The following is a 54,793-nucleotide window of genomic DNA, read 5'->3' as shown; positions in this document are numbered from 1 at the left end:
CACATCATGGTGATCACCGACGCCGACGGCCGCGTCCTTTGGCGGGAGGGGCACCAGCAGGTCCGCAAGCAGGCGGACCTGATCGGCCTCGCCGACGGCTTCCAGTGGTCGGAGCAGGTGGTCGGCACCAACGGGATCGGCACGGCTCTGGCCATGAAGAAGCCGACCCATGTATACGCGGCCGAGCATCTCGCCCTCGCGCTGCACGACTGGTCCTGCGCCGGCGCGCCCGTCGTGGACCCGGACTCGGGCGGCGTGCTCGGCTGCCTCGACATCACCGGCAACTCACGCGCCCTCCATCCCGCCTCCGTGGCCCTGGTCGCCGCGGCGGCCCGGCTGGCGGAGAGCCACCTCACGTTGTGGATGCGCGAGCACGACGAACGGCTTCGTGCGCGCCACCATCGCCCGGGCCGTTCCGGCACTCTCGTCACCCTGACCGGCCGGATCATCGCGGGCGACCGGCGACTCGGCGCGCGGGTCCGCCTCCCCGACCACGGTGACCGGATGGCGCTGCCGGACGGCCGCGTCGTCCTCCTCGAACCCCTCGGCGACGCCTACCGGCTCCACACGCTGGACTCGTTCCCCGTTCCCAGGCTCACACTGAACCTGCTCGGGGCCGACCACCCGTTCGCCTACCTCGACGGCGTCCGGGTCCCGCTCTCGCTCAGGCACGCGGAGATCCTCACCCTGCTGGCCTCCCACCCGCGCGGACTGACCGCCGAGAAGCTCTCCTTCCTCCTGTACGGCGACGACGGCAACCCGGTGACCATCCGCGCCGAGATCCACCGCCTACGGGCCCAGCTGACCAGGGCAATCGCCGCCAAGCCGTACCGGCTGACCTGCGATGTCTACGGCGACTTCCTCGCCGTACGGCAGGCACTCGCGGCCGGTGACCTCGCGACCGTCGCCCGCCACTACCAGGGTCCGCTGCTTCCCCGCTCGGAGGCTCCGGCCATCCGGCAGACACGCGACGAGTTGGAGGCCAGGGTCCGCACCGGGCTGTTGGCGAGGGGCACGGTCGACGACCTGTGGTCCTACGCGCAGACCACCACCGGACATGACGACGTCGAGGTGCTCGAACGCCTGGTCGCGACGCTGCCTGCGGGGGATGAGCGCCACGCCGCCGCTTCGGTACGGCTCAGCCTCGACGGCGGATGACCTCCACTCTCAGGAGTGGTCGATCTCCTCGATGATCCGGCCGCCGAGCTCACGCTGGATGAGCGCCATGCCGCTGAGCTCGCTCGCCTCGGCGTTGGCGTCGTTCAGCGGGTCGACGTCGTCGGCATCCGACCCGGGCGATGCGCTCTTACGGCTCGGCACCGACTCGGGCCATGCCTGGCGCGGTCCCGCCTGGGCGGCGGCTCTCGCAGCCGATTTCGCCGCGGCCAGGCCGGGGCTCGACACCGGCCCGCTTCGCGCGCCGGCCATGGCCATTCCCGGGCCCTCGTCGTCGTCCGACGGCTCGTCCGGCCAGGACTCGTCGGTCACACCGGCTGTCCCCGAGGCGACCGAGCCGCGCGCGACCGGGCTCGCCGCCCCGTTCCGGGTGGCCTGCGACCGCCGTGCCGTACCGGAACCGTTGCGCGCGGCGCCGTTCTGGGCCGAACCGTTGTGGCCTGAGGTGTTCTGGGGGGCACTGGTCTGGGCTACGTCGTCCCCGCCCGTGCCGTTCTGCACTGCTCCGGCGGCGGCTGGGACCGGGGCCTCGCCTCCGCCCGCCTGCGGGCCTTGACCCGGCGGCCCGGCGGAGGACCTCACCTCCGGGCCCTGGCCTCCTGCCGTCCCCGTGCCGCCGTCCACCGGCGACCCGACCGAGGGAGATGCGCCCGGCCCGGGGCCGTGACCGTTGGGGCCACCGGAACCGCCCGCGGGGCCGCCCCCTGCGGACGGGCCGGCCGGACCCCGGGAGCCCATACCGCCGCCACCGGGACCGGAACCGCCGACGACCACGTCGACCCGCCACTTGCCGCCGAGCACGTCGCCGAGCGCCGCGGCCACCACCTCGTCGCGCTTGCCCTTGAGGAACCCCTGCACGTCGCCCGGCTTCTCGAAGCCCACGGTGACGAGGTTGCCCTCGACGCCCAGCAACCGGCCCTGGGCGTTCAGGATCATCCAGGCGACGCGCTGCCTGTTCTTGATCGCTTCCAGGACCCGCGGCCATGCCTGCTGCACCGGCCCCGCCGTACCCCCGGCGGAATCGTGGCCCACAGGCGCGGCTTCGGGCGTCGCGGCCTGTGTGGAGGGCCCCGCGGGCGCGGGCCAGTCGGTGTCCTGAGCGGCGGCGGCCGTACCGGGTTCAGCTGCGGGGCCAGCCGCCGGGACCGACGCGGCGGGAGCGGAGGGCTCGGGCATCGAGGACGAAGCAGCCGGTGCGGCCTGTGGTTGCGAATGATCCTGAACGGGCGCCTGCACCGCTGACGACACGGGCGGCGGCACCGAGGCCGGCGCCGCGTACGCGGCCGTGGACACGCCACCGCGCTCAAGACGTTCGAGGCGCGCCAGCACCGCGGCCTCGCCCTGGTCGACGGCGGGCAGCAGGACACGGGCGCACATCAACTCGAGGAGCAAGCGGGGGGACGTCGCCCCGCGCATCTCGGTCAGCCCCGTGTTGAAGACCTCCGCCGCCCGGGTGAGCTCGGCGGGCCCCATGGAGGCGGCCTGCGCCTGCAGGCTCGCCAGTTCGTCGGCCGGACGGTCGAGGAGGCCGTTGCCCGCGGCCTCGGGGACGTTCGCGAGGATCACCAGGTCGCGGAAGCGCTCCAGCAGGTCCATGGCGAAGCGGCGAGGGTCGTGACCCCCCTCGATGACGCGGTTCAACGACTGGAAGACCTGCGCGCCGTCGTGCTTCGCGAAGGCGTCGATCATCTCGTCGAGCAGGCCACCATCGGTGTAGCCGAGCAGGGAGACCGCGCGCTGGTAGGTGATCCCGCCCTCGTCGGCCCCCGCCAGCAACTGGTCGAGGATCGAAAGGGAGTCTCTGGCCGAGCCCGCGCCGGCGCGCACCACCAGCGGCAGCGCGGCCGGTTCGTACGGCACCGCCTCCGACTCGAGGACCTCCTCCATGAGCTGCCGGAGCGTGGTCGGCGGCATCAGCCGGAAGGGGTAGTGGTGAGTGCGGGACTTGATCGTCCCGATGACCTTCTCCGGCTCGGTGGTCGCGAAGACGAACTTCAGATGCGGCGGAGGCTCCTCGACGAGCTTGAGAAGCGCGTTGAAGCCCTCACGGGTGACCATGTGGGCCTCGTCGATGATGTAGATCTTGAAGCGCGCGGCGACCGGGGCGAAGAAGGCCCGCTCACGAAGGTCGCGGGCGTCGTCCACGCCGCCGTGGGAAGCGGCGTCGATCTCGATGACGTCGAGGTGGCCGGGCCCGGTGGGGGCCAGGGCGACGCAGGAGTCGCACTCACCACAGGGATCAGGCGTGGGGCCCTTCTCGCAGTTCAGGGACCGGGCGAGGATGCGGGCGCTGGAGGTCTTGCCGCAACCGCGGGGACCGCTGAAGAGGTAGGCGTGGTTGATCCGGCCGCTGCGAAGCGCCTGGCGCAGCGGTTCTGTTACGTGCTCCTGCCCCTTGACCTCGGCGAACGTCCCGGGCCTGTACTTGCGGTACAGCGCAAGGCTCATGCCGTCTCCTCGGGGGTTCAACCCGGCGGGCGGTCCCGCTAACTGAAAAGAACCCCTCGCGCACCCGCCAGAGCCCGCTTATCCTTGCTGCCTTCCGGCCCTGGGGAGGTTCACAGGATGACGCCGCGCGAGGGGTCCGTGGCACAGTCTAACCACTCCGGGCGGGTGCGCAGGCCGTGAAAACCCGTGAAAACCACGGTCACCACATGGCTGAACGTCCGCTAAGCTGTTCGGCGGAGGATTCGCCTAGTTGGCCTAGGGCGCACGCTTGGAAAGCGTGTTGGGGGCAACCCCTCAGGAGTTCGAATCTCCTATCCTCCGCGCCTGGTTGAGGCAGAACGAAGAGGGGCCGACCCCATCCAAGTCGGCCCCTTTTTGCTGTCCAGGTCTCAGTTGTCCAGCGAGCACCCTGCCTGTCGGCGACTCGCCGAAGATCGGGCCCCGGTACACGGGGGCCGATCAGCCGATGCGCTCCTTTGGCGCTCACCACCGCCCTGAGCACGGAAGACGCCATGCGACATCTATCTCCGGTGTCCCCCGGCGCCAGGTGAGGCGGGACCTGCCGGTCATGTACGGCCGGCTGTTCACTTGGAGGCGTGGGCCTGGCGCCACTGCTCGGCCGCCTGCAGCATCGCGCGGCCGACGTGGTCGAAGAAGTCGCCGATGTCCAGCAGCCGGATCCCGGCGGGTGAGGCGGCTCCGAGGGTGCCGGCCGCCCGGCGGGCGAAGTCGGCCACCTGGGTGTTCTGGCGGGCGCTGGCCATCCAGCCACGGAAGAGAGCGTCGGCGTCGATGACGTAGTGGTCGCGACGCCGGCGCTGGTCACGTTCGCGGCGGACCAGTGCCTGGTGTTCGAGCTCGCCGACGGCCTTCGAGATGGAGGCGGGGCTGACCTGCAGGTGCCGGGTGAGCTCGGCGGCGGTGAGGCTGCCGCTGTCGGTGAGGTAGAGGCTGGCGAGCACGCGGGCGGTCATCCGCGACAGGCCGGTGGCGATCATGATTTCCACGAACTGCTCTTCCAGGTCATCGACCGCCTTGACCTCGGGTTCCCCGGAGGCCGGCTGGCTCCTCCTGGCACGTCCCCGGGTGGCTTCGTGCGCCTGGTCTGCCTGGTAGCCATCAGGGCCGCCGTTGCGAGCCACTTCGCGGGTGACGGTGGACAGCGGCCGATCCAGCCGAGTGGCGATCTCGGTGTAGGTGAGCCCTTCCGCCAGGCCGTCGGCGATCTGCCGACGGTCCTGGTGGGTCAGCCTGCCTCCGGGCATGGTGCACCTTCCTGATCGCGGCTGCGCGGACATCGCAGTCTTGCATCCACTCGAAGCTCATTGCAAGTCAATCACTTGCATTCACCTTCATCTCATTGCAATCCATGCTCATCATGCCTGTTGAAAAGCAGATATGGCGTTGACGAAATACTGAACGCAAGTTAGCTTTTCGTATGTCGAAAACGACGAGGGATCGGAGCCCCCCATGAAGTCCTGGCATCGTCCGCTGCTGATCTGCGCGGGCCTCATGTGCACCCTGATGCTCGTCTGTGTCGCCGGGTTGCTGATCGACGACCGGACGCTGCTGGGCGAGTCGGTGTGGGTCAAACCGTTGAAGTTCGGCTTCGCCTTCGGCCTCTACGCCGGGACACTCGCCTGGCTGCTGTCCAAGCTGGTCAAGGGCAGGCGGCTGGGCTGGTGGGTCGGCACCGTGTTCGCCGCCGCCGCGACCGTCGAGGTCGGCGTCATCACCCTGCAGGCCGCCCGCGGCACCATCAGCCACTTCAACGCCGACCAGAGCGATCCCATCACCGTGGCGCTGGTCCCGTTTCTCACCTACGGCGTAATGATCATCCTGATCGCGCAGCTGATCATCGGGGTAATGGTGCTGATCCAGCGCACCGCCGGTCCCGCGCTCACCCGCGCGATCCGCGCCGGGCTTGGACTGGCCACCGTCGGCATGCTCGTCCCGCTCTACTGGATGGTCACCGACATCCACCCCCGTACGGTCACCGACGCCAACGGTGCCCGGATCCCCATGTTCCAGGGCCACGGCATCGGCGACCCCGACGGCCACGGCATGCCCCTCACCAACTGGAGCGTCACCGGCGGAGACTTCCGCGTCCCGCACTTCTTCGGCCTGCACGGCATCCAGGTGCTGCTCGTCCTCACCGCGGTCCTGGCCGCCCTGGCCACCCGGCACGCCTGGTTGCGGGACGAGCGGGTGCGTGCCCGCCTGGTGGGGGCCGCCGCCCTCGGCTACAGCGGCCTCGTCGCCGTCGTGACCTGGCAGGTCGCTCGCGGCCAGTCCCTGATCCACCCCGACGCGGCCACCCTCGCCGCCTTCGCCGCGGTGGCACTGGTCACCGCGCTCGCCACCGCCTGGACCATCCTCGCGGCCAGGCGAGCCGTACGGCAGGCCGCCGGCACAGAGCCCCGCCAGCTGATCTCACTTTGATCCTCGTGGACGCCCTCGAAACTCCCCAGCCTCTAAGGACGCGATCATGACCAACCCGGCGATCTCCGCCAGCGGCCTGCGCAAGGCCTACGGCAAGCACCTCGTCCTCGACGGCGTCGACCTGGACATCCCGGCCGGCACCATCTTCTCCCTGCTCGGCCCCAACGGCGCCGGCAAGACCACCATGGTGAAGATCCTCTCCACCCTCATCTCCGCCGACGCCGGCGACGTCTGGATAGCCGGCCACCACCTGACCAAGGACGCCCAGAAGGTGCGCGCCGCGATCGGCGTCACCGGCCAGTACTCCGCAGTGGACGGCCTGCTCACCGGCGAGGAGAACCTCCGCCTGATGGCCGACCTGCACCATCTGAGCCGATCCGACGGCCGCAGACGAGCACGGGAACTCCTCGAGCAGTTCGACCTGACCGAGGCCGCCGGCAAACCTGCCGCGACCTACTCCGGCGGCATGCGACGACGCCTCGACCTTGCCATGACCCTCGTCGGCGCCCCCCGCATCATCTTCCTCGACGAGCCCACCACCGGCCTGGACCCGCGCAGCCGCCGCACGATGTGGGAGTCCATCCGCGGCCTGGTCGCCGACCACGGCGTCACCATCTTCCTCACCACCCAGTACCTGGAGGAGGCCGACCAGCTCGCCGACCAGCTCGCCGTGCTCGACCACGGCAACCTGGTGGCCCAGGGCACCGCGGAACAACTCAAGCGCCTGGTCCCCGGAGGGCACATCAGCCTGCGCTTCGCCGACTCGCACGGCTTCGAGACCGCGTCCCAGGGGCTGCGCCCGATCTCCCGCGAGGAGGAGACGCTCACCCTGCACGTGCCCAGCGACGGCGGTGTCAGATCGCTGCGAGCGCTGCTCGACTGGCTCGACGGCGCCTTCGTCACCGTCGACGAACTGGCCGTCCACACCCCCGACCTCGACGACGTCTTCCTCGCCCTCACCCAGGAAAGTGAACCCGCCCGATGAACGCGCTCCACGACTCGGCCACGATGCTGCGCCGCAACCTGAGGCACATGCTCCGCTACCCCACCCTCACCCTCATGATCATCGGCATGCCGATCATCTTCCTGCTGCTGTTCGTCTACGTCTTCGGCGGCACCCTCGGCGCGGGGCTCGGCCAGGCCGGCGGCCGCGCCGACTACCTCGCCTACGTCACCCCCGGCATCATCCTGATGACGGTCGCCTCGGCCTCCACCGCCACCGCGGTGACCGTCGCCACCGACATGACCGAGGGCATCGTCGCCCGCTTCCGGACCATGGCCATCGCCCGGGCCTCCGTCCCGACCGGTCACGTGCTCGGCAGCATGATCCAGACCCTGCTCGGGGTCGCCGTCGTCGGCGGCATCGCCGTACTTCTCGGATTCCGCTCGACCACCGGCCCCCTGCAGTGGCTCACCGCGCTCGGCATCCTGGCCCTGTTCGTCCTCGGCCTCACCTGGCTGTCGGCCGCGCTCGGCCTGGTCGCCCCCACCGTCGAGATCGCCAGCAACATCCCCATGCCGCTCATGTTCCTGCCCCTGTTCGGCAGCGGCTTCGTGCCCACCGACTCCATGCCCGGCGCGCTGCGCTGGTTCGCCGAGCACCAGCCGTTCACCCCGCTCATCGAGACCCTGCGGTCCCTGCTGCTCGGCACCCCGATGGGCGACAACGCGACCGTCGCCATCGCCTGGGGCGCCGGCATCGCCGTGGTCGGCTACCTGTGGGCCAGGAAGCTCTACAACCGCGACCCCGCCCGCTAGGCCCAGGCGAACTTCCCGCTCCCTACCCCGACCGTCGCACCGACCGGCCCTCTCGGCGGGTTCAGGCGAACCCCTTCGGTCACAGCATTCAACAGAGGGGCCGACCCCATCCAAGTCGGCCCCTTTTCGCTGTCTCCGTCCTCCTCGTGTGGTCCGCCCCGGCGCCTCCCACGACAGGGAGGTCCCACGTGACCCCCTCTAGACGGGCGAGCCGACCGGCCGGGCGAGGGTGAGGAGCTCTCGGGCCAGCACCTGGGGGTGGGTCACCATCGCCAGGTGCCCGATGCCCTCCAGCGTGATCACCCGCATCCCGCGCCTGGCCGCCAACTCGGCGGTCTCGTTGAGGAACGGGAGCCCGGCGCAGTGCACGTAGGCCGAGGGGATGGCCTCGCGTGCGGCGTCGTCCACGGCGGGCAGCGCCTCCTCGACGGTGCGCCTCGGCACGGGGGTGACCCGCTCCTCCAGCCACCGGCGATCACTTTCGTCGTCCACGCCGAAAAGGGCGGGATCCACGGGCGAAGACATCCAGGGCAGCCCGGGCGGCGACTGGCCGAAGTGCTCTTTCATGAGGGGGATCAGGTCGAACGCCGACTGGCCCGAGCGCGGCAGGAGGCCGTCGACGTAGCACAGCCGACCGATACGCCCGGGGATCATCCCGCCCGTTCCGGCGATGACCATGCCTCCGTAGCTGTGCCCCACCAATATCGCGTCGGTCACGGCCTGGCGCTCCATCAACTCCACGATCTCGTTGATGTGCACGGACAGGCCCAGGTGAGGAGCGGCCAGGTGCCGGCGATCGGCCATGCCGGCCAGGGTGGGCGCGAACACCCGATGCCCAGCCCCTTCGAGCATGGGCCGCACGCGATCCCAGCTCCACCCTCCGAGCCAGGAGCCATGTATCAGTACATACGTCGCCATGCGTCCCCCTACGACCAGTCGTTTCCCCCGCCGCCCATGTCATCCGGCGCCTCACGACAGCTCCGCATTCAATCAATATGGTCGGTCGTCTTAATCCGCGTCAAGACACTTACAGCCATATCTGCAGAGGTCAGCGCCATCGTGGGCCGCGTTGAACGGGATCGAAGGCCGGGAATCCTCAGCGGGGCATGCCGTACGGGCGCGGCATCGCGGACCTCGAACCCGGCGGCGATACAGGTGGTGAACTCGACGCGCCTGGTAGGGCAGGCACTACCCCGGATGTGGGTGCGCGCAGGCTGGGGATGTGATCGTCGCCGTCCCTAATGTCGAGGTCATGCGATCACCCCTTTCCTTGACCCGCCGTCTGCTTGCTCTGGCATGTGCCACCAGCGTCCTCATGGTCCCCGCCGCGACGGTGGCCATGGCCGCCACCTCCCCCACCGCCTCACGGCCTCCCGCGGTCACGGCCGGCCCCGATCGTGGCGAGGTGCTGTCGGCCATCAGAGTGGAGCGTCTTTCCGGCAAGCAGGTGACGGCCTATCTTCACAAGACCGGATTCCCCGCCCCCGAGTCCGTCGGCGGCGTCGACCTCTACACCCTCGTGTACGGCACCGTCACGGTGGACGGGAAACCGACGACGGCCAGCGGCGTGGTGGCTCTCCCACAGAAGCGGCGGCGTGACATCCAGACAGTGATCTACGAACACGGCACCATGGCCACCCGGAAGGACGCACCGTCCATGGAGAGCGACGGCGACGGCCGAGCGATACCGATCTCCTTCGCCTCAGCGGGCTTCGCGGGGGTCGCCCCCGACTACCTCGGCCTGGGAAGTGGCCCGGGATTCCATCCCTACATGCACGCGGAGTCCGAGGCGACGGCGTCCGTCGACCTCCTGCGTGCGGCTCGCACGGTCGCGGCCCGCCACGGGCAGACGTTGAACGGCCAGGTCCTGGCCACCGGGTTCTCCCAGGGCGGCCAGGCGGCCATGGCCCTCGGCCGCGCGCTGCAGCGTGGCGCCGACGCCCACCTGAGGCTGACGGCGCTCGCACCGATCAGCGGCCCCTACGACGTAGAGGGCGCCGAACTCCCCGCCGCGCTCTCCGGTGACCTGGACCCGCTCAGCTCGACGTTCTACCTCGCCTACTGGATCGTCTCGATGAACCGGCTCTACCCCTTCTACGACACCCCTGGCCAGGTGTTCCGCGCGCCGTACGACGCGACGATGGAGAAGCTGTTCGACGGTGACCACGCGTTCGAGGACATCGCGGCCGGGCTGCCGCAGAACCCGCGGGCGCTGCTCACCGACGCGTTCGTCCGACGGCTCGAGCACCCCACCGGAGCACTGCTCACGGCCATGCGCGCCAACGACACCACCTGCACCGACTGGAGTCCCCGCGTGCCGGTACGCCTCTACGGGGCCAAGGGGGACGGGGACGTCGCCTTCGCCAACGCCGAGCACTGCCTGAGAGACCTGCGCGCCCGGGGCGCCGACGTGTCATTGACCGATGTGGGCGACGTCGACCACAACACCTCCGCCTACCGCTCCATGCCCTTGGTGCTGCGCTGGTTCCAGCAGATCCAGAAGCATTGAACGGGACGTCGACGCCGAGATCGGTCAGACCCAGCTGCGCGGAATCATGCGCCACAGCCAGTCCTGATAGGAGATGGTCGTCGCGGTGAGGACGGGCGACAACCACCAGAAGTTCATCAGCGCCAGCAGGGCGAACGCGCCCACCACCGAGGTGCCGCCGACCCGGCGTCTCGCGGACGCCCCCACGGGCCCGATGATCAGCCCTGCCACCAGCACGATCGCAAGGATCATGAACGGCAGCATCGGGAGCGCGTAGAACAGGAACATGGTCCGATGGTCGGCCACCGCGAAGTAGAACCACGGCGCCCACCCGGCCAGATAGGCGCCGAGCACGGCCCCCGCCCGCCAGTCGCGCGTGCTGAAGTACCACACGACCAGCGCGATCAGCGCCGCCACGGCCCCGAACCAGATCACGGGGGTGCCGGTCGCCAGCACGGCCGACGAGCAGTTGTCCGAGCCGCAACCGCCGGTCGGCTTCTGGTAGTAGAACGACACCGGCCTGAGCAGCAACGGCCACTGCCAGGGGCTCGACTGGTAGTCGTGATGGGTGGTCAGCCCCTCATGGAAGCCGAGCACCTGGTCCTGATAGCCCAGCCACGACCGGAACGAGTCGAAGACGAAGAAGACCCATCCCTGCGACGTCGCCTGCTCCCAGTTACGGCCCCAGCCCTTGTCCGTCGCGAACCATCCGGCGGACGAGGCGATCCACGTCACCACAGGCACGACGGCCGTCCAGGCGACGCCGAGCGGCCAGTCCAGACGCCATGCCGTCCGATAGGGCTGCGGCAGGCCGATCGCCCGGCGGGCCCCCGCGTCCCACAGCAGCGTCATGACCACGAAGGCCAGGATGAAGAACGCACCCGTCCACTTGGTGGCCAGCGCGGCGCCCAGGCAGAGTCCGGCGGCGAGACGCCACGGCCGTAGACCCAGCCGGGGTCCCGGCGCGGTCACCGCCGAGCTCTGGTACCAGTCGACGAGCCGTTCCCTGCTTCGGTCCCGGTCGACCACCAGGCAGGCGAACCCGGCGAGCACCCAGAACATCAGGAAGACGTCGAGCAGCGCCGTACGCGACAACACGAAGTGCAGGCCGTCCAGCGCCAGCAGGAAGCCGGCGAGACAGCCGAGCATGGTCGAGCGCGTGAGACGGCGGGCCACCCTGGCCAGGACGAACAGCGAGAGGGTCCCCACGAGGGCGGCCATGAACCGCCAGCCGAACGGCGTGAGACCGAACAGCCACTCGCCGAGGCCGATCATCCACTTGCCGAGCGGGGGATGCGCGACGAAGGCCCCGCACTGTTCCGCGGGGGCGCAGGTCTTGAAGATCTGCGTGCTCCCGCGGAGCATCAGGGCGTCGGCCCCGTCGACGAACTGCCGCTCGACGCCGTAGGTGATCGTGGAGAAGGCGTCCTTGGCGTAGTAGGTCTCGTCGAACACCACCGCGTGCGGAGTTCCGAGACGGTCGAACCGGAGTATTCCCCCGAAAACCGCGACGATCAGCGGGCCGAGCCATCCCCACAGGGGGCTCCCCGGCATCGGCGGCACCAATCGGTCCCTGACCGACATCGGCGCACTCCCGCCGAGTTCTCCGACTGCCCGATCGGAAGTCTGCGCCACACCGGCATAGTGTCACAAACCCCTATAAAAATGGCCAATAATATGAGCGATTCGCCGCAGGTAATGGCGTTCGCCGTTGGCCTGGTACTTCATCCTGAACGGTCCGGCGGCGCGTGTCGTGCCGCCGTCGCCGCGGCCGCCCGGATTCCGATCGGTGAATGGTCTTCCATATCGAGGGCAGAACGCGCGGAGCGACAACATCTACCGCGCGATCAGCGCGCCCACATTGGGAGCGTCACAGATGGATTTCGACGACGATGCGCGACTCGACGCGTCGCAGGTGGAAGACGTCGGCGGGCGACGCGGCGGTATGCCGCGCGGTGGGATCGCGATCGGCGGCGGAGCCGCCGGCATCATCGCGCTCATCCTGGCCCTCATCTTCGGCTTGAATCCCGGCGACATCACCGGCGGAGCCGAGCAGCCCACCGGGCTTGAGCCGGGTTCGGACCTGAGCCAGCAATGCCGCACCGGGGCCGACGCCGACCAGTCAGAAAAATGCAGGGTCGTCGGGGTGGTCAACAGCCTCCAGGACTACTGGGCGGGAAAGATCCAGGGCTACACCCCCGCCAAGACGGTCCTGTTCTCGGGCGGCGTCCAGACCGGGTGCGGCGCCGCCGACTCCTCGGTCGGCCCGTTCTACTGCCCCGCGGACCAGAAGGTCTACCTGGATCTCAACTTCTTCAACGACCTTCGGACGCGTTTCGGCGCCGAGGGAGGGCCGTTCGCCCAGGCCTATGTCATCGCCCACGAGTACGGGCACCATGTGCAGGACCTGCTCGGCACCATGAACAGGGTCGGCCAGGGCCGGGGCGCGGAAGGCGCGTCCGTGCGACTGGAGTTGCAGGCGGACTGCTATGCGGGTATCTGGGCCCGCAACGCCGTGAGCACCGGTTTCTACGCCAAGCCGTTCACCGATGCCGACATCCGTGAGGCACTCGACGCGGCGTCGGCGGTCGGCGACGACCGCATCCAGGAGCAGACGAGCGGGCGCATCGACCGCGACGCCTTCACGCACGGAACCTCGGCCCAGCGGACCAAGTGGTTCACCAACGGCTACAAGTCCGGCGACCCCGCACGCTGCGACACCTTCTCCGGAGGCATCTGATGCGCTGTGCCGAAGAAACGGGCCCGGAGGAAATCGACGGCATTCCTCTCTTAAACTACGTACCGTGATCTTTAAGTTGGTCGGCGACGGACGGCCTTACCCCGAACACGGCCTGTCCCATCGCGAGTGGGCGCAGATTCCACCGCGACAGGTCAGGCTGGACACGCTGATCACCACGAAGGCGGTGCTGGATCTGCACTCTCTGCTCGCCAAGGACTCCACGTTCTACGGCGACCTGTTTCCGCACGTCGTCCAGTGGAACGGCGAGCTCTACCTCGAGGACGGCCTGCACCGCGCCCTGCGGGCGGCGCTGCACCAGCGATCGGTCCTGCACGCGAGGATCCTCGACATCCAGTCCTGAGCGAACGAGCCGCCCCGGGCAGGGGCGGACTCAGAGTGACGCCCGCGTGGCAACCGGCCGCACGAAAGTGCCGGGCCGAAATTATCCGCTTTTTACGGATTTGAACGTAAATTTTCTATATGTGCCGGACTCGTCGTCCTCAGGCCGAGCCCGGCAGCGCGTCCGAGCGGGCTCTGGGCAGACTGGGTACAGTCGCCCGCCCGAAGCGCGCCTCGGCCCCCGACAGCCGGGTGATCAAAAGAGCCGCCGACCTGTGAACGCAGGTCAGCGGCTCATCTTCAGTGGCGCGTCGGCCTGCGTCGTCAGACGGCTACGGCCTCGATGACCACCATGTTCCCCGCCTCCGCCACCCGGGTCCGGCGAAGCCCGGCTCGAGTGAAGAGCGCGTCGTACTCGGAGAGATCGCGCTCGCGCCCTCCGGTCATGACCAGCATGTTGGCGTCCATCACCGGCGCGAGGCCGGGGACGCCGACCGCTCCAACCAGGAGTTCCACAACGGCTACGCGGCCACCGTCGTTGAGGGACCTTCCGCAGTTCGTCAGGATGCGGACGGCCTGCTCGTCGTCCCAGTCGTGGATGATGTACCGCAGCAGATAGAGGTCGGCGGCGGGAACCTCCTGGAAGAAGTCGCCGCCCACGACGTCGAAACGGTCCTCGAGGCCGTCCGCCTTGGCCGCTTCCAGCGCGGCGGGGACCACGTCCGGCCGGTCGAGCACCACGCCCCGCATACCGGGGTGGTTCCGCATGAGCTCGCGGATCAGGGAGCCGTCCGCGCCGCCCACGTCCACGGTCAGACCGGCCCCACCGATCTGGTGGGCCATCGGCACGCCGTCGGAGAAGGCGCTGTTTCTGATGGCCTCCGGCTGGATTTGACGTCCGCAGGCACCTTCGCTGCGGTCGAAGGCCATCGGTGACCCGGGTCACATCTCGCCGGAACTGTCACGTGGGCATGGTCACCCCCGTCTTCTCACTGTCTGCGACGGATTCGAGAAGGGGATGACAGATCATGCAGGAACGCATGCGTATGCAAGAGGTGGCGCCGGGCGGGTACCGGAAGGTGCTCGAACTGAACACCTACGTCCAGGCCAACGTGAACCCGACGTTGCTGGAACTGATCAAGCTGCGGGCGTCGATGGTCAACGGATGTGCCTTCTGTGTCGACATGCACAGTGCGGACGCGCTCAAGGCGGGGGAGACCAGTCGGCGCCGGCTCGCCCTCTCGGCGTGGACCGAATCGCCGTTCTTCACCGAAGAGGAGCGGGCCGCGCTGGCGTTGACCGACGCGGTGACAAGGATCAGCGAGGGTGGCGTCCCCGATCAGGTATGGGATGCGGCGCGGGCGATCTGGTCGGAGAAGGAGGTGGCCGACATCGTGATGGCGGCAATCATGATCAACGCCTTCAACCGGATCGCGATCAGCACCCGCAGGCTGCCCGAAGGCGCGTGAATATCTCCACACCCACTTCCGGGCGGCCGAACGAGCATCGGCCGCCCTGGACGGCGTTCACCCCGACTCCGCCGTGGTAGAGGATCCCGATCGGCCCGGCGACGACGGCACAGTGTTCCAGCAGCACCGGACCATGCTCCTGGGGGTCGCCTATCGGTTGCTCGGCAGCTTCGCCGATGCCGAGGACGTGGTTCAGGAAGCCTGGTTGCGGTGGTCTGGTGTCGATCAATCGGCGATCGAAGCACCTGGCCGGTTTCTGGCCACGGTGGTCACTCGATTGTCGATCGACCGTATGCGGCTGGTCCATCGCCATCGGGAGACCCATGTCGGTCAATGGCTGCCCGAACCGGTGCTCACCCAGGAGGGGCGGCCGCTGGGTCCGGCCGAAACCGCCGCGCAACGCGAAACGCTGTCGTTGGCCATGCTGCGAGTCATGCAGCGGCTTTCCGTGCCCGAACGTGCGGTCTTCGTCCTGCGCGAAGCCTTCGGCCTGCCGTATGAAGAGATCGGCGGAATTCTCGGGCTGGGTGCCGCGCACGCTCGTCAGTTGTATCGGCGTGGCTCCAATCACATGACCGGCGGCCGTGATCGTTTTACAGTCGATCCGGGTCTGCACCGTGACTTGGTGGAACGCTTCCTGCTCGCGGCCCGCACCGGCGAGAGGGACGTCCTGGAACGGCTTCTCGCCCAAGACGTGACGATGTGGTGCGACGGCGGCGGCAAGGTGAGTGTTGCGCTGCGACCGGTTTCCGGCGCTGAGCGCGTTTCCCGGTTGCTGATCGGGAGCATCGCCAAGCATTCCTCTGTCGACTTCCGTATCGCCGAGCTCAACGGGCAGGCCGGACTGCTGATCCGCCTGGATTCGCAGTGGCACGTCTGCTCGTTCGAGGTCGCCGACAACCTGATCATCGGGGTGCAGTGGGTGGCCGACCCGGACAAGCTCGAGCACATCACCACGTGACCGGCCGCACCGCCGTGCGTGACGCCGCCTGAGACCCCTGACGCGAGAAAGCCCGCTCCTCATCGGAACGGGCTTCTGCGTTCTGCTCGGTCGGCCTGGCGGTGGAGGTGGGATTTGAACCCACGGATAGGTTGCCCCATCACACGCTTTCGAGGCGTGCGCCCTCGGCCACTAGGCGACTCCACCGCGCAGTAGCCTACCGGACGAACACACCGGTCCGCGCATCCGTTCGTCCCGGCGAAAGCCCAGAAAACCATCCCGGCGAAAACGTCGAAAACGATGGCGTCGCCTGGAGAACGGAGCCGTCAGGGGCGGCGGTCGGCGAAGAATTCCCTGAGAACGGCGGCGCACTCGCCGGCCAGCACTCCCATGACCACCTCGGGGCGGTGATTCAGCCGGCGGTCCCTGATCACGTCCCAGAGGGAGCCCGCGGCCCCCGCCTTCTCGTCGGCCGCGCCGTACACGACCCGGTCGACCCGGGAGAGCACCGCGGCGCCGGCGCACATGGTGCAGGGCTCCAGAGTGACCACGAGCGTGCAGCCGGCCAGCCGCCACCGGCCGGCCGCCTCGGCGGCGGCGCGGAGGGCGAGCACCTCGGCATGGGCCGTGGGGTCGCCGCTCGTCTCCCGGTCGTTGCCCGCCGCCGACAACACCGAGCCGTCCCGGTCCACCACGACCGCGCCGACGGGAACCTCGCCACGCCGTCCCGCTCGTACGGCTTCCGCCAGAGCGAGCCGCATGACGGCCTCGAAGTCCTCCGGAGACGAGCCGTTCACCGCAGCCGATCGAACTCGTCGGCGAAGGAGAGGCGTTCGGCGATCACGGCCAGAACGTCCGCGGGGAGCACGCCCTCTTCCATGCTGAGCTCCAGCAACTCCTCGGCGGACAGCGAGAAGTCGGCCAGCAGTTCGAAGTCCCCGGCCGGCCGTACGCCGAGGTCGGGGGTGTCCTTGTCCAGGGCCACGCCGGCGAGCTCGGCGAAGATCTCTCCGAGGGGATCCGCCAGCGCGGCGTGGGCGTCGGAGAGGAACATCCGGGGGTCCGCGTCACCGTCGTAGCGGACGATCGCGAACCACTCGTCCTCGATCTCGACGTACAGCAGTGCCAGCTCGTCGCCGTTGAGCCCGAGCGCTTCATGGACGGAGTCGGTCAGATCGTCGGCGATCTCGACGTCGCCGAGATCCACCTCGGTCCCGCTCCACCCGCCGTCGATCTTCACGAAGGCGGCGGAGAAGAGATTCGGTCTGGAGGGCATGGCCGTCTCCCGAGGTCAGCCGATCGCGGCGTCGACGGCGCGTTCGAACGGCTGGGAGAACCCCAGTCGTGCGGCGATGCTCGACAGCACCTCGTCCGGCAGCAGGTCGAGGTCTCCGGAGAGGGCGCCGAGTTCCATCTCGTCGAGCCCCAGGTCAGCGAAGATCGACAGGTCTCCCGCGGGAAGGACGCTGTCGAGCTCCTCCTCCTCGGGGACGGGCACATCCAGGTACTCGAGGACCTGCTGGGCGAGCGGCCAGTCCCAGGAGGCGGTGATGTCGGAGAGAAAAATGCCTATTTCATCACCAAAGAGCCGTAATGCCACGAAGAAGTCATCCCCCACGGCGACCAGGCCAATCGTGGTCCCCATGCTCGGCGTCTGTCGCAGCGCGTGGATCAGGCCACGCAGGTCGGAGGTGAGCGCCACGGGAAGCATCTCCGCCTCCCATTGATCGTCTTCGCGGTAGACCACGATGGCGAAGTCAAGCGCATCCACGTCTGTCATCGTCATCCCTACGGGCATGGTCCTCACGTCATGTAATGGTCCCAGACTCGGAGTCCCACCGTCCGGCGCTCGCCCCAAATTGTGATCAAAAGAGTCAGGCGGCGTCGATGGCTCTGCCAGGGGACGGTAACTTCTTTAGCCATGGAGACCCTGGTAGTCGATCACCCGCTCGTCGCTCACAAGCTGACCACGCTTCGCGACGTCCGGACCGACTCGCCGACGTTCCGGCGCCTGGCCGACGAGCTCGTCACCCTGCTCGCCTACGAGGCCACGCGCGACGTCCGCGTCGTCGACGCGACGGTCGACACCCCCGTCGCCCCGGCCCACGGTGTACGGCTGGCACGCCCGATGCCGCTCGTCGTCCCGATCCTGCGCGCCGGCCTGGGGATGCTCGACGGGATGACCCGCCTCCTGCCCACCGCGGAGGTCGGCTTCCTCGGCATGATCCGCGACGAGTCCACGCTCAAGGCCCAGACGTACGCCACCCGGCTGCCCGAGGACCTGTCGGGGCGTCAGTGCTACGTGCTCGACCCGATGCTCGCCACCGGCGGCACGCTCGCCGCGGCGGTCCAGTTCCTGTTCGACCGCGGCGCCGACGACGTGACCGCGATCTGCCTGCTGGCGGCCCCCGAGGGCATCGCGCACATGGACGACGCCTTCAAGGGATCGGGCAAACCCCTCCGTCTCGTGACGGCGGCCCTCGATGAGCGACTGAACGAGCAGGGCTACATCGTGCCGGGCCTCGGCGACGCAGGAGACCGCCTCTACGGCGTGGTCTGATCTCCCCGCACCTCTCCCCGCGCCATAGTTACTCTGCGCACCCTTTCGGGTACACAGAGTAATAGACGACGTCGCCTCGCCCTCGCGCGAGCGGACGCGCCAGCGGGGAGAGTCATGAGTCAGCTTCCGGACAGTGAGCAGTACGAGCAGGTCGAGGCCATGCTCAGGGACGAGTTCGCCGGCATTCACCCGGCGGCCACCGTCAATCGCTGCGTCCAGGCCGCGCACCACGGTGCGGTGGAAGTGACGGGCCACGCCCCTCCGAGCCTGGTGGAGCGCATCGCGCGCAAACATCTTCAGGTTCTCGCGACCGCCGCGGCGGAGCGGGGGTGACGCCGCTCTATATCGACATGGCTCGACATTCATATTTTGCCGCTTTACCGAACTAGCGGCCTGGGTAATGTATAGCTCATGGGAGTGGTGACGGCAGTGCAGGCCAAGAAGCTTATTAAGTGGGGGGCCATCGGGATGGCGGCCTTCTACCTCTTGAACAAGCCCGCAGACGCGGCGCAGACGGTCCACGGCGCGTTCAACGGGCTGGTGACGGCGGGTAACTCGATGGCGCAGTTCTTCGCGCAGCTGACATGAGACTTGTGACCCACGGGGACTCAGCCCCGTCGTCGGTCAACCGTTACCTCCTCCCCCACGAACAACAAGTCATCATGGTCCGGCGCCATCCCGCCGTACTGCTCCGGCCCGTCGCCGAGATCTTCGGCGGGCTGATCCTCGCGGGCCTGCTCAGCAAGTGGCTGAGCGGCACGGGGGGAAGTGAGGCCCTTGTCATCATCTGGTGGGCCTGGTTGTTGCTGCTCATCCGTTTCGTCTGGAAAGTGGCCGAGTGGTCCGTCGACTACTTCGTCGTCACGTCGCAGCGCATGCTCCTCACCACCGGCCTCATCACCCGCAAGGTCGCGATGATGCCGCTGGGCAAGGTCACGGACATGAGCTTCCAGCGGTCGCTGCTCGGCCGGCTGCTCGGCTACGGAGAGTTCGTCCTGGAGTCGGCCGGCCAGGACCAGGCGCTGCGGTCGGTCCCCTACATCCCCTATCCGGAGACCTTGTACCTGGAGGTCTGTCAGATGATCTTCCCCAGCAAGGACGACGACGACTGACGAGCGCAAGCTGACACACAGCGTCTCGTGATCGAACCTTCACCGTCGTGATTCTTGACGGAGGGTTACACGATTCGGTCGCTTCGTGCCATTATGGCGAGACCATTGACCATTCCCCCGCCCTGAGAGATCCAATGCCGAGTCAGGGAACCATCGGTGACCGCGTCCGCGGATTGCGGTTGAGCAGGCGCATGTCGCAAGCCCAGTTGGCCGGGCCTGACCTGTCCGACAGCTATGTCTCACTCATCGAGTCCGGAAAGCGGACGCCTACGCCGGTCGTCGCACGGCTGCTCGCCGAGCGACTCGGATGCACCACCGAGTTCTTGCTTCACGGGATAGAACCTCGGCAGCGCATCGACACCGAGCTCGGCCTGCGTCATGCCGAGCTCGAGCTGTATCACGGCGACCCCGTCGTCGCGGCCGACCGGTTCGGAGACATCGTCAAGGCCGCAGGCGACGACAACGCGATGCTCGCCGCGCACGCGCGGCTGGGCAGGGCTCGCGCGCTGGACGCGCAGGGCCGGACCGGCCGCGCCGTCGAGGCGTATGAGCGGCTCCGCCGTGAGGCCGCCGCCCACCCCGAGCGTCTGGCCGATCTCCCCCTCACTGTGGCGCTCTGCCGGTGCTACCAGAGGGCGGGCGACATGCTCCGCGCCCGCGACCTCGGCGCCCATGCGCTGTCCCAGGTCGAGCGGCTCGGTTTCGTCCACGGCGAGATCGCCGTCGAGCTGGCTCTCGCGCTGGTGGAGACCCAGACCGGCCTGCCGTACGTCGAGCGGGTGCTGGCCGCGTCCGGAGTGCCGTCGGCGTCCGACCGCAGCGCGGAGGCCCTCGATCTCTGGCAGGCCAGCGTGACCGCGGCCGACGGGGAGGACTCCGCTCTGGCGGTGCAACTCGCGGACGACGCTCTCGCAGCAGGACGGTCCGCCCGGATGGCCATCCGGTGCGCCAGGATCGCCGTGCAGTGGGCTCGGCTCACGGCGGCAGGTCCTGAAGGCGCCGATTTGGATCGAGCCAACGAACTCGTCCTGTCGGCGAGCCATGTCCTCGCAGGCTTCCCCGCCGAGAGGCTGGAACACGCTCGCAGCCTCGTGGCGCTGTCACGTGTGCGGCTTCGCACAGGTGAGGCGGACGGCGCGCTGAGCGCGGCGGGTGAGGCCCTGGACGTGCTCGCCGATTCTCGCGGGACGACAGCGGCCGACGCGCATCTGGTTCTCGCCGAAGTCGCGTTGGCACGCTCCGAAGACGCCGCCGCCCCGCTCCAGCGTGCGGAGGATCTGCTGAACGCCCGTACGGAGGCCCCCGACCGGGAGACCGCGCAGACCTGGCGTCAGCTCGGCGACCTGTGGGGACAGGCCGGATCTATTGATCAACAGGCGAAGGCATATCGTAAGGCGCTGGAGGCCGTCGGCATCCACGTGAACATTCCGGGCTCCACCGCTGCGGCGGTGCTCACCCGCTAGCCTCCCTGGAGCTCCGGCGTTCCGGAGGCTCTGGAATAATTGGGGTCGGCCAGTCATTCAATCATGGGATGACTGGTGTTTCCCAAGAGGAGGCGGACTGTGAGTCTGCGGACGGCGCAGCGAGCGTCTCTCGTCGACCAGGTGATCGACCAGCTGAAGGAGCAGATCACTTCAGGCTCCTGGCAGATGCACGGCAAGATCCCTACTGAGACCGTGCTGGCCGAGCACCTCGGCGTCGGCCGGAACACGGTGCGTGAGGCCGTGCGAGCACTGACCCACGCCGGACTGCTGGAGTGCCGACAAGGCGACGGCACTTACGTCCGGGCCATCAGCGAGCTGTCCGGCGCCATGGCGAGACGACTTCGGACGGCCGAGCAACTCGAGATCCTCGAGGTACGGCGTGCCCTCGAAGTCGAGGCGGCCAGGCTCGCCGCGGCCCGGCGCAGCGACAAGGACATCGTCGCCATCGAGGCGGCTTTGGCCGAGCGGGAGAAGGCCTGGGCGAGTGGGGAGCCCGACCGGTTCGTCGAGGCGGACCTGGCATTCCACGTGGCAGTGGTCGAGGCGACCCACAACAGCGTGCTGACCGACCTCTACATCGACTTCTCCGCGGCCCTGCGTGCGAGCATCGCGGCCGCGGGCGGCACGCTGGAACAGAACTACATCCCCCACGACGCGATCTTCAGGGCGATCGTCGCGGGCGACGCGGCGGCGGCCGAGCGGGCAGGACACGCGTGCATGGAGCACATCCTCATCGCGCTCACCGAGTCGCAGGATCTGACCGCCTGATCGCCCCACCCCAGGCAGGCCCGGTCGAAGTGCCGGGTCAGCCGAGGCGGAGAGACATCACCAGGTAGCGGAAGTCGGGATCGTCGCCTTCGTTGGCGATCAACGCCGGACGAGTCGGCGAGTCCATGTTGAGCCGGACCCGCTGGGTCTCGACTGCCGCCAGCCCGTCGAGCAGGTAATGGGGCTGGAACGCGATCTGGATGTCGTCGCCCTCGAGCTCGGCCTCCAGGACCTCGGCTCCTCGCCCGATCTCCCCGCCCCCGGCCTGGATCAGCACCTGGCCCTGGGAGAACGACAGACGCACCGCCGTGTTGCGCTCCGCCACCAGCGCCACCCGCTTGATGGCCTCGACGAACGGGGCGGCCTCCACGTCGGCGTGGATCGCCCACTGCTCGGACAGCCGGGACCGGTAGTCGATGAACTGGTCGTCCAGGAGCCGGACCGTGGTTGTGCGGCCCTGACTCTCGAATCCGGCCACGTTGTCGTCGAGGCCGATCACGACCTCGCCGCCACGCAGGGAACGGGCCACCTCGACCAGCACCCGGGCCGGCACCATCGCCGCCCGGCTCTCGTCCTCGCGCTCCGGATGCCAGAGGAACTCCCTGGCCGCGATCCGGTAGCGGTCGGTGGCCGCCATCGACATCTGAACTCCGTCGATGTCGAGCCGCACGCCGGTCAGCATGGGCAGCGTGTCGTCGCGGCTCGCGGCGGCCGCCACCTGCCCGACAGCGGTGGCGAAGACCCCGCCGCCGACCATGCCCACTCTGGACGGCATGGCGGGCATCGTCGGGAAGTCCTCATCCGGCAGCGTGAGCAGGCCGAACTCAGCACTCCCGCAGGTCAGAACGGCCTCGGATCCACTCCGGACGATCTCCACAGGCCGGTTCGGCAGACTTCGGGTGATCTCGGCGAGCACCTTGCCGGGGATCAGAACACGCCCGGGCTCCGCCACCTCCGCCTCGATGTCGGCACGGGCGGAGACGTCGTAGTCGAACGCGGAGACACGCAGGGCGTCGCCGGCCTCGAGCAGCAGGCCCGACAGCGCGGGAACGGCCGGGCGGCCCGGCAGCACACGAGCCGTCCACGCCACGGCGTCGGCGAGAACATCGCGGTTCACCTGAAACTTCACAAGACCTCCTGCGACTGTCCGCGCCGAGCCGTACGTCGCTGAAGGTAACGTGTGCGACCGACAGAAACAGCCGTGGCCCCAGTGTGCCATCGACGCCGCCCCGAAGGGCGGCGTTACTTCTCGTTCAGGAAGGCCAGGACGGCGAGTACGCGGCGATTGTCGTCATCGGACGGAACCAGGCCGAGCTTGGCGAAGATGTTCGCCGTGTGCTTGCCGACCGCGCTCTCGCTCAGGTAGAGCCGCTGCCCGATGGCGGCGTTCGACCGGCCCTCCGCCATGAGTTCCAGGACCTCCCGCTCACGCGGGGTGAGTCGCCCGACGGGTTCGTTGCGCGCGTTGCTGGCGAGCAGTTTGGCGATGACCTCCGGGTCCATCGCCGTGCCTCCGGCGGCGACGCGCCTCACGGCGTCGATGAACTGCTCGCCGTTGAACACGCGGTCCTTCAGGAGATAGCCGATGCCGCCCGAGCCGTCGGCGAGCAGTTCCCTGGCGTACAACTGCTCGACGTGCTGCGACAACACCAGGACGGGCAGCCCGGGGACGCGCTTGCGCGCCGTGAGCGACGCCTGGAGACCCTCGTCGGTGAACGTCGGCGGGAGCCGTACATCGACGACCGCGATGTCGGGACGCTCGGTGACCAGGGCCTCGAGCAACTCGGGCCCGGACTCGACCGCGGCCACGACGTCGAGCCCGTGCGCGCGCAACAGGTGGACGAGCCCCTCCCTGAGCAGGTGCAGGTCTTCGGCGAGGACTACGCGCACGCGAGGTCCTTGTCTTTCCGCTGTTGCGCCGACAGGGTGGCGGCGGTGGCGAGCATTCCGGCGCCCAGAAGGATCATGCCGATGATGGTCGGCCACTGGAACGGCTCTGGCAGGTGGAGGGCGAGGAACCAGGACTTCTCCTCGATTCCCACCAGCTTGAGGATCATCGCGACGAACCCCTGCGGGAAGATGGGGATCCAGCAGAGCGACCAGCATATGCCCATCGTGACCGTGCGCCAGGTGACCGGGGGGCGGCCGCGTACGGTCTGCAGCGCCCGCGGCAACTCGATCACGGCCGTGGTCGGGCCGCCCATGGGGCTGTTCAGCGCGAGGACGCCGTCGAACGCGCCGAGCCTCCGCTCGATGCCGGCCAGGCCCGTGCCGTGCGAGGCGTCCGCGCCGCCGTGACCGTCATCGGTCACGGTGATCCGCAGCTTGGTGCCCTGACTGCTGATGTCGATCCACGCCTCCGTGGCGCCGCTGTGCCGTACGGCGTTGGTGAGCAGCTCGCTCACCGCGAAGTAGGCGGCCGACTCCAGCGGGGCGTCGAGCCTGCCGGGAAGCTCCACGGTCACGCGCGTTCTGAGCGGGGTGTCCAGGGCGAGGGCGCGGATGGCGTCCGCGAGGCCGCGCTCGGCGAGCACCGGAGGATGGATGCCGCGCACGAGCTGACGGAGCTCCCGCAACGCGGTCGAGGAGGCGTCCCTGGCCTTGGCGAGCAGAGCCTTCGCGGCGACGGGGTCGGACTCCATCAGTTCCTCGGCCGCGCCGATCGTCATGCCGACCGCGACGAGGCGGGCCTGCGCGCCGTCGTGCAGATCGCGCTCGATCCGGCGCAGTTCGGCCGCCTGGGAGTCGACGACGTCCGTACGAGCACGGGCCAGGCGGCTGACCTGCTGCGCGAGTCTGGCCTTCTCGGTCGGGCCCAGCATCACCCTGGCGATCACCCCGTGCGCATGCACCGCCCAGGGGGCGTACCAGCGGGCGGCGCCGAGCGCGAGCACCGGCCAGAGGAGACCGATCGGGTTGCCGCCGGCCAGCTGGAAGACGCCGAGCGCGACGAGGATCGCGGGAGCACCCGCGAGCAGTCCGCCGGCCCACATGTCCGCCCAGAGGAACCCGAAGTCACGCCAGGTCGCCGAGTCCTTCAGCAGCCAGTTCATCCGGCGGTTGAACGCGGGGATCCTGGGCGTCCTGTAGAGGGAGCGGCCGTCCCGGTACCAGCCGTCGGACAGCGGCACCGGCGGGCCGGGCTCGGGGAGGTAGGGCTCGTCGATCTCGACGCCGGACCATGCGTGCGACAGCCGCCGGCTCAGCCGGGTCGTCCGCCGGAGCAGCCGGACGACCGGCGGGAAGAGGAAGACCATGCCCAGCACCGCGCTCGCCAGTACACCGATCAGCGCGACGAAGGCGACCATCTGGCCGAGCAACGCCACGCAGAAGAGGGCGGCGCCTCTCACCAGTGCCCGTATCGTCATCCGGCCTGTCCCGCTCTCATCCATGCCGTCAGTCTGGGACAGGGGGACATCGTTGGACAGTGGCGGCAGGTGCCCGGCCGGGGTGGGGATAGGTACACCCCGATCGGGTCTTCACCGCATTCCCGGCCGACTGGCGTGAGCTGCTCACTGAGGTCTGCCTCGATCCCCGTACGGCTTTAGCCAAGCTCTCCGGCGGTCAGAGGCAATGGTTGTCGATCGCACTCGCGCTGGCCCAACCTCCCAGCGTGATCATGCACAGGTTCGGCGGTTGCACATCTGACCTGCGAAAACTCCCGGGGTGATCATGCATAGATTCTATGGAATCCCCGCTGACCTGCGATGACATCCTTCGTGATCATGCACCGAATGACCATTGCATGATCACGAAGGATGTTTTCGCAGGCGGGGGCCCTCATTCCGAACCTGCGCATGATCACGCCGGGAGTTTTCGCAGGTCGGACACCATGATCACGAACCCATGCATGATCACGCCCCTCTGTGCTGCTGCTTTGGTTACCTGTGAGGTAATCGCTCGTATACAGGAGGGTGGATAGCGTCAGGGGGTGTGACCGTAGCGCAGCTTCACCAGCGGCCGTTCGGCGAACTGCTCCGCCAGTGGCGGGAGCGCCGGCGGCTGAGCCAGCTCGAACTCTCGATTCAGGCCGAGATCTCCACCCGGCACGTCAGCTTCCTGGAGACCGGCCGCGCCAAGCCCAGCCGCGACATGGTGCTGCACCTCGGCGAGCACCTGTCCCTGCCTCTCCGCGAGCGCAACCACCTGCTGCTGGCCGCCGGTTATGCCCCGGTCTACACGGAGTCGACCCTGGACTCCCCGCACATGGCCGCCATCTGCGCGGCGATCCGGCAACTGCTCACCGCACATGAGCCGTACCCCGCCGTCGTCGTGGATCGGGGCTGGAACCTCGTCGACGCCAACGCGGGCATCGGGCGGATCACCGAAGGCATCGATCCCGATCTGCTCGGGAACGTCCTACGGGCGAGCCTGCACCCGGACGGGCTCGCACCGCACATCGTCAACCTCGGCGAATGGCGCGCCCACCTGCTCGGCCGGTTGAGGCGGCAGATCACCCAGACCGCCGATCCGGAGCTGGGCGACTTGTACGCGGAATTGCTCGACTACCCCTGCGACCAGGCCGAACCCGAGGTCGAGCTACCAGGCCCGGGCGACATCCTCGTCCCGCTGCGCGTGCGGCGCGGGGACCGGGAGTTGTCGTTCTTCAGCATCGTCGCGACATTCGGGACCCCGCTCGACGTCACGGTCGCCGAGCTCGCGATCGAGTCGTTCTTTCCCGCCGACCCGGACACGGCCGCCTTCCTCCGCGACACCCCTTCGTGATCATCCTGCGCTTCCCCCCAAATGGTGGATCTTGCCACAATTTCAGGACATATCGCGCTGGACGCAGGAGGCAGAGTGTCGAACAGGGTGCTGACCCACGATTTCCATGTGGAGGCCGCGCCGGAGAAGGTGTTCGAGCACCTGACCACTCCCGAGAACTACATCGGCCTGTCCCCCCTTGTGGTCGCGGTCAGCGACGTGGATCGCTCCGAGCCGGGAGTCATCCGGTACACCGCCGTCGAACGCTTCCGGTTCCTGTGGGTGATCACCCACGACAACCCCATCAGGGTGGCCCTCCACACTGACGGCCTTTCGGTCCACGGCGAGGTCCGCAGCCCCGGCCGTATCCGGATGGCCTACCGCTTCGATCTCAAGGCGGACGGCACGGGCACACGGGTGAACGACAGGCTGGACCTGGCGGCCCCGTGGCTCCTCGTCGGGTTCGCCGCAGGCGAGGCGCGCAAAGTCCAGCTCGCTCGCGCCCGGATCCTGGCTGAGCGCTTGTCGGGTAAAGGCCGGCCGGCCATGGCCGATGATCAATCTGCGGCGCAGCCGGGTGGCGGCTCCTGACGCCCGAGCGGGTGCGTGAGAGGCTGAAGACACCGATCTCGCGGAGGTAATCGTCATGCTCGTGCTCGCCCATGTGAGTGACATCCACGTCGACGGCACCGAGCGGAACACCTCCCGTGCCGCCCGTGCGCTCGACTACGCCAGGGCTCTGCGTCCCGACGCGATCCTGCTCACGGGGGACATCGCCGACAACGGCGCGGTCGAGGAGTACGAGATCGTCCGCGAGCTGATCAAGGGGGGCGACGTTCCTCTCGTCCTGTGTCCCGGCAACCACGACGCCCGCGGCAACCTGCGGAAGGTGCTGCTCGGCCTCGACGGCGACCACCCGGCCAACCAGGCGCTCAACCTCGACCACGCCACGATCGCACTGTGCGACTCCAGCATTCCGGGCCGGCCGGAAGGACGGCTCGACGACGAGACGCTCGACTGGCTCGACGGGGTGCTGAGCGCCACTCCAGGCGTTCCCGCCTTCGTCGGCATGCACCACCCGGCCGCGGAGCTGGGCATCCCCTACGTCGACGGCATCCGGCTCCGCGAGCCGGAGCGGCTCGCCCGGGTGCTCGGCCGTCACGACCACGTCGTCGCGGTGCTCGCCGGGCACGCGCACACGGCCGCCGCCACCACGTTCGCCGGACTGCCGCTCCTCGTCGCCCCCGGAGTGGTCAGTACGGCGTTGCTGCCGTTCGAGACGGACACGCGCCCGCCCGTCGACCTCGCCCTTCCCCCGGCCATCGCCATCCACCTGCTCGACGACGGCCGGATCACGACGCACTACCGCCCGGTGCCCTGAGTCACTCGTCCGGGATCCACGAGCCGCGGAACCCACGAACGCGGCGCCGAGGCGGACATCTCAAGGTGCGGAGGTCAGCCGTCCCTGCCCTCGTTGAGGACCTCTCTGCGCAACCTGCGTCCGTGCGGCTCGGACAGGCCGAGCGCTCGGCCGATCGCCGCCCCGGTCATCTGCGGGTCCTGCGCGAGCAGTGCGGCGACCTGCGCACGGCGATCGCCGCTCGTCTGGTCGTCCCCAGGTACGGCCCGGGCCTGCCGATCCGATCGCTCGTCCCAAGGCCCGATCGCCTGAGCGAGAGGTTCACGCACCTCGGTGCGATCGGCCTGAGCGGTGCGGTCGGCGCGGTCAATTCGGTCGGCGCGATCGGTGCGATCAATCCGGTCGGTGCGGTCGGTGCGGTCGGTGCGGTCGGTCACTCGATCCTGCACCGCCGTGGACTCGGTGAGGCTGGCGGCGAATGCTCGCCTGGCCTGACCCGCGAGCCCGCCTCTGCCGACGAGTTCGCGATCGCCGACGACCGGCCGATCGCCCACGTTCTGCTGAGCCGGGACCCCGTCCTCGACATCCGGGAAGGTGAGCGGAGCCGTAGCCCGCTCACTCGCCGCGACCGCCACACGCTCGGACACCTCCCTGCCCGAACGGATCACCCACATCGTCAGCTCATAGGCGATCACGAGGGCGATCGCCGGCCACGCGGCCAGAGCAGCCGCGAGCGCGCCGCGCTCGATTCCATGCAGGATGTTCGCCGCGAGCGTCGCGGCGATACCGAGGGCGAGTGCCCATCGAGCGAGCGCGGGCACCTTCAGCTGGTAGCGGGCGCACCACAACAACACCATCGAGCTGGCGTAGATCATGCCGTCGACGGTGACCGGGACCAGGTGGGCCGACAGTTCGTCCTCCGCGCCGTAGCGCTCGATGACGGCGACGGCGTGCCAGTAGCTGACCCAGCCGGCCACCACGGCCACGCCCAGGACCACGACCGTCATGGACACGCGGATGAGGCGATCGCCGACGCTGTAGGTGTGTCCTGTGGTGCTCACGGGGACGATGGTGCCACGCCCCAATGTCGGCTATGTGACTTTCTTCATGCCGCCGGGTTTGCTTCATTGTCATCTTCGCCGGCCCACGCCCGTCGGCCTCTCGGGAGACGGCACGTGGATTTCCGGCTCGACGGAACGATCGCATCCCCGGCGACGAGCGCCCTGCCTGCGCATCCATGACCCGATGAGGCAGGGGCGGCTAGAGCCTGCCGGCCTCGGCGAGGGTGAGGATGTCGGTCGCCGCGCGAAGGGCCTGGTCGTCGATCTCCTCCGCTTCGGGAACCGCACCGCCGAGTAGAGCCCTCTCGAAGAGACCCTCGCGAAGGAGCGCCCCGAACCGGCGGGCGAGGTGGACGGGATCGTTGATCTTTCCCCGCAGATCGGCCGGCCAGCGTGCGACATAGCGGGCCACCAGCGCGATGTCGTGCCCGACGACCTTCTGCTGATACCGCTGCCCCAGCTCCGGGAATCGTTGCGACTCCCTGACGACCACGCGATACAGCCCCAGCTGTTCATCCGACAGCACGCGTCGCAGGTGTTCGGCTCCGGCCCCGGTCAGCCCCGTCAGTGGCGGCGCGTCGAACCAGGGCGGATCCGTCGTATCCGTGTCCAGGGTGCAGGCGGATTGGATCACCGCGATGAACAGGTCGTCCTTGTCGTCGAAATGCCGATAGAGGGTCTTGATGGAGACGCCGGCACTCGCCGCGATCCGGTTGACCGAGCTTCCCGCATAGCCCTCGTCGAGGAAGGCCTGCAACGCGGCGCCGACGAGCGCGTCGCGCTTGCGCGCCATCAGCCCCGCCTTCGGGTCATCCGCCGCCCACGTCCGCACATGTCCTCCCTCGTCTTGACAGAAGCATACGACAGCGAACACTATCGTTACGTCCGACAGTGATCGCTGTCGCATGACGAAGGGGGAGAACGATGCAGGACAACGAGGGTGCGCGGGTGCTGGTGCTCGGCGCGAGCGGGCGGACCGGAGGGATGATCGCGGCCGCTCTTGAGGCCTTCCCGGCCGAGGTCACCGTGGTTCGAGCCTCACGCGACCGTGAGACGGTCGAGCGCTGGCGAGCAGAAGGACGCGCGGCGGTGCACCTCGACCTCGACGACGCACGCACCTTCCCCGCGGCGCTCGAGGGCGTCGACCGGCTGTTCCTCATGGCCGGTTACACGGTGGCGATGACGCACCAGGCCAAGACGATCGTGGACGCCGCCGCCGCCGCCGGCGTCGGGTTCATCGTCCATCTGGGCGTCTTCGGGGACGGCCGCTCCACCGATCCTCACTTCGCATGGCACGAACTGGTCGAGCGGTACATCGAGGGAAGCGGCATCCCCTGGACCCACCTCCACCCGCACATGTTCATGGAGAATCTGCTGACCAGCCTCAGGCTGCGCGACGGGCGCCTGCCCTGGCCGATGGGCGACAAGCCGACCGGGTGGATCGCCGTCGAGGACCTGGCGGCGGTCGCGGCGAAGGTCCTCGCCGAGGGGCCGGAGATCCACGCGGGCAAGGGGTACTGGATGTCGACCGACCTCCTCAACGGAGTTCAGGCGGCGGAGATCCTCCGGCAGACCCTCGATCAGCCCATCACCGCCCTGGTTATGAGTCCGGAGGACCTGCTGCGGATGGGCTCAGACGCCGCGCCGACCTTCATGGAGGCGACGTATGCGGCCAGCGCCATGGAGTGGTTGCAGCAGACGTACGACGGCCGGATGGACTACGCCGCGGTGACGACCTCGACGATCGAGGAGCTTCTCGGCCGACCGGCGTTGCACCTCGCGGACTGGGCGACCCGCAACCGGCAGGCTCTCCTCAGCGACTCTCAAGCGGCGTAGCCGGCATCCGGCTGTACGGCCGGGCCGATCTGCGGAGCGCGAGGAAGGCTGCGAGGCCGGCGATCGCGCACGCCGTCACCAACATGCTCATGCTTCGGCTGTCCTTGGGGCTGACGCTCACGATGAGGGACGCAACGCCGCCGCCGCCCATCTGAAAGGCTCCGAGGAGGCCGGAGGCCACACCCGGGAAGGCGGGAAAAGTGGTCACGCCACCTGCCACCGACAAGGGGAAGATGAAGCCGTTTCCGACGTTGACCACGGCCATCATGAAGATCATCGGCCAGAAATTGAGCGGGCTGTACAGCGAGAACAGAAGGAAGGCCAGTGCTCCGCCGGAGAAGATGACGTGCGCTCGCGTCAACAGCTCGTCGATGGGCGTGCTCCTCACCAGGCGCCGCGAAACGAGGTTGCCGGATATGAAGGCGATCGACATCAGGATGTAGCAATAGCCGTTGGCCACGGGGCTGACGCCCAGTCTGTGAAAGATGGCCGGCGATCCGACGAGGTAGCCCGTGTACACGGCATATCCCATGGTCAAGTTCAGGCCGTAACGCCAGAAGACCACGCTGCCGAACAGCGTGCGGTAGTTCCCGATGGTCTCTCGCAGATGGCCGGTCCGCGCCGTGCGCGGCCGGGACTCGGGGAGACGGAACAGCACCGCGACCACGGTCACAGCGGCCAGGACGGCGGTGAACAAGAACGGGGCACGCCAGGAGAACCATTCGGTCAGATAGCCGCCGATGAACGGCGCGAAGGCCGGCGAGGAGCCCATCCACGGCATGATCAGGCCCAGCACCCGCGCGGCGGTCTCGCGGTCGTACAGGTCGCCGATCACCGCCCTGGCGACGACCAGGCCGGCGCCGGCGCCCAGCGCCTGCAGCAGTCTGGCGACCGTGAAGACGGTGATGTTCGCAGGAAACGCGCAGGCCAGTGACGCCAGTGCGTAGACAGAGAACCCGACGATGATCGGCACCCGGCGGCCCCGCGCGTCGGACAGCGGGCCGTAGAACAGCTGGGCCACCAGCAATCCGACCAGATACGGGCCGAACGACGCCTGGACGGCGGACACGGGCACGCCGAGGGATGCCGCCGTCATGCTCATTCCCGGCAGATTGATGTCTGAGGACATCAGACCGCCGATGCTCAGCGAAATGAGGATCGCCAGCATCATCGGCGACGGCCTGCGGCCGACGGTCGCGGTGCTCTTCACGAACGGGCGAATTCTTGAGCGATCGACAGAACGATGTCGTTGGCTCGTTCCTCATCGACCGTTATGCGAACCCCTTCATCCGGGAACGCCCGGACGAGCACACCGTCGCGCCGGCATGCCTCGCCGAAATCGGCGGACCGCGCCTTCATGGGAAGCCAGAGGAAGTTCGTCTCACTCCGGGCCACCGGCCATCCCTGTGCCCGGAGAGTGCTCTCCATGCGCTCACGCTCTTTCACGATCGTCTCCACCCGCGCGAAGAGCTCATCCGAAGCCCGCAGCGAGGCCTGGGCGGCCCGCTCCGCCAGCCGGGTGACGCCGAACGGCAGCGCCGTCTTACGTACCGCCCTCGCGACCGTTGGATGCGCGACGGTGAACGCCACCCGCAGTCCGGCGAGGCCGTACGCCTTTGAAAAGGTGCGCAGCACCGCGACGTTCGGCCGATCGCCGTATCGCCTGATGCCATCCGGGACTTCGGGGGCCCGCACGAACTCCCGGTATGCCTCATCGAGCACGATCAGTACGTGCTCGGGAGCACGGTCGATAAAGCCGTCCAAGGCGTCGTGGTCGATCGCTGTGCTGGTCGGGTTGTTCGGATTGCACAGGAAGACCAGGCGTGTCCGGTCGGTGATCGCGCCCAGCATCGATTCCAGGTCCTGATCGACGCCTGAGAGCGGAACGCGGACCTGCCGGGCGCCGACGACTGACGTCAAAATCGGATAGGCCTCGAACGAGCGCCACGGGAAAACGACCTCGTCTCCTTGGTCCACTGCGGCGAGGAGGAGCTGCTGCAATACCGCGGCCCCGCCGCCGCCGACCGCGACGCTTTCCTGCGCCACACCGAAGTGTTCGGCGATGGTCTCGATCAATGAGCTGTTCAGCATGTCCGGATAGCGGTTGAGACCCGCGGCGGTCTCGCGCACGACGTCGAGCACACTCGGCAAGGGCCCGAAAGGGTTCTCGTTGAAATTCATCCGGTGCTTCACCGGCCCGAACCCGCTGACACCGGCCTCGAATACGGGAACCGCGTCCAGCGACGTCCGCATTCGTGGCGCGTTTCCGCCCATGACTTTCTGCCTTTCGTCGAGTAGGAGGTTCGGCGCCCGAATGCCTCCCCACTCACGGGGAGCCCGCCGGGCCGGCTCATCGATCAATGTGCTTCATCGGCACAACGGGGAGGACTCACGCCAGACAACCGGGCAGTAATCCGGATCGGAATAGTCGGGACGGTTATCCGCGGTCTTGCGAACCAGATCATCGTGGCTGTAGCGGGCCTTCTCACCATCGGGCCTGCGGAACTCTCGATATTCGTTTTCGCGATCTTGGAGCCTGATGGTGACCACACGTCGTGGCTCGCCACTGAGATTCGGCCCGCTGCCGTGGAAGGTCTTGCAATGGTGAAAGCTGACCTTCCCTTTCTCGATCATCACTGAGATCTTCTTCAGTTCGGCGTTGTTGTACTCCGCGTTCCGCTGGAGAGTTCGCTCCAGCGTTTCAGGATCTCGGCTGGCGAAGTGCTGCGTTTCGTCATCACCTTCCTCCAGGGGAAGTTCCTTCCACTTGTGACTTCCGTCGATCACACTGAGGGTTCCGTGTTCCTCGCGGCAGTCATGCAGGGGAATGAACGCGGTGACGAGGTTCTCCGAGGTGCAGACCCGCCAGTGATGCAGGTCGATATGCCAGGGCACGACGTTGGTCGGCTCGTCGGCGCGGCCGGGTTTATAGATCAGCGTGCTGCTCCAGAGCCTCGCCTCCGGTGTTTCCATCAGCCGGGCTCCGACAGCGCCGACGAGTGGCTTGCACAGGATCCGGCGCACGATGGCGTTCTCGTAATGGACATAGTCATTGTGCCGCTGCACGTCACCGTACTCTGGTTCCCAGTACGCGACCGCCGGCGGCTTTCGGGGAAGGCGCCGATCTCGGTGACCCGCATAGAACTGCTCGATGCCTTTCCGGACTTCGTCGATCTCTTCGTCGGTGAACAACCGGTTGGACAAGTACCAGCCGTGCTCCCGATAGAAACGGACATCGTCGTCCGTTGGGAGTAGTGCCGTCTCCTCATCGGTGAGCATGAATTCGTGAATCGGCATCACGGTAAACCACCTCTTCCAACTCAGTTCGCCGTCCAGCAGGATCGGTCATCCATGAACCGATTTCCGGTGGTACCCCGAGTCGGTCGACACCGGAAAGAGCCCGATGGTTCGGAGAAATCTTTCCGATCACCTCTGACGAGGCTGCCGGCGACTCCGGACTGAGGAACCTACAGCTAGGCGGAAACTTCGACGTCGGTAAATCGTCCGTGGTCCAGATCAACGAGCATGGCCGTTCGGTGTTTGTGGCGACAGCACGGCCAGCGCCTTACGGATATCAAGGATCTGGCCTCCCATAACGTGAGTTCGATGCGGCGTTACCCAGTAGATTTCCGCCGAACCGGGCATACCCGGCGAATAGGTATCCTCACCGTAGATACGGAAAAGTTTCCGTCCAGATGATCATCGTGCGGTCACCGTCAGGATCGGGGACCGCCTCACCCCTGGGACACTAATGGCGGCGCAGACACGGGCGAGCAGGGCCAGTGCGCAGTCGTGATCCCCTACGTGCTCTCCGGTTGAAATATCCGTCACAGACTCGATAAACGACATTATGGCATTTTTCGATACATCCCATATCTCCATGGCATGACCGCTGCCGGGATAGACCTTCACCATGCACGGCACGCTGTAGCGCGCCAGCACCGCACACAGCTCCTCTGAATGTTTCGGTGGCACCCATTCGTCGGCTGAATGGATGAGCAGCATCGGCGGGTCATACATGTCGGCGTCTGTTTTCGACGCCATCGACTGCCATGTGTCCGGGCATGCCGCCGGCTCGCAGCCGCCGGCGAGGATGAGGGCCGCTTCGCGGAGCACCTTGTCATGATCAGAGGCGTTCGCCTGTGTGCCGACCTCATAGGCCATCTGAGGATCGGCTACCGGTGACATGCCCACAATGCCCCGGAACTTTTCTCCTGCGCGCCCCAATGTCCCGAGGTTGGTGACCAACTGACCCCCGGCGGACTCACCAAAAAGTACGACCTTGGACATGTCGACGTCGAAGTATGCCGCCCTCGCTTTGATCCAGCCATATGCCGCCGCAATGTCATCTCGAGGGGCGGGCCAGGGCACTTTCAGTCGATAGTCCAGATTGAATACCTGGTATCCCCGATCAGCCATGTACCTCGCGTGTTCGGTCAGTGAGGTGCGCGAGCCCCTCCGCCATCCCCCGCCATGCACCATGATGACCGCAGGCCGGGTGCCGGATGAAAGCGGATACCAGAACGCGGTGAGCTCCGCCTGCCCGTAGTCGAATGATTGCTCATAACGTGAGGCCGCGGAGGCGACAGAACCGCGGGGCGCCATCACGAACATGGTGCATGCCATCATGGCCACGCTGAAAAGAACTGTGACTCGCTTGAACATTCGCGCATCTCTCATATTGCGGTATTACATGGGCCGAACCAGCGAGCCGCATGGTACGCCGCACCAGGATGCGAATCCGCCATTTGCGTCCAGGACTTAGACGGACCTGTTGAAGCCTTTTACTCGTAAGGCGTTTGGGGCCGGTCGCCCTGCTTGGACCGGCCTGGCCTGTCGACGAGAACGGAGTGGGCCCCGCCGGATGTCCGGCGGGGCCCATTCCCTTCGGTACCGCTAGGTTCAGCGGGCGACCGCCGACGTCGCCTTGCTGGTCGCGGTGCCGTCGGCGTGACCGGTGCGGCGGGCGGTCACCTTCAGGGTGATCCTCTTGCCACGCTGGGCGGACCGGAGGATCAACGAGGACTTGGTCGCGCCCTTGATCGCCTTGCCGTTCGCCTTCCACCGGTAGGCGTACGAGGTCGCGGCCGGCGTCCAACTCCCCGGCGAGACGGTGAGCTTGCCTCCGACCTGGGCGGTCCTCGTGATCTTGGCGGGCGCGGTGTTCGTCAGCGAGGCTTGGGTGACGGTATCAGCGGATCGCTAGCAGGTTGGGACCGGGGTGCCGTACGGTCGCCCGCCAGCCCGGGCCAAGCCACCGGTCAGTGGGTGGCCATGTCGACGAAGCGGCTGTAGTGGCCCTGGAAGGCGACCGTGACCGTGGCCGTAGGGCCGTTACGGTGCTTGGCCACGATCAGGTCGGCCTCTCCCGCACGAGGGGACTCCCGCTCGTAGGCGTCCTCTCGGTGCAGCAGGATGACCATGTCGGCGTCCTGCTCGATGGATCCGGATTCACGCAGGTCGGACACCTGGGGCCGCTTGTCGGTGCGCTGCTCGGGACCACGGTTGAGCTGGGAGATCGCGATGACCGGGACCTCGAGCTCCTTGGCGAGGAGCTTGAGGGCACGCGACAGCTCCGAGACCTCCTGCTGCCGGCTCTCGGTCCGCTTAGGTGAGCTCATGAGCTGCAGATAGTCGACGATCACGAAACGCAGATCGTTGCGCTGCTTGAGCCGACGACACTTCGCCCGGATCTCCATCATCGACATGTTCGGGGAGTCGTCGATGAACAGGGGCGCCTCGGCGACCTCCCCCATCCGGCGGGCCATCCGCGTCCAGTCGTCGTCGCTCATCATCCCCGAGCGCATGGTGTGCAGCGCGACCCGCGCCTCGGCGGAGAGCAGTCGCATCGTGATCTCGTTGCGCGACATTTCCAGCGAGAAGATGACGGTGGTCAGACCATTCTTGATCGCCGCCGACCGCGCGAAGTCCAAACCCAGAGTCGACTTGCCGATGGCAGGTCGCGCTGCCACGACGATCATCTGGCCGGGGTGCAGGCCGTTCGTCAGGGCGTCGAGGTCCTGGAAGCCGGTGGGGACACCGACCATCTGGCCGCCCCGGCTGCCGATCGCCTCGATCTCGTCGAGCGCGGCGGGCATGATCTCCGAGAGGGGGAGGTAGTCCTCCGACGTGCGGCGCTCGGTGACCTTGTAGATCTCGGCCTGCGCGCGGTCGACGAGGTCGTCGACCTCCTCGCCCTGCCCGCCGTACCCGTAGGAGGCGATTCGGGTGCCCGCCTCGATCAGGCGCCGCAACACCGCCTGCTCTCGCACGATCCTGGCGTAGTAGCCGGCATTGGCGGCCGTGGGAACGATGGCCGTCAGCGTGTGCAGGTAGGCGCCGCCGCCGACGCGGGCGACCTCACCGCGTTTGAGTAGATCGTCGAGGACGGTGACGGAGTCCGCGGGCTCGCCCCGGCCGTAGAGGTCGATGATGACGTCGAAGATGATCTGATGGGCCGGCCGATAGAAGTCGTCGGAACGCAGCACCTCGATCACGTCTGCGATGGCGTCCTTCGACAACAACATGCCGCCGAGCACCGACTGCTCGGCCTCGATGTTGTTCGGCGGGGTCCGCTCGAACGTCGAGTCCGATTCCCCGGGACCGCCCGGGAAGTCGATCACGCTCATTCTCACACCCCCTACCCAGCGGCCCCACCATCCCCAAGTTGTAGTGGCCGAGTCCGACAGTTTCCCGGCCCGGGCCGTCCGACGGCAACTCGACCTGTCGACAACGTTGTGGACAACCTGTGCGATCTCCGCTGGTCACATGTGGGAACCCTGGGGACAAGCCTGTGGACGAGCACGAGTTCCTCGGCGAAAACCCCAGCTGACCAGGGACCTTGATGTCCACCGGGTGTGGAGGAAAGAAAGTCTGTCCCGGAGGCCGATACCGAACGGGCATACGTCAGTAAGTTGCAAAATAGCCTCATGCCACTTACGACCGGAATCGGCCGAAACAACCGACAGGGTCGCACCCACGACAGGGAGATCCTGCGGCTGGCCGTCCCGGCGTTCGGCGCCCTCGTGGCCGAGCCGCTGTTCCTGCTCACCGATTCGATCATCGTCGGACACCTTCCCGATCCGGCTCTCGGCGCCCTCGGCGTCGCCAGTGCGGCCCTGACGGCCCTCGTGGGCCTGTGCGTGTTCCTCGCGTACGCCACCACCGCCGCGGTGGCCCGGCAACTCGGGGCGGGCGACCTGCGGCGGGCGATGCGCCAGGGTGTCGACGGCATATGGCTGGCGGCCGCCATCGGCGTGGCGATCGGCGTGGCCTGCTGGCCTCTTGCGCCATTTATCGTACATCTGTTCGGAGCGACGGGCGACCTCGCCGCGCTGGCCGTCACGTTCATGCGGGTCAGCCTGCTGGGCACCCCGGGCATGCTCATCGTGCTCGCGGGGACCGGTGTGCTGCGCGGGATGCAGGACACCAGGACACCGCTCGCCGTGTCGGTCGGCTCGTTCGTGCTCAACGGCCTGCTGAACCTCTGGTTCGTCCTGGGGCTGGGCTGGGGCATCGCCGGGTCCGCCTGGGGGACGGTGATCGCGCAGACCCTGTCCGCCGCGGTCTACCTCACGCTCGTCGTGCGGGCGGCGCGGCGGCACGGCGCCTCGTTGCGGCCCGACCTGCCCGGCATGCGCGCCGCGGGAGCCGCGGGCTTCGCCCTCGTCATCCGTACGGCATGCCTCCAGCTCGTGCTGCTCGTCGCGACGTCTCTCGCCACGAGGATGGGCGAGACCCAGATCGAGGCCCACACCATCGCCGCACGGCTCTGGACGTTCCTGGCGTTCTCCCTCGACGCCATCGCCATCGCGGGCCAGGCCATCACCGGCCGAGCCCTCGGAGCGGGGGACGTCGCGGGCACCAGGTCGGCCACGAAACGCATGGTCATGTGGGGCATCGCCTCCGGCGTCGTGTTCGGCGTCGTGGTCCTCCTGGCACGGCCCGTCATCCCCGGACTGTTCGACGCGGACGCCGCGGTGTCCGCGCAACTGATGACGGCACTGTGGCCGGTGGCGCTGTTCCAGCCCGTCGCGGGCATCGTCTTCGTCCTGGACGGCGTGCTCATCGGAGCCGGCGACCGGCGCTATCTCGCCTGGGCGTCGCTGTTGTCCACACTCGCCTACCTGCCGTTCGCCGCCTTCGCCGGAAGCCTGCTCGCGCTGTGGCTCGCGCTCGGCGCGTGGATGGTCGCGCGCATGATCACCTTGAGCGTCCGCGCGTACGGCACGGCCTGGATGGTGACCGGAGCCTGATCGGCGACCGGCTACAGCCGGCCGGCGTCGAGCACCCGCTGGAGGAACCCGCGAGTCCGAGGATGTTCCGGAGCGGTGAAGATCTGCTCGGGCGGCCCGTGCTCCAGCAACACCCCGCCTTCGAGGAAGCAGACGGCGTCGGCGATGTCCCTGGCGAAACTCATCTCGTGAGTGGCGATGATCATCGTCATCCCCGCGTCCTTGAGTTCGCGGATGACGGCCAGGACCTCCGTCACCAGCGTGGGGTCGAGCGCGGAGGTGACCTCGTCGAGCAGGAGCAGACGGGGCTGGGTGGCCAGCGACCGGACGATGGCGACCCGCTGCTGCTGGCCGCCGGAGAGCCGGTCGGGATATTCACCCGCCTTGTCCGCGAGGCCGAACCGGGCGAGCAACTCCCTGGCCTCCGCCTCCGCCTGGTCGGAGCGGGTCTTGTGGACCTTGCGCGGCGCGAGGGTGACGTTGTCCAGCACCGTCATGTGCGGGAACAGGTTGAAGGACTGGAAGACCATGCCGATCCGCCTGCGGACGTCGTCCGGGTCGGTCCGCACGTCCGTGATCTCCGACCCGTCGAGGTAGATCGAACCGTCGTCGATCGTCTCCAGCAGGTTGACGCAGCGCAGGAGCGTCGACTTCCCCGAGCCGGAGGCCCCGATCAGGCAGACCACCTCGTGCGGAGCCACCTCGAGGTCGATCCCGCGCAGCACACTGTGGTGGTGGTAGTTCTTCCACACACCCTCGACGGTCAGCAGGCTCACAGGTGTCCTCCCGCCATCTGGCGACGGGCCGTCCGCGCGGCGAGGTGGTCGGTGAGCCGGGCCATCGGCACGGTGAGCGCGATGAACAGCAGCGCAGCGCACAGGTAGGGCGTGTAGTTGAACGTCTCAGCCGCATGGATCGACGCTTGGCGCAACGCTTCGAGCGGGCCGAGGACGGCGACGAGCGCGGTGTCCTTCTGCAGAGAGACGAAGTCGTTGAGCAGCGGCGGGATCACCCGGCGGACCGCCTGGGGGACCACGACATACCGCATCGTCTGCCCGTGACTGAGTGCGAGTGAACGCGCGGCCGCACGCTGGCTGGGATGGACCGACTCGATGCCCGAACGGAACACCTCGGCGACGTAGGCGCCGTAGGACAAAACCAGCGCGATGATGCCGAGCGTGACCGGGTCGCTGGGTGCGCCCTGCAGCGCCAGCGCAGGGATGCCGAAGCCGACCAGATAGATCAGCAGAATCGTCGGGATGCCGCGGAAGGTGTCGGTGTAGAAGACGGCGACCGCCCTGAGCGGGAAGAACACCGGCGACCGCAGGGTCCGCACCAGAGCCACGACGAGGCCGAGGATCAAGATCAGCGGCTCCGCGATCAAGAAGATCTTGACATTGAGCAGGAACCCGCGCCACACGTCGGGGAGGCCCTCGACGAACTGGGACGGGTTGAAGAAGGTCTCCTGGACCCGCGGCCAGCCGGGTGACGCGGTGACCAGCACGACGACCGCGGTGACGACCACGATGGTGGACGCGGTGGCGACCGACGTCGATCGTCTCGCCCGCCGCCGCAGGTCGGCCTCTCGGCGGATCTGCCGGTCGCTCTTCGTCCATTCGACCAGAGCAGCCGGAACGGCGGCGGCTTCAGAGGCGTCGGAGGCAGCAGGCGGGGCGGCCTCTCCTTCGGTCACTTCAGCTCCGGGGCGCCGGCGCTGCCGGTCAGCCACTGGGTCTCGATGGTGGCCAGCTCACCGGACGACTTGAGGTCGCCGACGGCCTTGTCCAGGCAGGAGGCCAGGCCGCTGCCCTTCTGCATCAGCAGGCCGAACTCCTCCGGCGTACCGCCGGTCGCCGCGAACTGACCGACGATCTTGGAGTGCTCGACCTGGGCCGCGGTCACGTAGAACCCGGTCGGCAGGTCCACCACGATCGCGTCGATCTGCTTGTTCTTCAGCGCGCTGATCGCGTCGATCTGCTGGTTGTAGACGCTCGGGTCGGAGGCGGGCTGGATGACCCGCTGGACCGCCTGCAGGGAGGTGGTGCCGGCCTGCACACCGATCTTGGCGTCCTTGAGCTCGGCCAGGGTCGTGGCGCCGGCGTACTTGGAGCCCTCGAGCGCGACGACGGACTGCTTGACCGTGTAGTAACCCTGGCTGAAGTCGACGGCCTTCTGACGCTCGGGCGAGATGGAGATCTGGTTGACGTCGAAGTCGAACTTCTTCGGCCCCGGCGCGAACGAGGAGTCGAACGGCACGACCGCCCAGGTCACCTCGTCCTTGGTGAAGCCCAGCTTCTGCGCCACCGCGTAGGCCACGGCGCTCTCGAAGCCCTGCCCGTTGGACGGATCGTCGTTCTTGAACCAGGGCTCGAAGGCCGGCTTGTCGGTGCCGATCGTGAGCTTGCCCGGCGTGGTCAGCGGAAGCTGGTCCTTGGCGCAGGTCGCGGAGGCCGCCGGGCTGGCGGCGCCCGAGCTAGCCGTGGAGGTGTCGTTCGCAGGTGCGCACGCGGCCGCCGCCACCGCGAGTACACCGAACGCCAGCAATAGAGAAGTACGGCGCATTCCAGCCTCCACCAACAAGATCTTCCACGAAATCCGCGTAATTGATGGGAAAGATACTAGCGTTTCGTGGTACCCGGCTTTACCCAGGGGGATTAGTCGTGATTTGACATCACGGGTGCCGCGATCTGACGTCTCGGTGGATACGAAAAGACCCCCTCCCGCAACCGGGAAGGGGCCCTCGTGAAACCGTCGCCGGATCAGTCGGCGATGATCTCGACTTCGACCGTGGCAGCCAATTCGGGGTGCAGCTTGACGCTGACCCGGTGGGTGCCCAGGCTCTTGATCGCGCTGCCGATCTCGATGCGGCGGCGGTCGAGCTGCGGCCCGCCCGCGGCCTTGACGGCGTCGGCGATGTCACTCGTCGTCACCGAGCCGAAGAGCCGGCCGGACTCGCCCGCGCGGGTCTTCAGCTTCACCTTGAGTGCGCCGAGCTGACCGGCGACCTCCTTGGCGGTGCCCAGGTCGCGGATCTCGCGGGCGTCGCGCGCCTTCTTGATCGAGGCGATCTGGGACTCGGCGCCGCGCGTCCAGCGGATCGCGAAACCGCGCGGGATCAGGTAGTTGCGGCCGTAGCCGTCCTTGACCTCGACGATGTCGCCAGGAGCGCCGAGACCGGAGACCTCAGTGGTGATAATGAGCTTCATGTCCTGAGACTCCTTTCCTAGCGCGCGGTGCTCGTGTACGGCAGCAGGGCCATCTCACGAGCGTTCTTGATAGCGGTGGCCACGTCGCGCTGGTGCTGGGTGCAGTTGCCCGTCACCCGGCGGGCACGGATCTTGCCGCGGTCGGAAATGAACTTCCGCAGCAGCGCCGTGTCCTTGTAGTCGACGTAGGAGATCTTGTCGTGGCAGAACAGGCAAACCTTCTTCTTCGGCTTGCGCAGTGCCGGCTTCGCCATCGTGGTGCTCCTTTCAGAGCCCCGCATGAAGCGGGAATGGTCGGTCGGTTTATTGATGATGATGTGACGAGAGACGTGAGATCAGAGGTGAAGGCTAGAAGGGCGGTTCGTCGCTGAAGTCGCCGCCGAAACCGCCGCCGCCACCCTGGCCACCGCCGAAGCCGCCTGCCTGGCCGCCCTGGCTGAAGCCACCGCCACCCTGAGGTGACGGGGAGGCGGTCGCCCAGGGGTCGCCCGCGGGCCCGCCGCCGAAACCGCCGCCGCCCTGGCCACCTTGACCGCCCTGGCGGGTGGTCTTGTTCACCTTGGCGGTGGCGTTGCGCAGCGAGGGGCCGACTTCGTCGACCTCGACCTCGTAGACCGTGCGCTTCTCGCCTTCCTTGGTCTCATACGACCGTTGGCGCAGCCGTCCCTGCACGATGACCCGCATGCCACGCTGCAGGCTCTCGGCGACGTTCTCCGCCGCCTGGCGCCATACGTTGCAGGTCAGGAACAGGCCTTCGCCGTCCTTCCACTCGTTGGTGGTCCTGTCGAGGAACCTCGGAGTGGATGCGATGCGGAATCGGGCCACGGCTTGCCCCGTCGGGGTGAAGCGCAGCTCCGGATCGTCGACAAGATTGCCGACAATGGTGATCGTGGTGTCGCCTGCTGCCATCGGTCGCTTTCGCCTTCCTATCCCGCCGGCCGAGCCTTAGGGGCTCAGAGTACGGCTATCGCCCGACAAACCGCCGGGCTTCGCGTCACTGGTCAGTGAAGCTCGGGGCGGATGACCTTGGTACGGAGAATGCCCTCGTTCAGGTTGAGCTGACGGTCCAGCTCCTTGACCGTGGCGGGCTCCGCGGACAGGTCGACGACGGCGTAGATGCCCTCGGACTTCTTGGCAATGTCGTAGGACAGCCGGCGACGTCCCCAGACGTCTACCTTCTCGACGCTTCCGCCGTCGTTGCGTACGACGGTGAGGAACTGGTCGAGTGAGGGCTGCACGGTGCGCTCATCGAGGGACGGGTCGAGAATGACCATCATCTCGTAACGACGCATGTGGAATCCAACCTCCTCTGGACTCTTGCGGTCACGACGCCTTGCCGTGACAGGAGGGCACTGCGAGAGGCCCGGCATACACCCGGGCCTATATCAGACGCAGCCGAACAAGGCTACCAGGCACCTGGCCCTACCCCGGCACTCGCGGCAAACTGGAGGGAGGAGAGGGGGTGGCCTCGATGCGAAACGTTCTTGGCCCCGCCAGCAACACCGCCAGCAACACCGCCGGACGCGCGCCCAGCAGGTTCACGCTCAACACCGACGGGGTCAGGCACCCGGCGGAGAACGCCATGACAGTGGGGACACTACTGGTGGGCCTGCTGGCGTTCGTCACCGGATTCATCGTCAACGCCCACGTGATCGCCTCGTGGGCGGGCGCCGTCGGGTTCCTCGGCGGCCTCTACACCCAGTACGTCTCGGCGACGACGGCTCAGCGGAGCCTCATCATCGTGGGCGTCGTGGGGTCCTTCGTCGGGGCGGCGCTGGGCATCGCCCACGGCGGGTTCCTCCCGACGCCCTGACCGGGCCGGGCATGCGCCGAGCCCCGGGGCAGGTCCGGGGCCCGGCGTATGACGACGTGGTCCGGCATCACCCTCCGCCGATGTGCAGGTTCACACCGAGGAGGATGAGGAACCACAGGAAGATCGCGAGCAGGGCCTGGGCGATCTGCCTCAGCAGGGTGGGCGTCAGGTAGTCGTGCACCCACGCCACGTAGAGGCCGACCAGGATGTAGATGAGTAAGAGGAAGCTTCCCAGCCGATATCGCATGCTCGTCTCCTTGTATCATCGGCGCGCGGGTCGCAGGGCGCGTGCGACCTTGCGACTGCCCGGGTGTGCCCCCTTGAAACGCTCTTGGAAGACGCCTAGGGTTCGGCACTTTCCTTTTTGAGTCCTGTTGCTCCCGGATTGCCCGGCGAGTGGCACGCGAGTGATGGAGGAACCGGATGGAAAGGCATCACGGCGACCAGTCCCTGCGGATCGGGGCCCACGTCGACCAGGACGATCCTCTGGCGCACGCCGCCTCGCGCTCCGCCGATGTGGTCCAGTTCTTCCTCGGCGACCCCCAGGGGTGGAAGGGCCCGGTCATCCCCGAGTCCGCCGACGCGCTTCGCGACTCCGACGTGGACGTCTACGTCCACGCGCCCTACGTGATCAACGTCGCGACGGCGAACAACCGGATCCGGATTCCCAGCAGGAAACTCCTGGACGGCCAGTTGAAGGCCGCGGCGTCGATCGGGGCCAAGGGCCTGATCGTGCACGGCGGCCATGTGAACGCCTCGGACGACGCTCAGATCGGCTTCGACAACTGGCGCAAGGTCTTCGAACGCACGGAGTGCCCCATCCCCGTGCTCATCGAGAACACGGCGGGCGGCGGCAACGCGATGGCCCGCAAGCTCGACCGGATCTCCCGCCTCTGGGACGCGGTCACCTCGGGTGCACCCGACCCCTCGGTCGTCGGGTTCTGCCTCGACACCTGCCACTTCCACGCCGGCGGCGAGGAACTGCTCGACATCGTGGACCGGGTGATGGCCATCACCGGCCGGATCGACCTCGTCCACTGCAACGACTCACGGGACTCCTTCGACTCGGGCGCCGACCGGCACGCCAACCTGGGAAGCGGACAGATCGATCCCGAGTTGATCCTCGCCGTGTGCCGGGCCGCCGGGGCGCCGATCGTCGTGGAGACGCCCGCCGAGGGCCAGGCCGACGACATCGCCTTCCTCCGCAAGCACCTCTAGGGATATCCACAGCCTGTGGATGAATCTCTGGATTGAAGCTCACAGGGATCGGGTAGTCCACGCCTCCGCTCTCACACGGTCGGTACGGCGAAGCGGTGCGCAGGAGCCCCCACCGTCCTGCTCCGGCGCGAGGTGCTCCGCCACAGCCGGACGAAGGACATGATCGCGGCCACGACCAGGATGAGGTTGCGGACGGCGAGCACCAGGGTCCCGGGCAGGTCACCCGTCCAGCTGTAGTCCTGTTCCAGCCACGGATACATGATTCCCGTCAGCAGGGTCGCGGCGAGGACCAGCCACACGACCGGTCGTTGTCCGGCTCCGGGGTCGCTGGGCCGTACGGTCATGACGACCGCCGCGACCCCGGCCACCCAGGTCATGTACTGCGGCGAGAGCACCCTGCTGGTGACCACGAGGAAGAGCACCGCGGTGAGCGCCGCGTCGTGGTAGGTCCCGGCGTTCGGCGCCGCCCGCACCCACCACAGCGCCAGCAACGCGAGGGCCACCGGCGTCGCGAACAGGGCCAACTGTTCCGCCGTGGCGACTCCGGGTCCGACCGCCTCCATCGCACCGTGCTGGTAGTTGGTGTAGCCGTCCCACCAGCCGAACGCGCGAGCGAGGGCGAACGGGGTCGCCGCCGGAGACTCGATCTGCAGTCCCCTGCCCTCCTGGGCCGCGAGGAAGTCGAGGGCGTGCGGCATCAGCAGGACGGCCACACCGCAGCCCGCTGCGGCGACGGCGAGCGCCGATCCGGCGCCGGCCAGGGCCTCACGCCCGCGCCGGAGTCCGACGAGCAGCGCGACCGGCCACACCTTGACGATGAGGCCGACTCCGATGAGCGCCCCTCGTACGACGGGGACGGCCGACGCGGTCAGCGCCATGACCGCCACGAGCGTCACCGTCAGGTCGTAGCGCGAGATGAGCAGTGGTCCGAGGAGTGCCGCACCCACGGTCCAGGTCCACAGGCCGGTACGGCCGGCGCCCACCTTGTGGGCGAATCTCCACAGCAGGAGCAGAATCCCCAGGTCGCAGAGCAGCGCGACCAGGTAGAAGTCGAGGTGGTAGCTCCATGGCAGCAGGCGGGGCACGACCATCGGCGCGGCCGCGAGCGGGGGGTACTGCCACTTGTCGTCACCGGCCGGGAAGTGCCCGGCGAGCAGGGTCTGCGACCAGTCCCGGTAGAGCGAGACGTCGTTCTCGAAATGCCCGGCATGGCCGACGGGGATGAACTGGGTGACGGCGAGGAGCAACCCCGCCCGGGTCACCGCCCAGACGACCAGCACCCGCCACGGGAGACTCTTTCGCACCTGACGCCCTGCCTCCGGCATCCGATTCACGCCTTCCGGACCGTTGCCACAAGGCTACAGAGGGTGTGCCGCACCGGCACGGCGAGCAGGGACGTGGGGCCGTCCGCTCACCGCCGACGCGCTCCACGCTACCGATATGTCCGCCCTGCCAGGCCGTACGGACCGATCAGACGGTGCGCAGGGGCAGGACGAACCGATCAGGAGCGCCGTCGAAGACCCCACCGGACTGGTCGTCGATCCCGTTCCTGCGGACGACGTCCGACTCCGGCCGCAGGACGTCCCTGACCACCAGCGCCATCAGGACGACGATCGTGAGCGCCCTGGCCCACATCGCCAGGAAGTACGCCGTGTCACCGATGCCGAGGCTCGCGTGCTCCGGGTCCTGGGAGACGAGGTAGAGCCAGATCGAGAAGAAGTACCAGCATTCGGCCACCTGCCAGGCCACCAGCGCACCCCACTTGGGCCTGGCCAGCACGGCGAAGGGCACCAGCCACAACACGTACTGCGGCGACCAGACCTTGTTGGTGATCATGAATGCGGCGAGCGCGAGGAAGCACAACTGCATGAGCCGCGGCCTTCGCGGGGCGAAGAGTGCCAATGCCGCCACCCCGAGCAGGAGCACGGCCAGCGCGGCCATCGCCAGCCTGTTCAGCAGATCCGGATCGGCAAGCACGCCCCAGTTCTTGGCCTGGAAGAAGAACCAGAGCCCGCCCCAGTCGGCGCCGCGCTCACTGCTGAACGTGTAGAACCTCTTCCAGCCGTCGAAGCTGATCATCATGATGGGCACGTTGACCAGCAGCCACGTCCCGGCTGCGGCCCCGGCGGTCTTCAGGAACGGGATCCACTTGGCCGTCCTGACCGTGAGGAGGAACAACGCCCCGAAGAACATCAGCGGGTAGAACTTCGTGGCGACCGCCAGGGCGAGCAGGACGCCCGCGAGATACTGCCGCTCGCGAGACCAGGCCAGCAGGCCCCCGAGGGCGAGCGCGCCGGCGGCGAGGTCCCAGTTGATGTAGGCGCACAGGATGACGGCCGGGCCGATGGCGTACCACAGCGCGTCCCACCGGCGGGACGGCCCGGCGAGCGCGGCCATGAGCAGGACGCCGACGACCAGCGCGATGCCCATGAGGATGACGGTGATGTCGTAGAAGGCCAGCCCGTCCCCCTGCGCGAGGCGACGGACCAACTCCATGATCCCGCCGATGCCGACCGGGTACTCGACCGGATAGTCGACGTAGGGGATCTTTCCCTCGTTGAGGTGCTCGGCCCACCAGAGCGGATAGATGTCCGTGTAGCAGAAGTTGGTGTACTGGCCGACCCCGGTGTTCCACGCGCCGCCGAACCGGCAGGGCGACTTCCACAGGAAGGCGAGCACGGCGCCGAGTCCTGCGAGGAGCCCGAGAGGCAGGTACGGCACTGCCCGCTGGGCGAGCCCCGGCACGGGGCTGGACGCGTTCGCGGTCGGGGTTGTCATGGTGGGTATTGCACCACTCAACGCCCGAGGTCCGCGACACCGCCGGCACAACATTTCCGCTCTGGCATCACGCGGGCGCTCGCTCGGACGCCATCATGACCGACGGTGGCGCCGGGACCGGCTTCATCCGGTCCCGGCCCCCGACGTCATCGACGCGCGAACCTTCGGAGGTTATCCGACTGGGTCGTCACCGGCGTGTTCGGCTGGTTCGGCTGATTTGGCTGGTTCGGCTGATTTGGGTCGGTGGCCTGGCACTGCGGCCTGGTGTCACCCGGTTGGCACTGCTGACCCTGGCCCTGGCCCTGGCCCTGGCACTCCGGCCTTTGGTCACCCGGTTGGCACTGCTGACCCTGGTTCTGGTTCTGGCACTGAGGGCGGTCGGGGTGCTGCTGACAGAACTGACCCTGGTTCTGGTTCTGGTCCTCCGGCGGCTTCGGCGGAGCCGGGGGCCCCACGATGTCGTTGGGCGAGCCGATCAAGGCCTTCTGCGGGAACTGCTCGACCGGCTTGCCCTCCATCGCCGCCGTCATGAAGGCGCGCCAGATCGTGGTGGGCGGACCGGCACCCTGGAATCGCAGCGACACCTCGTAGGGCAAGCTGTACGGCTTCTGCGGGGTGTACTTGCTGTTCTTCTTCCCGTCCGACCAGGGGCAGTTCGAATACTCGGGCTGGACGACCTTGCCCTTCTTGGTGCGGCACTCCTCGCGGTACATCCCGACCGCGGTGCTCAACTGCGGGGTGAAGCCGACGAACCAGGCTTCCTTCTCGTCGTTGTTCGTTCCCGTCTTGCCGGCCGCCGGACGGCCGATTCCCTTGCCCGCGGCCGTACCGACCTTGAGCACTTCCTCCATCGCCGAGGTCGCGTCGGCCGCCGACTCCTCCGAGATGACCTGCCGGAGGGACTTGAGCTCGGGCAGCACGGTCGTCTTGCCCTGCGTCACCGACTTGATCACGTGGTAGTCGGCGTGCAGACCCTTGTTCGCGAAGATCGAGTAGCCGGCGGCCTGCTCGACCGGCGTGACCCCGACGCTGCCGATCGCGAGCTGGTAGCCGTGCCCGTGCTCACCGTTGACGCCTTTCTCGTCCTGCTTCAGCGCCGTCTCACTGATTCCTGCCTGCTCGGCCAGCGACCTCACATCGCCCAGCTTGCCGGGCAACGCGAAGGCCATCGAGGCGAAGGCCGTGTTGATCGAGTGCGCGGTCGCGTAGGTCACGTCGATGGAAGGATTGACGACCTCATCGTTCGAAATCTTCGTGGTGCCCGGAAGCTCCGCGGGAACCGTCTGCTTCCCGGGCACCCAGCTGTTGAGGCTGTACCCCGCCTCGAGCCAGGCGGCGAGGACGTAGGGCTTGAAAGCGGACGCCGCCTGCTTCCTGGAGTCGAACGGCTCGTTCCACGGGTCGTGCTCGTAGTCGTCTCCGCCATAGAAGGCGACGACCCGTCCGGTCTTGGGGTCGACGGCCGCGAGTCCGGCGTGGAAGTCCTTGGCCATGCCATTGGTCGTGGCCTTGACCGCCTTCTTCGCCGCCAACATGAGCTTCCGGTCGAACGTCGTGACGATCTTGTACCCCTGGCTCTCGACCTTGTCGGCCTGGATGCCTCTCTTATCCAACTCCCGGAGTGCCACTTCGACCATGTAGCCCTTGGAGCCACTGAGGTCCTGGTTGATGCTCGACTTGATCGTCTTGGGGAACTTCGCAGTGGTCGGCAGGCTGCCGTACTTCCCGGGGTTGTAGGCCGCCATCGCGTTGATGACGTCCTTGAACCGGCCCTGGAGTTGCGGAGAGTCCGCCTCGAGGGCCGGCGTCTGGATGCGGGCCGCGAGGTAGGCGCCCTCCGCCGGGGTGAGTTGCTTGGCGGTCTTCTTGAAGTAGGCCTTGGCGGCCGCCTGGATGCCGTAGGCACGGCCGAAGTTCACGGTGTTGAGGTACTGCTCGAGGATCTTGTCCTTCGTCAGCTCCTTGTCGAGCTTGACCGCGACGAAGATCTCCTTGAGCTTTCGTTTGATCGACACGTCCTGGCTGAGGCCGTCGTAGTAGTTGCGGGCCATCTGCTGCGTGATCGTGGACGCGCCCTGCAACTGCTGGCCCGTCGCCGTCATCCAGACGGAGCGCGCCATTCCGGGGACCGAGATGCCGGAGTCCTGATAGAACGTCTTGTTCTCGATCGAGACGACGGCGTCCCGGACGTGCTCGGGGACGTCGCTGATGGGGATGATCTCACGGGGGGCCCCGTAGTGAGAGATGAGCGTCTTGCCGTCGGAGTAGTAGATGCCGCTGCCCTGCGCGAGGGCCTCGTCCTGGGTGACCTTGGGGACCGGGGTGTTCGCGTAGGCGACCGCGATCATGCCGAAGACGCCTGCGGCCAGGATCGTGAAGCCGGCTACGACGATCTTCCAGTTGGGGATGAACCGCTTCCAGTCGCGACGCTTCTCATCGTCGTCGTCGTCGAACGGGTCGCGGGGCCCGCGGCCACCGGGACCGCCCGGGCCGTCGGAGCCGCCAGGACCGCCGGGGCCCATGCGACGCCTGCCGGGCCCTCCTGCCCTGCGGGCGCCTCCCGCGGACATCGCCTGGGTGCCTTCACCGTCCTGATCGCGCCGGAACCCGCCCGCGGTCGCTCCCAGAGCCTGCGTACGGTCGCCGGGCGCGCCCGGACCACCGCGGCCTCGGCCTCCGTCGGCGCCGGGGACTCCAGGGCCGCCGGGCGCGCCTGAGCGCGCGGACCTGCCAGGTCCCGCGGGCACAAGGGCGCCACCAGGACCTGCCGGAGCACCGGGTCCAGCGGGGGCGCCAGGCGGCCGTGGACCGGCACCGCGGGGATCGGCGCCACGAGGGCCGGCGCCACCGGCGCCTGCGCCCTGTCGCGGGTCGCGGCCGGGCTGGCGGGGGTCTCCCGAGGGCTGGCGCTGATCGGGCCGGCGGCCGCCTGCCGGCGGCTGCACCGCGCCCATCGCGGCCGTGTCCTCGAACGCGGACTGACTACGGCGAGGGTCGGCCGGGGCACTGGGCCGCGCCGGCCGGGGGGCCGCGGGAGGCGGCTGCTGGGCGTGCGGACGGCCTTGTCCTGACTGGGGCTGTTCGCCGCGGGCCGTCGCACGGTTGTCCCCGCTCGGTCCGGGCGAACGGCGGCGACGCCCAGGGCGGGGCGATCCGCCGGAGCCCGAAGGTTCCTCTTGGCCGTAGCTGCTGTAAGTCACGCGTCCTCGTTAGATATTGGGGGAAATCGCCGACATCGGGTCGACAGGCCGGTGAGCGTACCTCTTGGAGCTGAAAGTCGCCCTAAAGGCAGGGGCCCGGGGGGTCGCCTGTTCCGAGCACGAACGAGACCGCCAGATGGTTCCAAGAACAACCTTGACAGACCTCGACCACGTAGACCCGAAATTCACCGTATTCCTGGGCCATCTCGACAAGATCGGCCGTCACTTTGACGCGTCCGGCCAGGCGTCCTAATTCGTCCCCGTAAACGTAAGTGACATTGGTCACGTTCCTGTGCTCACAGATGGGGCAGGCGCGTTCCGTCGGCTCGCCGTGGAAGCGCGCAGCGCGCAGCAGGTACGGATGGGCGTCGCAGACATCACGCGGCTCCATGTGGCCGGAGCGGATCGACTGAATCGTCGCCCGCCTAGCGAGGCCGTAGTCCACGACCGCCCGCTGTGACCACATGTGACCCAGATTACGACTGTTTGCCGAACCTTGCCCAACCATTCATCCGTTGCGCGATATGACGGCCCGACGTATCCTGCAGATGTATCGGTTCGATACATCGGTCGGACACAGGGGGTGGATCCAGTGACGGGCTCTCGTGGAGGTGTGCTGGAGCTCGCCGTCCTGGGGTCACTGCACGAGACTCCTCTGCACGGTTATGAGCTGCGTAAACGGCTCAACACCCTGCTCGGGATGTTCCGCGCCTTCTCATACGGTTCGCTCTATCCCTGCCTGCGAGGGCTGCTCAACGACGGGCTCATCGTCGAGGAGGAGCCGCCACAGGAAACGGTCCTCGGCCGCAGGTCGAAGATCGTCTACAAACTGACCGCGGAGGGCAAGGAGCGTCTCCAGGAGCTGCTGACCCAGGCGGGCCCCTCCGCCTGGGAGGACGAGAGCTTCGGCATCCACTTCGCGTTCTTCCGCCACACGGAGGCAGAGGTGCGGCTTCGCATCCTCGAAGGCCGCCGCAGCCGCCTGGAGGAACGTCTCGAGGGTGTCCGTACGGCTCTCGCCCGAACCAGGGAACGGCTGGACAGCTACACCCTCGAACTCCAGCGCCATGGGCTGGAGTCGGTCGAGCGCGAGGTCCGCTGGCTGAACGAGCTGATCGATTCAGAACGGCGAAGCACCACGACTCCGCGTACGGACGAGGGGGACGCCGCCGAGCCCGATCAGCCGCAGGCGGCACAAGAAGCATCAGATAGGGCCGAAAGGCCCGAAACAGATAAGTAAGACAATAAGCAAAGGAGCAGGTGCGATGGGTTCGGTGCGCGTAGCCATCGTTGGTGTGGGTAACTGCGCCGCGTCGCTGGTCCAGGGTGTCCACTACTACAGGGACGCAGATCCGGGCACCCGTGTGCCGGGCCTGATGCACGTGCGGTTCGGCGACTACCACGTCGGGGACGTCGAATTCGTCGCCGCGTTCGACGTGGACGCCAAGAAGGTCGGCCGCGACCTCTCTGAGGCCATCGTCGCCTCCGAGAACAACACGATCAAGATCACTGACGTGCCGCCGCTTGGTGTGACCGTCCAGCGCGGGCCCACGTTCGACGGTCTCGGCGAGTACTACCGCGAGATCATCGAGGAGTCCGACGAGAAGCCGGTCGACGTCGTGCAGGCGCTCAAGGACGCCCAGGTCGACGTCCTGGTCTCCTATCTCCCCGTGGGATCGGAGGAGGCCGACCGTTTCTACGCGCAGTGCGCCATCGACGCCCGTGTGGCCTTCGTCAACGCGCTGCCCGTCTTCATCGCCTCGGACGCCGAGTGGGCCGCGAAGTTCACCGAGGCCGGCGTTCCCATCGTGGGCGACGACATCAAGTCGCAGGTCGGTGCGACCATCACCCACCGCGTGCTGGCCAAGCTGTTCGAGGACCGCGGCGTCGAGTTGCTGCGCACGTACCAGCTCAACTTCGGCGGCAACATGGACTTCATGAACATGCTGGAGCGCAAGCGCCTCCAGTCCAAGAAGATCTCCAAGACGCAGTCGGTCACCTCGCAGATCCCGCACGAGATGGCCAAGGCCGACGTCCACATCGGCCCGTCCGACCACGTGCCGTGGCTCGACGACCGCAAGTGGGCCTACGTCCGCCTCGAGGGCAGGTCCTTCGGCGACACCCCGCTCAACCTGGAGTACAAGCTCGAGGTCTGGGACTCGCCCAACTCCGCCGGCATCATCATCGACGCCGTCCGCGCGGCGAAGATCGCTCTCGACCGGGGCATCGGCGGGCCGCTGCTGTCGCCGTCGTCCTACTTCATGAAGTCGCCGCCGGAGCAGTACTCCGACGACGCCGCGCGTGATGCCGTCGAGCAGTTCATCCGCGGCCAGGTGGAGCGCTAGACCCACCCGGCGGGCCGACGCGTTCGGCCCCGATGTCGGCGCACGTCACGCACGTACGTCTCCTGATCACAAGATGCCCCGGCTCAACGGCGAGCCGGGGCATCTTGCCGTCCAGGCACATGGGCGGCTTGCATGAGATCTCAGCGGGCCGCAGGCGGCAGGTTCGCGCGGTCGGCCGCCGGCCAGGTCAGCGGATCCGGACCGAGCGCGACGAGGAGCGGCACCTGTTCGCGTGCCCAGGGAGAGATCGGCATCTCCCCGCTCAGCACCTCGTCGGCGAACTCCTTCCACGGAATCCACCGGATCGCGCCGACCTCTTCCGCATTCGGTACGGCATCGGCCGACACGATCACCCGGTAGACCGGGCAGAGCTCGTGTTCCATGATCCCGTTGTCCATGACGGCCTTGTAGGAGAAGTCGGGCAGCAGCAGATCGATCGAGTCGACGTGCAGTCCGAGCTCGAAGTCGAGCCTGCGGGTGACCGCGGACTCCAGTGGCTCGCCGGGCAAGGGGTGGCCGCAACAACTGTTGGTCCACTCGCCGGGCCAGGTGATCTTGTGATCCGCCCGCCGGGACAGCAGAACGCGGGCCTGCCTGTCGAAGACATAACTCGAGAACGCGAGATGCAGAGGAGTCTCGACGCCGTGGACCGTGGACTTGGGAGCGGTGCCGATCGGATTTCCCTCGCCATCGACCAGCACGACGTGTTCGTCATAGGTCACTCAACAGAGAGTACTTGATCATGTGCGTTCCGGCAGGCCGACGCGCGATCAGTGGTTGATCAGGGATCTCCCGGATAGTGCGGCTGATCTACCCGCGTAGGCTGTCGCCGTGTCCTTCGTATCCGACCTGCGCGTGGTACTGCAGGGCCAGAACTTCCGCCGGCTCTTCGGCACCCGCCTGGTCTCGCAGTTCTCGGACGGGATCTTCCAGTTCGCGGTCACGGGCTATGCGTTCTTCAGCCCCGAGCGGCAGACCAACGCCCTTGAGATCGCCGCGGGAATGGCCGTGCTGCTGCTGCCGTACAGCCTGCTCGGACCTTTCGTCGGCGTCTTCATCGACCGCTGGTCGAGGCGGCAGATCCTGCTGATCGCGCCGTTCGTCCGGGGGACGCTGCTCATCGTCACGGCCGCTCTCCTGGCCGGCGGAGCGTCGGACACGGTCTTCTACGCCGCCGCGCTGGGAGTCCTCGGCGTGAACCGCTTCTTCCTGGCGGCTCTCGGGGCCTCCCTTCCCCACGTGGTGCCCGCCGACCGGCTCATGATGGCCAACGCTGTCACCCCCACGTCCGGCACGGTCGTGACCTTCATCGGG

The 54,793-nt window shown here is 67.8% G+C and carries 56 protein-coding genes, 2 tRNA genes and 1 other RNA gene (2 of these 59 only partly in view); 26 read left to right on the top strand and 33 right to left on the bottom strand.

Features of this window, described 5'->3' with window-relative positions:
• A protein-coding gene (locus Pmi06nite_RS10920) for a helix-turn-helix domain-containing protein (RefSeq protein ID WP_203952798.1) crosses the window boundary here: on the top strand, window positions 1-1,158 show its 3' portion. 213 nt of this gene lie to the left of the window's left edge; 1,158 of the gene's 1,371 nt are visible here — the last part of the coding sequence; its start codon lies off the left edge, out of view; its stop codon occupies window positions 1,156-1,158.
• 9 nt (window positions 1,159-1,167) lie between these two features.
• On the opposite strand, the gene Pmi06nite_RS10915 is transcribed toward Pmi06nite_RS10920, so the two are convergent.
• Window positions 1,168-3,624, bottom strand: a complete 2,457-nt coding sequence (locus tag Pmi06nite_RS10915) for a DNA polymerase III subunit gamma and tau (protein WP_203952797.1) — start codon at window positions 3,622-3,624, stop codon at window positions 1,168-1,170.
• A 43-nt stretch (window positions 3,625-3,667) separates the two neighbouring features.
• Window positions 3,668-3,765: signal recognition particle sRNA small type (gene ffs / locus Pmi06nite_RS10910), an RNA gene on the bottom strand.
• A 94-nt stretch (window positions 3,766-3,859) separates the two neighbouring features.
• Between ffs and Pmi06nite_RS10905 the strand changes: the two genes are divergently transcribed.
• Window positions 3,860-3,945, top strand: a tRNA-Ser gene (locus Pmi06nite_RS10905).
• Window positions 3,946-4,208: 263 nt separating this feature from the next.
• Here the strand turns inward: Pmi06nite_RS10905 and Pmi06nite_RS10900 are convergent.
• Window positions 4,209-4,889 (bottom strand): helix-turn-helix domain-containing protein, encoded by a 681-nt coding sequence (locus Pmi06nite_RS10900; RefSeq protein WP_203952796.1) that lies wholly within the window; start codon window positions 4,887-4,889, stop codon window positions 4,209-4,211.
• A gap of 205 nt (window positions 4,890-5,094) precedes the next feature.
• Here Pmi06nite_RS10900 and Pmi06nite_RS10895 point away from each other — a divergent pair, with 205 nt between their 5' ends.
• The 3 genes from Pmi06nite_RS10895 to Pmi06nite_RS10885 are packed head-to-tail and all read left to right on the top strand — an operon-like array spanning window position 5,095 to window position 7,824.
• Entirely contained in the window at window positions 5,095-6,066 is a 972-nt protein-coding gene (locus Pmi06nite_RS10895; RefSeq protein WP_203952795.1) for a hypothetical protein, read from the top strand.
• A 46-nt stretch (window positions 6,067-6,112) separates the two neighbouring features.
• Window positions 6,113-7,051, top strand: a complete 939-nt coding sequence (locus Pmi06nite_RS10890; RefSeq protein WP_203952794.1) for an ATP-binding cassette domain-containing protein — start codon at window positions 6,113-6,115, stop codon at window positions 7,049-7,051.
• Window positions 7,048-7,824, top strand: coding sequence for an ABC transporter permease (locus Pmi06nite_RS10885; protein ID WP_203952793.1), 777 nt, complete (start codon window positions 7,048-7,050; stop codon window positions 7,822-7,824). The genes Pmi06nite_RS10890 and Pmi06nite_RS10885 overlap by 4 nt, the downstream gene beginning before the upstream one ends.
• Window positions 7,825-8,022: 198 nt before the next feature.
• On the opposite strand, the gene Pmi06nite_RS10880 is transcribed toward Pmi06nite_RS10885, so the two are convergent.
• Window positions 8,023-8,742, bottom strand: coding sequence for an alpha/beta fold hydrolase (locus Pmi06nite_RS10880; protein ID WP_203952792.1), 720 nt, complete (start codon window positions 8,740-8,742; stop codon window positions 8,023-8,025).
• 334 nt (window positions 8,743-9,076) lie between these two features.
• On the opposite strand from Pmi06nite_RS10880, the gene Pmi06nite_RS10875 reads away from it, so the two are divergent.
• The gene (locus tag Pmi06nite_RS10875; RefSeq protein ID WP_203952791.1) at window positions 9,077-10,333 is read left to right on the top strand and encodes a dienelactone hydrolase family protein; all 1,257 of its coding nucleotides are present in this window, start codon (window positions 9,077-9,079) and stop codon (window positions 10,331-10,333) included.
• Window positions 10,334-10,357: 24 nt separating this feature from the next.
• On the opposite strand, the gene Pmi06nite_RS10870 is transcribed toward Pmi06nite_RS10875, so the two are convergent.
• Entirely contained in the window at window positions 10,358-11,896 is a 1,539-nt protein-coding gene (locus tag Pmi06nite_RS10870) for a dolichyl-phosphate-mannose--protein mannosyltransferase (protein WP_239113814.1), read from the bottom strand.
• Between the two features lie 292 nt (window positions 11,897-12,188).
• Between Pmi06nite_RS10870 and ypfJ the strand changes: the two genes are divergently transcribed.
• Complete coding sequence (ypfJ, locus tag Pmi06nite_RS10865) at window positions 12,189-13,052, top strand: KPN_02809 family neutral zinc metallopeptidase (protein ID WP_203952790.1); 864 nt, start codon at window positions 12,189-12,191, stop codon at window positions 13,050-13,052.
• Window positions 13,053-13,116: 64 nt separating this feature from the next.
• Entirely contained in the window at window positions 13,117-13,413 is a 297-nt protein-coding gene (locus tag Pmi06nite_RS10860) for a type II toxin-antitoxin system VapB family antitoxin (protein WP_203952789.1), read from the top strand.
• Between the two features lie 302 nt (window positions 13,414-13,715).
• Here Pmi06nite_RS10860 and Pmi06nite_RS10855 read toward each other — a convergent pair whose 3' ends face one another.
• Window positions 13,716-14,234, bottom strand: coding sequence for a methyltransferase (locus tag Pmi06nite_RS10855; protein ID WP_203952788.1), 519 nt, complete (start codon window positions 14,232-14,234; stop codon window positions 13,716-13,718).
• Between the two features lie 197 nt (window positions 14,235-14,431).
• On the opposite strand from Pmi06nite_RS10855, the gene Pmi06nite_RS10850 reads away from it, so the two are divergent.
• Together Pmi06nite_RS10850 and sigJ are read left to right on the top strand one after the other, a co-directional pair.
• Window positions 14,432-14,860 carry a carboxymuconolactone decarboxylase family protein gene (locus Pmi06nite_RS10850; RefSeq protein WP_239113813.1) on the top strand — a complete coding sequence of 143 codons (429 nt, stop codon included), beginning with the start codon at window positions 14,432-14,434 and terminating at the stop codon, window positions 14,858-14,860.
• Between the two features lie 112 nt (window positions 14,861-14,972).
• Window positions 14,973-15,821 carry an RNA polymerase sigma factor SigJ gene (gene sigJ / locus Pmi06nite_RS10845; RefSeq protein WP_203952786.1) on the top strand — a complete coding sequence of 283 codons (849 nt, stop codon included), beginning with the start codon at window positions 14,973-14,975 and terminating at the stop codon, window positions 15,819-15,821.
• Window positions 15,822-15,917: 96 nt separating this feature from the next.
• Here the strand turns inward: sigJ and Pmi06nite_RS10840 are convergent.
• The 4 genes from Pmi06nite_RS10840 to Pmi06nite_RS10825 form a co-directional block, all read right to left on the bottom strand.
• A tRNA-Ser gene (locus Pmi06nite_RS10840) sits at window positions 15,918-16,007 on the bottom strand.
• 119 nt (window positions 16,008-16,126) lie between these two features.
• Complete coding sequence (tadA, locus tag Pmi06nite_RS10835; protein ID WP_373317286.1) at window positions 16,127-16,597, bottom strand: tRNA adenosine(34) deaminase TadA; 471 nt, start codon at window positions 16,595-16,597, stop codon at window positions 16,127-16,129.
• Complete coding sequence (locus tag Pmi06nite_RS10830; protein ID WP_203952785.1) at window positions 16,594-17,076, bottom strand: tRNA adenosine deaminase-associated protein; 483 nt, start codon at window positions 17,074-17,076, stop codon at window positions 16,594-16,596. The genes tadA and Pmi06nite_RS10830 overlap by 4 nt, the downstream gene beginning before the upstream one ends.
• Window positions 17,077-17,091: 15 nt before the next feature.
• Window positions 17,092-17,580: a tRNA adenosine deaminase-associated protein gene (locus tag Pmi06nite_RS10825; protein ID WP_373317285.1), complete on the bottom strand. Its 489-nt coding sequence runs from the start codon at window positions 17,578-17,580 to the stop codon at window positions 17,092-17,094.
• Between the two features lie 141 nt (window positions 17,581-17,721).
• Here Pmi06nite_RS10825 and upp point away from each other — a divergent pair, with 141 nt between their 5' ends.
• The 6 genes from upp to Pmi06nite_RS10795 all read left to right on the top strand — a co-directional run bounded on the left by upp (window position 17,722) and on the right by Pmi06nite_RS10795 (window position 21,724).
• Window positions 17,722-18,360, top strand: coding sequence for a uracil phosphoribosyltransferase (upp, locus tag Pmi06nite_RS10820; protein ID WP_203952783.1), 639 nt, complete (start codon window positions 17,722-17,724; stop codon window positions 18,358-18,360).
• Between the two features lie 114 nt (window positions 18,361-18,474).
• On the top strand, window positions 18,475-18,693 hold the full coding sequence (locus tag Pmi06nite_RS10815; protein WP_203952782.1) for a three-helix bundle dimerization domain-containing protein: 219 nt from the start codon (window positions 18,475-18,477) through the stop codon (window positions 18,691-18,693).
• Window positions 18,694-18,771: 78 nt separating this feature from the next.
• On the top strand, window positions 18,772-18,948 hold the full coding sequence (locus Pmi06nite_RS10810; RefSeq protein ID WP_203952781.1) for a hypothetical protein: 177 nt from the start codon (window positions 18,772-18,774) through the stop codon (window positions 18,946-18,948).
• A complete protein-coding gene (locus Pmi06nite_RS10805; RefSeq protein ID WP_203884531.1) occupies window positions 18,945-19,472 on the top strand; it encodes a PH domain-containing protein in 528 nt (175 codons plus the stop codon). Before Pmi06nite_RS10810 ends, Pmi06nite_RS10805 begins: the two co-directional genes overlap by 4 nt.
• 134 nt (window positions 19,473-19,606) lie before the next feature.
• Window positions 19,607-20,935 carry a helix-turn-helix domain-containing protein gene (locus Pmi06nite_RS10800; RefSeq protein ID WP_203952780.1) on the top strand — a complete coding sequence of 443 codons (1,329 nt, stop codon included), beginning with the start codon at window positions 19,607-19,609 and terminating at the stop codon, window positions 20,933-20,935.
• A gap of 99 nt (window positions 20,936-21,034) precedes the next feature.
• Window positions 21,035-21,724 carry a FadR/GntR family transcriptional regulator gene (locus Pmi06nite_RS10795; protein ID WP_203952779.1) on the top strand — a complete coding sequence of 230 codons (690 nt, stop codon included), beginning with the start codon at window positions 21,035-21,037 and terminating at the stop codon, window positions 21,722-21,724.
• A gap of 37 nt (window positions 21,725-21,761) precedes the next feature.
• On the opposite strand, the gene dnaN is transcribed toward Pmi06nite_RS10795, so the two are convergent.
• The 3 genes from dnaN to Pmi06nite_RS10780 form a co-directional block, all read right to left on the bottom strand.
• Window positions 21,762-22,853, bottom strand: coding sequence for a DNA polymerase III subunit beta (gene dnaN / locus Pmi06nite_RS10790; RefSeq protein ID WP_203952778.1), 1,092 nt, complete (start codon window positions 22,851-22,853; stop codon window positions 21,762-21,764).
• A gap of 113 nt (window positions 22,854-22,966) precedes the next feature.
• Window positions 22,967-23,614, bottom strand: a complete 648-nt coding sequence (locus Pmi06nite_RS10785) for a LuxR C-terminal-related transcriptional regulator (protein ID WP_203952777.1) — start codon at window positions 23,612-23,614, stop codon at window positions 22,967-22,969.
• Window positions 23,605-25,116 carry a sensor histidine kinase gene (locus tag Pmi06nite_RS10780; RefSeq protein WP_239113811.1) on the bottom strand — a complete coding sequence of 504 codons (1,512 nt, stop codon included), beginning with the start codon at window positions 25,114-25,116 and terminating at the stop codon, window positions 23,605-23,607. The genes Pmi06nite_RS10785 and Pmi06nite_RS10780 overlap by 10 nt, the downstream gene beginning before the upstream one ends.
• 541 nt (window positions 25,117-25,657) lie before the next feature.
• Here Pmi06nite_RS10780 and Pmi06nite_RS10775 point away from each other — a divergent pair.
• From Pmi06nite_RS10775 to Pmi06nite_RS10765, 3 genes are all read left to right on the top strand, one after another.
• The gene (locus Pmi06nite_RS10775) at window positions 25,658-26,449 is read left to right on the top strand and encodes a helix-turn-helix domain-containing protein (protein WP_203952776.1); all 792 of its coding nucleotides are present in this window, start codon (window positions 25,658-25,660) and stop codon (window positions 26,447-26,449) included.
• A 75-nt stretch (window positions 26,450-26,524) separates the two neighbouring features.
• Window positions 26,525-27,019, top strand: a complete 495-nt coding sequence (locus tag Pmi06nite_RS10770; RefSeq protein WP_203952775.1) for an SRPBCC family protein — start codon at window positions 26,525-26,527, stop codon at window positions 27,017-27,019.
• Between the two features lie 55 nt (window positions 27,020-27,074).
• A complete protein-coding gene (locus tag Pmi06nite_RS10765; RefSeq protein WP_203952774.1) occupies window positions 27,075-27,809 on the top strand; it encodes a metallophosphoesterase in 735 nt (244 codons plus the stop codon).
• Between the two features lie 74 nt (window positions 27,810-27,883).
• Here the strand turns inward: Pmi06nite_RS10765 and Pmi06nite_RS10760 are convergent, their stop codons facing one another.
• Together Pmi06nite_RS10760 and Pmi06nite_RS10755 are read right to left on the bottom strand one after the other, a co-directional pair.
• Window positions 27,884-28,849, bottom strand: coding sequence for a helix-turn-helix domain-containing protein (locus Pmi06nite_RS10760; protein WP_203952773.1), 966 nt, complete (start codon window positions 28,847-28,849; stop codon window positions 27,884-27,886).
• 199 nt (window positions 28,850-29,048) lie between these two features.
• Window positions 29,049-29,681 carry a TetR/AcrR family transcriptional regulator gene (locus tag Pmi06nite_RS10755; protein WP_203952772.1) on the bottom strand — a complete coding sequence of 211 codons (633 nt, stop codon included), beginning with the start codon at window positions 29,679-29,681 and terminating at the stop codon, window positions 29,049-29,051.
• Window positions 29,682-29,773: 92 nt separating this feature from the next.
• Here Pmi06nite_RS10755 and Pmi06nite_RS10750 point away from each other — a divergent pair, with 92 nt between their 5' ends.
• The gene (locus tag Pmi06nite_RS10750) at window positions 29,774-30,685 is read left to right on the top strand and encodes an NmrA family NAD(P)-binding protein (protein WP_203952771.1); all 912 of its coding nucleotides are present in this window, start codon (window positions 29,774-29,776) and stop codon (window positions 30,683-30,685) included.
• Here Pmi06nite_RS10750 and Pmi06nite_RS10745 read toward each other — a convergent pair.
• The 5 genes from Pmi06nite_RS10745 to dnaB form a co-directional block, all read right to left on the bottom strand.
• A complete protein-coding gene (locus Pmi06nite_RS10745; RefSeq protein ID WP_203952770.1) occupies window positions 30,663-31,895 on the bottom strand; it encodes a multidrug effflux MFS transporter in 1,233 nt (410 codons plus the stop codon). The two genes, Pmi06nite_RS10750 and Pmi06nite_RS10745, sit on opposite strands and share 23 nt — an antisense overlap.
• Window positions 31,892-32,938, bottom strand: coding sequence for a histidinol-phosphate transaminase (locus tag Pmi06nite_RS10740; RefSeq protein WP_239113810.1), 1,047 nt, complete (start codon window positions 32,936-32,938; stop codon window positions 31,892-31,894). Before Pmi06nite_RS10740 ends, Pmi06nite_RS10745 begins: the two co-directional genes overlap by 4 nt.
• Before the next feature lie 114 nt (window positions 32,939-33,052).
• The gene (locus tag Pmi06nite_RS10735; protein ID WP_239113819.1) at window positions 33,053-33,982 is read right to left on the bottom strand and encodes a phytanoyl-CoA dioxygenase family protein; all 930 of its coding nucleotides are present in this window, start codon (window positions 33,980-33,982) and stop codon (window positions 33,053-33,055) included.
• Between the two features lie 402 nt (window positions 33,983-34,384).
• On the bottom strand, window positions 34,385-35,350 hold the full coding sequence (locus tag Pmi06nite_RS10730) for an alpha/beta hydrolase (RefSeq protein WP_203952767.1): 966 nt from the start codon (window positions 35,348-35,350) through the stop codon (window positions 34,385-34,387).
• Between the two features lie 596 nt (window positions 35,351-35,946).
• Window positions 35,947-37,314: a replicative DNA helicase gene (dnaB, locus tag Pmi06nite_RS10725; protein ID WP_203952766.1), complete on the bottom strand. Its 1,368-nt coding sequence runs from the start codon at window positions 37,312-37,314 to the stop codon at window positions 35,947-35,949.
• 300 nt (window positions 37,315-37,614) lie between these two features.
• Here dnaB and Pmi06nite_RS10720 point away from each other — a divergent pair, with 300 nt between their 5' ends.
• Window positions 37,615-38,940 (top strand): MATE family efflux transporter, encoded by a 1,326-nt coding sequence (locus Pmi06nite_RS10720; RefSeq protein WP_203952765.1) that lies wholly within the window; start codon window positions 37,615-37,617, stop codon window positions 38,938-38,940.
• An 11-nt stretch (window positions 38,941-38,951) separates the two neighbouring features.
• Here Pmi06nite_RS10720 and Pmi06nite_RS10715 read toward each other — a convergent pair whose 3' ends face one another.
• The 7 genes from Pmi06nite_RS10715 to rpsF all read right to left on the bottom strand — a co-directional run bounded on the left by Pmi06nite_RS10715 (window position 38,952) and on the right by rpsF (window position 43,417).
• Window positions 38,952-39,695: an amino acid ABC transporter ATP-binding protein gene (locus Pmi06nite_RS10715; protein WP_275409561.1), complete on the bottom strand. Its 744-nt coding sequence runs from the start codon at window positions 39,693-39,695 to the stop codon at window positions 38,952-38,954.
• On the bottom strand, window positions 39,692-40,612 hold the full coding sequence (locus tag Pmi06nite_RS10710; protein ID WP_239113809.1) for an amino acid ABC transporter permease: 921 nt from the start codon (window positions 40,610-40,612) through the stop codon (window positions 39,692-39,694). Before Pmi06nite_RS10710 ends, Pmi06nite_RS10715 begins: the two co-directional genes overlap by 4 nt.
• Entirely contained in the window at window positions 40,609-41,481 is an 873-nt protein-coding gene (locus Pmi06nite_RS10705; RefSeq protein ID WP_203952764.1) for an ABC transporter substrate-binding protein, read from the bottom strand. Before Pmi06nite_RS10705 ends, Pmi06nite_RS10710 begins: the two co-directional genes overlap by 4 nt.
• Before the next feature lie 197 nt (window positions 41,482-41,678).
• Entirely contained in the window at window positions 41,679-42,125 is a 447-nt protein-coding gene (gene rplI / locus Pmi06nite_RS10700; protein WP_203952763.1) for a 50S ribosomal protein L9, read from the bottom strand.
• 17 nt (window positions 42,126-42,142) lie between these two features.
• Complete coding sequence (rpsR, locus tag Pmi06nite_RS10695; RefSeq protein ID WP_061256131.1) at window positions 42,143-42,379, bottom strand: 30S ribosomal protein S18; 237 nt, start codon at window positions 42,377-42,379, stop codon at window positions 42,143-42,145.
• A gap of 94 nt (window positions 42,380-42,473) precedes the next feature.
• Complete coding sequence (locus tag Pmi06nite_RS10690; protein WP_203952762.1) at window positions 42,474-43,034, bottom strand: single-stranded DNA-binding protein; 561 nt, start codon at window positions 43,032-43,034, stop codon at window positions 42,474-42,476.
• Between the two features lie 92 nt (window positions 43,035-43,126).
• Entirely contained in the window at window positions 43,127-43,417 is a 291-nt protein-coding gene (rpsF, locus tag Pmi06nite_RS10685; RefSeq protein WP_203952761.1) for a 30S ribosomal protein S6, read from the bottom strand.
• Window positions 43,418-43,596: 179 nt separating this feature from the next.
• Here rpsF and Pmi06nite_RS10680 point away from each other — a divergent pair, with 179 nt between their 5' ends.
• Window positions 43,597-43,938: a hypothetical protein gene (locus Pmi06nite_RS10680; protein ID WP_203952760.1), complete on the top strand. Its 342-nt coding sequence runs from the start codon at window positions 43,597-43,599 to the stop codon at window positions 43,936-43,938.
• A gap of 67 nt (window positions 43,939-44,005) precedes the next feature.
• On the opposite strand, the gene Pmi06nite_RS10675 is transcribed toward Pmi06nite_RS10680, so the two are convergent.
• Window positions 44,006-44,185, bottom strand: coding sequence for a hypothetical protein (locus tag Pmi06nite_RS10675; RefSeq protein WP_203952759.1), 180 nt, complete (start codon window positions 44,183-44,185; stop codon window positions 44,006-44,008).
• Between the two features lie 176 nt (window positions 44,186-44,361).
• On the opposite strand from Pmi06nite_RS10675, the gene Pmi06nite_RS10670 reads away from it, so the two are divergent.
• Window positions 44,362-45,156, top strand: a complete 795-nt coding sequence (locus Pmi06nite_RS10670; RefSeq protein WP_239113808.1) for a deoxyribonuclease IV — start codon at window positions 44,362-44,364, stop codon at window positions 45,154-45,156.
• A gap of 71 nt (window positions 45,157-45,227) precedes the next feature.
• On the opposite strand, the gene Pmi06nite_RS10665 is transcribed toward Pmi06nite_RS10670, so the two are convergent.
• The 4 genes from Pmi06nite_RS10665 to Pmi06nite_RS10650 form a co-directional block, all read right to left on the bottom strand.
• The gene (locus Pmi06nite_RS10665; protein WP_203952758.1) at window positions 45,228-46,460 is read right to left on the bottom strand and encodes a glycosyltransferase 87 family protein; all 1,233 of its coding nucleotides are present in this window, start codon (window positions 46,458-46,460) and stop codon (window positions 45,228-45,230) included.
• Between the two features lie 166 nt (window positions 46,461-46,626).
• A complete protein-coding gene (locus tag Pmi06nite_RS10660; protein ID WP_203952757.1) occupies window positions 46,627-47,934 on the bottom strand; it encodes a glycosyltransferase family 87 protein in 1,308 nt (435 codons plus the stop codon).
• A gap of 146 nt (window positions 47,935-48,080) precedes the next feature.
• Window positions 48,081-50,681 carry a transglycosylase domain-containing protein gene (locus Pmi06nite_RS10655; protein ID WP_203952756.1) on the bottom strand — a complete coding sequence of 867 codons (2,601 nt, stop codon included), beginning with the start codon at window positions 50,679-50,681 and terminating at the stop codon, window positions 48,081-48,083.
• A 535-nt stretch (window positions 50,682-51,216) separates the two neighbouring features.
• Window positions 51,217-51,600 carry a DUF5318 family protein gene (locus tag Pmi06nite_RS10650; protein ID WP_203952755.1) on the bottom strand — a complete coding sequence of 128 codons (384 nt, stop codon included), beginning with the start codon at window positions 51,598-51,600 and terminating at the stop codon, window positions 51,217-51,219.
• 126 nt (window positions 51,601-51,726) lie between these two features.
• Here Pmi06nite_RS10650 and Pmi06nite_RS10645 point away from each other — a divergent pair, with 126 nt between their 5' ends.
• Window positions 51,727-52,374 (top strand): PadR family transcriptional regulator, encoded by a 648-nt coding sequence (locus Pmi06nite_RS10645; RefSeq protein WP_203952754.1) that lies wholly within the window; start codon window positions 51,727-51,729, stop codon window positions 52,372-52,374.
• Between the two features lie 25 nt (window positions 52,375-52,399).
• Window positions 52,400-53,479 carry an inositol-3-phosphate synthase gene (locus Pmi06nite_RS10640; RefSeq protein WP_203952753.1) on the top strand — a complete coding sequence of 360 codons (1,080 nt, stop codon included), beginning with the start codon at window positions 52,400-52,402 and terminating at the stop codon, window positions 53,477-53,479.
• Window positions 53,480-53,619: 140 nt separating this feature from the next.
• Here Pmi06nite_RS10640 and idi read toward each other — a convergent pair whose 3' ends face one another.
• On the bottom strand, window positions 53,620-54,201 hold the full coding sequence (gene idi, locus Pmi06nite_RS10635) for an isopentenyl-diphosphate Delta-isomerase (protein ID WP_203952752.1): 582 nt from the start codon (window positions 54,199-54,201) through the stop codon (window positions 53,620-53,622).
• Between the two features lie 109 nt (window positions 54,202-54,310).
• Between idi and Pmi06nite_RS10630 the strand changes: the two genes are divergently transcribed.
• Window positions 54,311-54,793 carry the start of an MFS transporter gene (locus Pmi06nite_RS10630; protein ID WP_203952751.1) on the top strand. It continues 819 nt past the right edge of the window, so 483 of the gene's 1,302 nt are visible here — the first part of the coding sequence; it begins with the start codon at window positions 54,311-54,313; its stop codon lies beyond the right edge, outside the window.

It is taken from the genome of Planotetraspora mira (assembly GCF_016863275.1).
In the GTDB taxonomy this organism is placed as follows: Bacteria; Actinomycetota; Actinomycetes; order Streptosporangiales; family Streptosporangiaceae; genus Planotetraspora; species Planotetraspora mira.
This window is presented reverse-complemented; position numbering and strand designations above follow the sequence as displayed.

What these genes read in the sequence shown, in the direction of transcription:
- Pmi06nite_RS10915 (WP_203952797.1), bottom strand. Translation starts at nt 3,624, where the DNA reads ATGAGCCTTGCGCTGTACCGCAAGTACAGGCCCGGGACGTTCGCCGAG.
- Pmi06nite_RS10900 (WP_203952796.1), bottom strand. Translation starts at nt 4,889, where the DNA reads ATGCCCGGAGGCAGGCTGACCCACCAGGACCGTCGGCAGATCGCCGAC.
- Pmi06nite_RS10895 (WP_203952795.1), top strand. Translation starts at nt 5,095, where the DNA reads ATGAAGTCCTGGCATCGTCCGCTGCTGATCTGCGCGGGCCTCATGTGC.
- Pmi06nite_RS10890 (WP_203952794.1), top strand. Translation starts at nt 6,113, where the DNA reads ATGACCAACCCGGCGATCTCCGCCAGCGGCCTGCGCAAGGCCTACGGC.
- Pmi06nite_RS10885 (WP_203952793.1), top strand. Translation starts at nt 7,048, where the DNA reads ATGAACGCGCTCCACGACTCGGCCACGATGCTGCGCCGCAACCTGAGG.
- Pmi06nite_RS10880 (WP_203952792.1), bottom strand. Translation starts at nt 8,742, where the DNA reads ATGGCGACGTATGTACTGATACATGGCTCCTGGCTCGGAGGGTGGAGC.
- Pmi06nite_RS10875 (WP_203952791.1), top strand. Translation starts at nt 9,077, where the DNA reads ATGCGATCACCCCTTTCCTTGACCCGCCGTCTGCTTGCTCTGGCATGT.
- Pmi06nite_RS10870 (WP_239113814.1), bottom strand. Translation starts at nt 11,896, where the DNA reads ATGTCGGTCAGGGACCGATTGGTGCCGCCGATGCCGGGGAGCCCCCTG.
- ypfJ (WP_203952790.1), top strand. Translation starts at nt 12,189, where the DNA reads ATGGATTTCGACGACGATGCGCGACTCGACGCGTCGCAGGTGGAAGAC.
- Pmi06nite_RS10855 (WP_203952788.1), bottom strand. Translation starts at nt 14,234, where the DNA reads ATGGCCCACCAGATCGGTGGGGCCGGTCTGACCGTGGACGTGGGCGGC.
- Pmi06nite_RS10850 (WP_239113813.1), top strand. Translation starts at nt 14,432, where the DNA reads ATGCGTATGCAAGAGGTGGCGCCGGGCGGGTACCGGAAGGTGCTCGAA.
- Pmi06nite_RS10830 (WP_203952785.1), bottom strand. Translation starts at nt 17,076, where the DNA reads ATGCCCTCCAGACCGAATCTCTTCTCCGCCGCCTTCGTGAAGATCGAC.
- Pmi06nite_RS10825 (WP_373317285.1), bottom strand. Translation starts at nt 17,580, where the DNA reads ATGACAGACGTGGATGCGCTTGACTTCGCCATCGTGGTCTACCGCGAA.
- upp (WP_203952783.1), top strand. Translation starts at nt 17,722, where the DNA reads ATGGAGACCCTGGTAGTCGATCACCCGCTCGTCGCTCACAAGCTGACC.
- Pmi06nite_RS10815 (WP_203952782.1), top strand. Translation starts at nt 18,475, where the DNA reads ATGAGTCAGCTTCCGGACAGTGAGCAGTACGAGCAGGTCGAGGCCATG.
- Pmi06nite_RS10810 (WP_203952781.1), top strand. Translation starts at nt 18,772, where the DNA reads ATGGGAGTGGTGACGGCAGTGCAGGCCAAGAAGCTTATTAAGTGGGGG.
- Pmi06nite_RS10805 (WP_203884531.1), top strand. Translation starts at nt 18,945, where the DNA reads ATGAGACTTGTGACCCACGGGGACTCAGCCCCGTCGTCGGTCAACCGT.
- Pmi06nite_RS10800 (WP_203952780.1), top strand. Translation starts at nt 19,607, where the DNA reads ATGCCGAGTCAGGGAACCATCGGTGACCGCGTCCGCGGATTGCGGTTG.
- Pmi06nite_RS10780 (WP_239113811.1), bottom strand. Translation starts at nt 25,116, where the DNA reads ATGGATGAGAGCGGGACAGGCCGGATGACGATACGGGCACTGGTGAGA.
- Pmi06nite_RS10765 (WP_203952774.1), top strand. Translation starts at nt 27,075, where the DNA reads ATGCTCGTGCTCGCCCATGTGAGTGACATCCACGTCGACGGCACCGAG.
- Pmi06nite_RS10750 (WP_203952771.1), top strand. Translation starts at nt 29,774, where the DNA reads ATGCAGGACAACGAGGGTGCGCGGGTGCTGGTGCTCGGCGCGAGCGGG.
- Pmi06nite_RS10740 (WP_239113810.1), bottom strand. Translation starts at nt 32,938, where the DNA reads ATGCGGACGTCGCTGGACGCGGTTCCCGTATTCGAGGCCGGTGTCAGC.
- Pmi06nite_RS10735 (WP_239113819.1), bottom strand. Translation starts at nt 33,982, where the DNA reads ATGCCGATTCACGAATTCATGCTCACCGATGAGGAGACGGCACTACTC.
- Pmi06nite_RS10730 (WP_203952767.1), bottom strand. Translation starts at nt 35,350, where the DNA reads ATGTTCAAGCGAGTCACAGTTCTTTTCAGCGTGGCCATGATGGCATGC.
- dnaB (WP_203952766.1), bottom strand. Translation starts at nt 37,314, where the DNA reads ATGAGCGTGATCGACTTCCCGGGCGGTCCCGGGGAATCGGACTCGACG.
- Pmi06nite_RS10720 (WP_203952765.1), top strand. Translation starts at nt 37,615, where the DNA reads ATGCCACTTACGACCGGAATCGGCCGAAACAACCGACAGGGTCGCACC.
- Pmi06nite_RS10705 (WP_203952764.1), bottom strand. Translation starts at nt 41,481, where the DNA reads ATGCGCCGTACTTCTCTATTGCTGGCGTTCGGTGTACTCGCGGTGGCG.
- rplI (WP_203952763.1), bottom strand. Translation starts at nt 42,125, where the DNA reads ATGAAGCTCATTATCACCACTGAGGTCTCCGGTCTCGGCGCTCCTGGC.
- rpsR (WP_061256131.1), bottom strand. Translation starts at nt 42,379, where the DNA reads ATGGCGAAGCCGGCACTGCGCAAGCCGAAGAAGAAGGTTTGCCTGTTC.
- Pmi06nite_RS10690 (WP_203952762.1), bottom strand. Translation starts at nt 43,034, where the DNA reads ATGGCAGCAGGCGACACCACGATCACCATTGTCGGCAATCTTGTCGAC.
- rpsF (WP_203952761.1), bottom strand. Translation starts at nt 43,417, where the DNA reads ATGCGTCGTTACGAGATGATGGTCATTCTCGACCCGTCCCTCGATGAG.
- Pmi06nite_RS10680 (WP_203952760.1), top strand. Translation starts at nt 43,597, where the DNA reads ATGCGAAACGTTCTTGGCCCCGCCAGCAACACCGCCAGCAACACCGCC.
- Pmi06nite_RS10675 (WP_203952759.1), bottom strand. Translation starts at nt 44,185, where the DNA reads ATGCGATATCGGCTGGGAAGCTTCCTCTTACTCATCTACATCCTGGTC.
- Pmi06nite_RS10670 (WP_239113808.1), top strand. Translation starts at nt 44,362, where the DNA reads ATGGAAAGGCATCACGGCGACCAGTCCCTGCGGATCGGGGCCCACGTC.
- Pmi06nite_RS10660 (WP_203952757.1), bottom strand. Translation starts at nt 47,934, where the DNA reads ATGACAACCCCGACCGCGAACGCGTCCAGCCCCGTGCCGGGGCTCGCC.
- Pmi06nite_RS10650 (WP_203952755.1), bottom strand. Translation starts at nt 51,600, where the DNA reads ATGTGGTCACAGCGGGCGGTCGTGGACTACGGCCTCGCTAGGCGGGCG.
- Pmi06nite_RS10640 (WP_203952753.1), top strand. Translation starts at nt 52,400, where the DNA reads ATGGGTTCGGTGCGCGTAGCCATCGTTGGTGTGGGTAACTGCGCCGCG.